The organism is Campylobacter showae, from assembly GCF_963515975.1.
Classification (GTDB): Bacteria; Campylobacterota; Campylobacteria; order Campylobacterales; family Campylobacteraceae; genus Campylobacter_A; species Campylobacter_A showae_F.
In genome coordinates this window covers 1-57,671 of record NZ_CAUPZM010000008.1, presented here as the reverse complement: position 1 = coordinate 57,671, position 57,671 = coordinate 1, and the positions used below count along the sequence as shown (strand labels likewise).

Genomic DNA, 57,671 nt, shown 5'->3' with positions numbered 1-57,671 from the left:
AAATTTTAACCCTGCAAGACGACCTCGCGATGGCTCTGCGCGCTCAGACTATCCGCATCCAGGCGCCGATACCAGGCAAAGACGTCGTAGGCATCGAGGTTCCGAACAAAAACATCGAGACTGTATATCTAAAAGAAATTTTAGATAGCGAAGTTTTTAAAAACTCGAGCAGTCCGCTAACTATCGCGCTAGGCAAGGATATCGTCGGAGCGCCCTTTGTCACCGATCTAAAAAAGCTGCCTCACCTGCTAATCGCGGGCACGACGGGATCTGGCAAGAGCGTAGGTATAAACGCGATGCTGCTAAGCTTGCTATATCGCAACAGCCCGCAGACGCTGCGCCTGATGATGATAGATCCAAAGATGCTGGAATTTAGCATCTATAACGACATCCCGCACCTGCTAACTCCGGTCATCACGCAGGCCAAGCAGGCCATAACTGCGCTATCAAACATGGTCTCAGAGATGGAGCGCCGCTATAAAATCATGAGCCACACGCGCACCAAAAATATCGAAAGCTACAACGAAAAGATGAAAGAGGAGGGCGGCGAGCAGTTCCCGTACATCGTCGTGATCATCGATGAGCTGGCCGATCTGATGATGACTAGCGGCAAGGACGTGGAGCTATACATCGGGCGTCTGGCGCAGATGGCCAGAGCCAGCGGCATACATCTCATCGTGGCCACGCAGCGCCCGAGTGTAGACGTCGTGACGGGGCTAATCAAGGCAAATTTGCCTAGCCGTATCAGCTACCGCGTCGGTCAACGCATCGATAGCAAGGTAATCCTAGATCAAATGGGCGCGGAGAGCCTGCTAGGACGCGGCGATATGCTATTTACTCCTCCGGGAAGCCCCGGCGTTATCAGGTTGCACGCGCCGTTTGCTAGCGAGAAAGAGATCGACACTATCGTAAATTTCCTAAAAGCGCAGCAAGAAGTGGTCTACGACGAGAGATTTCTAGCCGAGGAGGGCGCTAGCGGCGGTGGGGCTACAGGCTCCGGCGCCGTAGCGGGCGAGCTAGACGAGCTCTACGAAGAGGCCAAAGAGATCGTTCTAAGCGAGCAAAAAACCTCGATCAGCTACCTGCAACGCCGCCTAAAAATCGGCTATAACCGCGCTGCTACGATCATCGAGCAGATGGAGCAAATGGGCGTGCTAAGCCCGATGAACGCAAAAGGGCAGAGGGATATTTTGTAAATTTGGCTCAAATTTACGAGCTAATGCCGACTGTATCTAGCCGGACGGCAGGTTGCGTTTGAGTGCGGCGAGGTTGTTGTTTTTACACACTAAATTTACGCCTCTAAAGGAACTAAAATGCAAACGGACGCTTTTGGCTGGCTAAAATTTGAGCTCTGCGAATACCTAAGGCTCTATGATGCCGGGCTAAAAAAGCGGGCAAACGAGCATCTAAAGGGCGCCGTTGGTAAATTTAAAAGCGAATTTAGCGAGGCGCAGCGGGACTATGCGCTGGGTGAACTTTGCCGCGAAATTTTAGACGAAGACCAAAGCGAGCTTAAAAATCTAAAAAACCGCGGCAACGGCGAACTACCGTTTGAGCTCGGCGAACTAGTCGGCGAGTATCTAAAAAGGCGCTGTATCGCAGGCGAGATGCCGCATCTGCGCTGGGCGTATCAGATTTATATGCGCGGTTTGCATGAGCTTGGCAGGGACGAGCTTTTGCGCCGCGCATATCGCCACGAGCGCTACGACGCATGCACCGTAGAGCTGTACTTTTGCATGCTATTAGACGCGCTAGACTGGGGCGCGCACCACTTTCTGGAGGGCTGCTGGATAGAGCGCGCACGCTACGAGCGACTAACCAGCGAAGCCCGCGACGTAAGAGAAAAACACGAGATAAGCGCGTGGTTAAATTTAGAATTTGAATACTTAGTAAAGCTTTACGAGTGCTATTTTGAGTTTAAATCTCGCGACGGCGAGGTTGATTTTTATGCGCTGTGCAAAGAGGCGGGGCTAAATTTCGCGCCCGTAAAGTCTTTTTATTATGAGTAGCGAGGAGCGGCTAAATTAAACCATATGCAAATTTAAAACAAGAGACAAATTTACGGGCTCAAATTTTGGCGTTTAGCTAGTCGCAAACGATACGCCAAATTTTAAAATTTAAGTAAAATGCGATTCGCTTTAAATTTTGGCTCAAATTTACCCCGCGCCCCGCAAATTTAACAAAACGCTCAAATTTACTTCTACGCCGCGATATTTTGCAGATTTTCAAAGCTAAATACGTTTAGTTCGTTTTTGTATTCGTAGCTTAGAGTTAGCTTGTGGGCTTTGATTATATTTTCGACGATGTAGAGCCCCAGGCCAAAGCTCTTTTGCGCGCTTTCGCCCTTAGTAAAGGGCTCGACGTAGTGTCGCAGCTCCTTTGACAATCGTTCGCCTTCGTTGATAAATTTGATCGACTCGCGCGTGATAGTTATATTTACGTGCTTGTTGGGGGAGTATTTTAGAGCGTTATCAATCATGTTTTTGGCGGCGATAGCCAGCAGCTTAAAGTCGGCGTTTAGGCTCACGTCCTCTAGCTTATTGATCGTAACCTGTCCGGGATCTACCATCGCGATATCCAGAGCCTCGTCGATTACATCGTCGATACGGCAAATTTTAGTGTTATTTAGCGCGATGCTTGAGGTGACTTGCTCGACGGCGGCAAATTCGTTTATGAGATTTTCGAGTTTTATAAACACCGACACGAGTCGCTCTTGATTTTTGCTTTTTTCGATCATTTCGGCGGCTAGGCGGCCTTTGGTGATCGGAGTTTTTAGTTCGTGCATTATGTTTCTTAAAAACAGCTTGCGCGATGCGTTTAAATTTTTGATCTGACAAACCGCGTCGTAAAATGCTTCCGCAACCTCGGAAATCTCGTCGTTACCGCTGCTGACGTTTTGTACTTCATCGATCTCGCCCGCGGCAAATTTAGCTATCTGGCGCTTTAGTTTTCTTAGCGGTTTTAGTTTCCTGATAACAAAAACGTAAGCGGCAAGAAGTATGATCGCGACTAGCAAAAAGATGATCTTGATGATGTCGTAGCGGTACGGCTGGTAGTCGTTATCCTTTAAAAGCAGGACTTTATCGACGTGCTGGACTTTTAGATAGTGGTGATTTTGATAGATCATGATAGCGCTGGAGCCGATGTCTGCTGATATCTCCTCAAGCACGGTTGCGTTTGCTAGGATCTCCTCCTTTTGCCGCTCGTTCGTGATCTCAGGCATCTTAAAGTCGCCCGTTTGACGCTCGTACTCTTTTTCGTTTATGATACCGCTCATCAAAAATAGCTGATTTCTAGCGATTGTGGAGTACTTGGCGTTTAGCTCGCGAGCGTAGTTTTGCTTGTCGTAGTCCATCAGCCACAAAAATGCTAAAAATATGCTTGTTAGCGCCAAAGCAAAGATAAAAGTGATAGTGTAAAAAACCGATGAGCGTTTCATTTGCGGGCTTTAAAATTTACTGCATTAGCTTGTATCCGATGCCGCGGATAGCGTGGATGTATTTTGGCTCTTTTGGGTCGTCGCCTAGCTTGCCTCTGATGCGCCCGATGATGACGTCGATACTCTTGTTCGTCGAGTCCTCGCTGATGCTCGCGCAGTTGTAGATAAACTCCTCGCGAGTGATGGCGCCGCCTTCTTTTTGGAGCATGTATTTTAGGATGTCGTACTCCGCCGCGGTCAAATTTAACGGCTCGCCTTTTAGCGTGATGACGTGTTTAAAGTCGTCTACCGCGATATCTTTCTCGCGCGCAGGCTCCTTTGCGCCGCTTAAATTTGCGCCCGCTACCGCACTTTGGCGGCGCAGATGGCTTTTGATACGAGCTAGCAGCTCCTGCGGATCGTAAGGTTTTGGCAGGTAGTCGTCCGCGCCGTTATCTAGGGCATTTACTTTGTCCGTGATGTCGTGGCGCGCGCTTGAAATGATGATGGGCACGTCGTGGCGCTTGCGGATCTCTTTGCATACTTCTAGGCCGTCAAGTCCCGGCAGCGTTAGATCTAAGATCACGAGGTCGAATTTTTCTACGTTTAGCGTCGAAAGGCCGATATACGGTTCCTCCGCCGTCTTTACGTCCATATCGCTTTTTGCTAAAAACTCGGTCAAAATTTCAGCTAGCTCTAAATCGTCTTCTATCATCAGAATTTTTATCATTTTATGTCCTTTGGGGGATTATAGCGAGTTTTGACTAAATTTTTAATGGCGGCCGCGGCTCGTCTTTTTGCTACGCTACGCTTGCAACCTTCAGTCGAACGCTTTTTTAAGCTTGGTTAAATTTTGAAACTAGAAATTTAATCGGTTCAAATTTAAGATGAAATTTAGAAAATTTAATAAAGAAAAGGCGCAGTTTCCCGCGCCTTAAGGTAGAAATTATTTTATAACAAGACCTTGGAAAAGTCCGCCGCGATTGACCCAAACGAGCGTCTTTTTGCCTTTCGTGCTTGCTAGGGCTTTGTTAAAATCATCCATATTTTTGATATTTTCTTCGGCGATCTGGATGATGATATCGCCTTTTTCAAAGCCGATTTTTTCGGCATTTGAGCCGGCTTTTACGTCAGTTACCAGGATGCCGGTTGCGTCCGCAGGCAAGCGGTATTTGTACCTTGCGTTGTCGTCGATCGCCGTGACGCTAAGGCCCTCGATAGCCGTGCCGTTTTTTGCGGTAGGGGCGTTTGATTTTGCATTAGCGTTAGCTAGTTTTATCTTGGCGGTTTCGATTTTGCCGGAGCGTTCGTAGGTTAGCGTGATCTCTTTGTTTGGAGCTAGCGAGCCGATGAGATTTTTGAGGTCATTGGCGTTTTTGATCTCTTTGTCGTCGATTTTGATAACGAGGTCGCCTCGTTTTAACCCGGCTACATCGGCAGGGAGACCGCTTTCTACGCTGCTAATGAGCGCGCCTTCTTTGTTTTTATAGATCTCTTTTTGCTCTTCGTTGAGATTTGCTATCATCACGCCGATATATCCACGCTCGATCTTGCCGTCTTCGATGAGCTTTTTGGCGATATCTTTAGTCATGTTTGACGGGATGGCAAAGCCGATGCCGTTGTTTCCGCCGCTGCGGCTAAGTATGGCCGAGTTTATGCCGACTAGATAGCCGCGGCTATCGACTAGCGCACCGCCTGAGTTGCCGGGATTTATCGAGGCGTCGGTTTGGATGAAATTTTCATATTGATTTAGTCCGATATTGTCTTTATTTAGGCCTGAAACTATGCCCTGAGTGATACTGCCGCCGACGCCGAAAGGATTTCCGATGGCAAATACGATATCGCCTTCCATCAGTTTGGCCGAGTCGGCAAACGGTATGGCTTTTAGCTCTTTTGCGTCTATTTTTATGATGGCTAGGTCGGTTTTCGGGTCGGTGCCGATGATTTTGGCTTTATACTCTTTGTCGCTATCTAGCAGCGTGACGACGATCTCGTCGCTATCTTCTACGACGTGGTTGTTCGTCACGATGTAGCCGTCGCTAGAGATGACGACGCCGGAGCCTAGCGAGCTGCTTTTTTGTTTTTCTTGAGGGATGTTAAACTGAAATCCGAAAAAGTCCTTGAAAAACGGATCGCTAAACATATCGTTCATATCTGCTACGTTGCTGCTAACGGTTTTTGTAGTGGAGATATTTACGACCGATTTTTTAGCGTCGGCGATAGAGCTGTTGTATGACAGGACTACGTTTTTGTTAAATTCCGGATTTATTCTCGTAAAATCCTCTGCGGGTTCGTTAAAGTTTATGCTTGCGGCAAAGATCGCGCAAGAAGTAGCCAAAGATAATATCATTATCTTTTTCATTACTTTTCCTTTTGATAAAATTTTTTTCAAAGCGCGATTATATGGCGTTAAGCTCAACGTAAAGTTAATTATTATTTAAGTCGTTTAAAATCGTTTTTATTTACTATACTTGATTGACATAGGCTAAAGTTTTGTGCTATAATCGCTATAAAATTAATTGACTATAAGGACATAACATGAGCAATAGTCTTTACGAAACGTTAGGGGTGTCGGAAAAAGCCACCGGCGACGAGATCAAAAAGGCCTATCGCAGGCTGGCTCGCAAGTATCACCCCGATATTAACAAAGACCCGGGCGCGGAGGATAAATTTAAAGAGATAAACGCCGCGTATGAAATTTTAAGCGACGAAAAAAAACGCGCGCAGTACGACAGGCACGGCGACGCAATGTTCGGCGGACAAAATTTCCATGACTTTGCGAGCAGCTCGGGTATGGGAAATTTGGATGAAATTTTAAAAAATATCTTCGGTGGAGGCGGCTTTAGCGGATTTTCTAGTAGAAGCGGCTTTAGCGGTTTTAGGCAGACGGGCGGCTTTAGCGGCTTTGATGACGATGAGGATCTGGACTCGCGAGCGAAGGTAACTATCCCGTTTGACGTAGCGGTAAAGGGCGGCGAACACTCGATAAATTTTAACGGCGAAAACATCAAAATAAAAATCCCAAACGGAATCAACGACGGCGAAAAGCTACGCATAAAAGGCAAAGGTAGCGGCGGACGCGGAGATCTGATACTGACCGTAAATATCGCGCCTAGCGACGAATACGAAAGAGACGGCGACGATCTATATAAAGACGTGCTAATCCCGCTAAAAACGATGATGTTCGGTGGCAAGATAGACGTAAAAACGCCTAAAAAAGACGTCACGATAAAAATCGCCGAAAACTCAAAATCGGGGCAAAAAATCAGGCTCAAAGGATACGGCGTGCAAAATAGAAAAAGCGGAATATTCGGCGATCTGTACCTGCGAGCGCGCGTGTCTTTGCCGGACGTAAATGCCTTAGACGGCGAGCTAGCCGAACTCATGAAGCAAAAACTCCCGGAGGCATAAAATGAAACAATACGAAGAACCGGTATATCTAATCAGCGTCGTAGCTAAGGTGCTCTCCATACATCCGCAGACGCTGCGCCAATACGAGCGCGAAGGGCTATTAGAGCCATCAAGAACCGAGGGCAAGATGCGCCTTTACTCCGAAAAAGACATGGACCGTATCAAGATGATACTGCGTCTAACGCGCGATCTGGGTGTAAATTTAGCGGGCGTAGACATAATCTTGCAGCTAAAAGAGCAGATCGAGCAGTCTGAAGTCATGATAAGGCAGATGAAAGAGGAGCTGGCTAAAATGGAGCAGGGCGGCGTGCCGTCTAAAAAGGCTCTGGTAAAGCGCAAAAATAGCTTTGATCTCATCTTTTACGATGATAAAAGTTAAGCCTTTTTATCCGTTAAAAAGGTAAAATCTGGTAAAATTTATTTATAAAACGCGCCAAATTTGAGGCTTTAAGGGCGCTAAATTTAGCCTTAAATTTGCCCCGCTTTGAACTCAAATGAGGCACAATGTTAGAAACTTTTTTACTATTTTTTTCTATTCTACTTATCGCTTGTATCGTCTCTAGCAAGGTTTCTGATAGATTCGGTATTCCGTCATTAGTCGTATTTTTGGCCGTGGGCATGCTCGCGGGCTCAGACGGACTGCTAGGCATCGCCTTTGATAGCCAGCACATCGCTCATGATGTGGGCATAATCGCACTTATTTTTATCCTCTACACTGGCGGGCTTGATACGAATTTAAAGTCGATAAAGCCTATCATGATGAGTGGCATCATGCTCGCGACCGTTGGCGTCGTGCTGACGGCGGCTCTGGTCGCACTTTTGGTTAAATTTTTACTAGGGCTAACTTGGCTTGAAGCCTTGCTTTTTGGAGCGATCATCTCCTCGACCGACGCTGCGGCGGTGTTTGCGATCCTTGGAGCGAAGGAAATTTTGCTAAAAAATAACATCCGACCGCTTTTGGAGCTAGAGTCCGGATCAAACGATCCGATGGCGATTTTCCTCACTGTCACAATGATACAAATCATCGCCCTAAACACCGTCCCAGACGCCTCTGACATCACTGTCGCACTCATCAAGCAGTTTTTACTCGGCGGGCTGATGGGTTATGTGTTTGGCGTCGCGCTACCCGGGCTTTTTAACCGCCTCAGGCTTGAGTACTGGGGGCTATATCCTGTTTTTTCGATGGCTTGGGTATTGCTACTTTACGTGCTTGCTGGCAAGGTCGGTGGCAACGGCTTTTTGGCGGTTTATATCGCGGGCATGTTTATCAATAAAAAAGAGTTCGCTCACAAGAAAAATTTGATCGGTTTTCACGACGGTATCGCTTGGACGATGCAGATCGTGGTGTTTTTGACGCTGGGGCTTTTGGTAAATCCATCCGAGCTACCTGGTGTGGCGATCGCTGGCGTGGTGATCGCGTGCTGGATAATGTTTATCGCCCGTCCGGTGGGCGTTTTCGCGTCGTTACTTTTTTCGCGTTACAACGTGAAAGAAAAGATGTTTATCTCGTGGGTCGGGCTTCGCGGCGTCGTTCCTATTGTACTTGCGACCTATCCGTTCGGCGCAAATTTGCCAAACTCGGAGCTGATTTTTAACACGATATTTTTCGTCGTGTTCGTCTCGATCATCATCCAAGGCATGACGCTAGAAAAGGTCGCGCAAAAATGCGGCGTTAAAGAAGAAGCCGCGTCAAAAGAGGTCGAGATGTCGAATTTACCGATCTTTTACCACACTTTACGCCAGCACACCATACGCTTTGACTCCGAAGTCGTGGGCAAAAACCTAGCCGAGCTCGAGCTTCCTAGCGACTTTTTGGTGCTACTCATCAAGCGAAAGGGCGAATACATCAAACCTACCGGCTCATCGGTATTTGAGGATGGCGACTTGCTGCTCATTCAGTGCGAGGACGAAAACAAATACAACGAAACCTTAAAGACGTTTACGGCGTAAATTTGCCGCCGTTTGCGTAAAATTTAAAGAAAGGAAATAGAAATGAAATTTGAGGATTTGACCTTATCTACATTTTCAAGCGCATTTCGTAGAATAAGAAATAAAAGAGGACTTAATAAAAATAAAGAAAAAGGCGTTAAAAATGAAAAATAAAGTATTAATTATAGCTATGCTTTTAAGCGCGTTTAGTCTAAGCACTTTTGCTAAGGTTGATTGTGATGACCCAAAAAATAGACCTAGATTTATAGGGGGGGGGTTATGATAAGTGCTGGTAAAAAAGAGTGCGACGTCGCTCGCGGCTCGGCTGCACGCGCAAAAGAGGATTTAGAATTAACTATCGGACGTAACCCGGTAACGGGCAAAGTAACGTCAAAGGCGGAGCTAGCGGGCGGCGATAAGGCTACTAATAAGCTTGAGGCAGCGCAGCAGAATTTCGGTAAGGCTAAAACCGAGCTTGAGGAAGCAGAAAAGGTTTATACCGATGACGCCAGCGTTAAAAACTCTCGCCGTGTTGATAAAGCTCGTAAAGCCTTTAAGCAGGCGCAGCTTGACCTCGAGGCAGCGGAAGAGATAAAAGAAAAAGCCGATAAGAAAAAGGACAAGTAGCCTGCTCAAATTTGAGCTTGGACGAGCCAGGGATCAAGAGGGAAGCCCTCTTGATCAAATTTAACAATCTAGCGTCTAGCCTCCTAAGCGGCGAAGCCGCTTAGGGGTATATTTAAATCTAGCTTAAATTTAGCCGAATTTATCTTTACAAATTTGGCTTTATTTTACTCCAAAGCCTGCGCGAGATCGGCGATGAGGTCGTCCGCGTTTTCTAGGCCGACGCTTATTCTGATTAGTTCTTTTGTTATGCCCGCCTTCGTTAGCTCTTCGCTCGAGAGCTGCTGATGCGTAGTGGATGCTGGGTGCGTGATGAGCGACTTGGAGTCGCCGATATTTACGACGATTTTAAAGAGCTTTACCTTGCCCAGCATCTTTACGGCGCGTTCAAAGCTATCGGTTTCAAAGCACATTAGCCCGCTAGCCATGCCGTCTTTAAAGTATTTTTGCGCTTTTTTGTGCTCGGGATCGCTTTTTAGCGCAGGGTAGGTCACGCGTTTTACGTGTTTATGCGAGTTTAAAAACTCGGCTATCTTGCGCGCATTTTGCGAGTGTCTCTCGATACGAACGCTTAATGTCTCAAGCCCCTGGATGAGCTGCCAAGAGTTAAAAGGCGAGATCGTAGCGCCTATGTCGCGCACTAAAGCCACTCTCATGCGCAGCGTATAGATATCAAATTTATCCGCCATTTGCGCGTAAACTAGCCCGTGATAGCTCTCATCAGGCTCGTTAAAGTGCGCGTATCTGGCGTTGCCAACTAGCTTAGCGTTTAAATTTTTGCTAGCGACGACCGCGCCAGATAGGCTTAGCCCTTGGCCGCAGATATATTTGCTAGCGCTATGCACGACGACGTCTACGCCGTGAGTTAGCGGCTGGAAAATGATCGGCGTAGGCACGGTGTTATCGGCGATCGTTACGACGCCGTGCTTGTCTGCGATCTCGACGATTTTTTTAAAATTCGGGATTGCGATTTGCGGGTTTGATAGCGTCTCGAAAAATATCGCGCGAGTTTTGTCGTCTATCAAATTTTCAAGATCGTCCGCGCTGTCGCTGTCAAACACCCGCGCCTCGATGCCAAAACGCTTAAGCGTGTGCATAAAAAGGACCATCGTGCCGCCGTAAATTTTCTTTGCCACGACGATGTTGTCGCCGACTGCGGCTAAATTTGCGACCGAGTAGAAAATCGCCGCCTGACCGCTGGCCGTCACGATAGAGGCCGAGCCCTCCTCGAGCGCGGCTATACGGCTCTCTAGCACGTCCGTCGTCGGGTTGCCTAGCCTCGTGTAGATGTGGCCAGGGGCTTCTAGCTGAAATCTCGCCGCGGCCATCTCAGCGCTGCCGAAATCATAAGCCGTAGTCTGATAAATCGGTACCGCCATGGCGCCCGGGCCAGCCTTGGTGTCGTAGCCGTAGTGCGTGGCGATCGTCTCTTTTTGCATCTTTTCTCCTTGTAAAATTTGCGCGCATTATAACCGCTAAAAGTTTAAATTGGTATAATTGGGCTTTTGAAAGGAAAAAATGGCTGAACAAAACGACAAATTTAAGCGTGTAAAATACCTGCGCGGCCTGGAAAAATTCGCAAAAGCGGCGATTAGCGCGCTAAAAAGAGAGGATTTTAACGAGGACGAATTTCGCGCTAGGGTGGGCAAAAACGCCGAAATTTTACGCAAGATCGAGCCGGTTTTTTTAGATAACGCCTACTCGAAATCTCTTGAAAATTTCGTAAATTTAGTCGTAAAGGGCGGTGAGAGAGCCGAGCTAATAGCCTGCGCCAACGCGCTAGAAAAGCTAAAAAATCAAAAAACGTATAAAAAAGAAAAACATAGAAAAAAATATAAGGACGAAGAGTGAAATGCGTGATATTTGACATGGACGGCACGCTCATAGATAGCGCAAAAGCGATCTGCGAGACGGTAAACGAGGTGCGGCGGGAGCTGGGGCTTGAGGGCGATCTGGAGGCGGAGTTTATCGTGAAGGCCATAAACGAGCTGGGGCGAAATTTGGGGCTTGACTTTTACGGTATCGATAAGCCCGATATGAAGCTAAGGGATAACTTTGAAGCTAAATTTAAGAAAAACTACCGCGAATACGCCGCGGCATACGAGGGCGTCCGGGAGCTACTAGCCGGACTAAAAGAGGCCGGGCATTTCGTCGCTCTAGCTAGCAATGCGCCGCGATATACTTTGGATGAAATTTTACAAAGAAGCGGGATATTTAAATTTTTCGATCTCATCGTCGGAGCGGACGAAAACGTACCTCAAAAACCAGATCCGGCGATGTTAAATTTGATACTAAAATCAGGCGAATTCGATAAAGCGATATTTGTCGGAGATAGTAAAAAGGACGAGCTTGCCGCACGTAATGCGGATATAAAATATCTAAACGTTTGTTGGGGTTTTGGTAGCCAAAGTCCGAGCTGCGACAATGTCTTTACTGTGGCTGAAACAGCCCTATATATCGAGAAGTTATAAAAATTTAGCGTATTATAGTACGTATGATTTTAGGTAATATTTTACAAAAAATAATATGTATTTTAAGATTTGCGAAAGGTTTTAAAATTTATGGAATATGATATATTTTCTCAAAGTCCGAGAGAAAAATTCTTTGAAATTTTATTTAACGCGAACAAAAATTTAGTCGAAAACGAACTTGAAAAAACCTTTGAAAAATTTATCGCGATGAGCGAATTTTGCGAAAAAAACGGATTTGACGAAACGGCGCAAAATTCGTTTATTTCTAAAAATCAGACCCTTGTAAATGAGCGGCTAAACGACATTTATATCGGGCTTAGTGGGGATATTTTAAGTCAAAATGAGTAAAATAGCCGTTATATTTTCATTGTTTTTATCGCTGGTTTTTGGCGCGGTAAATTTCGAGGAAGAGCACCTTTTTGAGCTCAAAAAAGACGAGTGGGCGCGGGTTTTCGTAACCAAAAAGGGCACTGACGAGCGCGAGAGTTTTGATTTTCGTTGGACGCTTTTTGATAACACGAATATCATCGTGCATTCGCGCTACCGAAACTATCCTCGCCAGCTTGTCATGTCGCTAAGACGCGGCCTTGAGACCTATAAGCAGACTTTGATACCTGATCTCAAGTTTCCGCCTAGCGACCGCGTCGCGCTTTATCTCGTTTTTGAGAATTTTAAGCAAGGCGTCGCGAAATTTCGCGTGCTGATAAACGACGACGAACAGCGCGTAGACGTGGAGTTTTTGGACCCGCCAAGAAAGCAGAGCGGTGCTCAAAATAGCGCGCAAAACGCCAGATAAAAGCAAAATTTAAGTGAGCATAAATGGAAAAAATTGATCTGATAATGAAAAATTTTATCGCAGAGCTTGGCTATGAGCCTGCAAATGCGATGTTTGCTCGGATAAATTCGGGCAAAAAGCTGCGCTCTAAGCTGCTTTTAAAAATAGCGGGCGAAAGCGAGCAGAGTCTCAAAATTTGCGCGATTATCGAGCTTATTCACCTAGCTAGCTTACTTCACGACGACGTGATAGACGATGCCGACACTAGGCGCGGAAGCCCGAGTATAAATGCGAGCTTCGGCACCAAAAACGCCGTGATGCTAGGCGATATCCTCTACTCGAAGGGCTTTTACGAGCTGTCGAAATTCCCGCACGAGATCGCTGGCGAGATATCGGGCGCGGTTAGTAAGCTAAGCGTGGGCGAGATGATGGACGTGGATCTCTCGGCTAAATTTAACGAAGACAAATCCACGTACGAAACGATGATATACTACAAAACCGCCGTTTTGATCGAGGCCGCCGCCGCGGTTGGAGCGATGTTGGCTGGGCTTGAGCCGCGTAATTTTAAAATTTACGGTAAAAATTTAGGCCTAGCTTTTCAGATAATCGACGACATCCTAGACGTCACGCAAGACGCCGCGACGCTTGGAAAGCCGAATTTTAGCGACTTTAAAGAGGGTAAGACGACGCTACCTTACATTTATCTTTACGAAAGCTTAAACGAATCAGACAAAGAGAAGCTAAAAAGCTTGTTTAAAAAAGATCTTAGCGAGGCCGAGCGAGTCTGGGTGAGGGCGAAGATGAACGAAACGGACGCGATAAAAAAAAGCATAGAAGCGGCGAAAAATTTAGGCGAGCAGGCGATAAAATCGGTAGAAAAATTTAACGTAGACGGCCTAGAAAGTATCGTAAAATCAATGATAGATAGGGAATTTTAATGCATTACGCAAGCGTGAGCTTTACGCACAAAAATACCGATATCTCCGTGCGCGAAAAGCTCTCTTTTTCTAACATCGAGCGCAAAAATGAAATTTTACGCCTCATTAGCTCCAGCCAAAACATCAACGAGTGCATGGTACTAAGCACCTGCAACCGCGTCGAGATCATCGCTAGCGTAAAGACGGTCGAAGGCGCTAGCAAGCACATCATCGCCTGCATGTCGCTCATCTGCGGCATCCCTTTTGAGGAGCTGCAAAGCAGAGCCGACATCTACGAGGATAACGGCGCCGTACACCATCTCTTTGCCGTAGCTAGCTCGCTAGATAGTCTAGTCATCGGCGAAACGCAGATCGCGGGCCAGCTAAAAGAGGCGTATAAATTTGCCCGCGCTAACGGTAAATGCGGTGCAAAGCTAGGCAGGGCGATGGAGTTTGCCTTTAAGTGTGCGGCGGAGGTGCGAAACAAAACCGAAATCTCCAAAAATCCGATCTCAGTCTCAAGCGTCGCGGTGGCTAAAGCAAAGGAAATTTTCGGCACGTTAAACGGTATGGTCGCAGTGATAGTGGGCGCGGGCGAGATGGCGGAGCTAGCCGCAAAACACCTAATCGCAAGCGGCGCGCGAACGATAATCATCAGCCGAAACAAAGAGCGCGCTAAAAATTTGGCCCTGACGCTGGGGGATAATAACGAGTACGACTCGCTTTCAAACGTAGCGCAGTACATAAATAAATATCAAATAATATTTTCCGCGACCGCCGCACCGCATCCGGTTTTGATCGACGCAATGGTCGAGTCTAAGGAGTTTAAGCGTTACTTTTTTGATATAGCCGTACCGCGCGATATCGCGATCACGGAGAGCGAAAATATCAAAATTTACGCCGTGGACGACCTGCAAGAGATCGTAAATAAAAACCTCGCCCTACGCGAAGAGCAAGCGCAGATCGCATACGGCATCGTCGGGCGAAATACGGCGGCGTTTTTCCAAATGCTGCGCGAACTAGCCGTCACGCCGCTAATCAAAGGCATAAGAGAGCAGGCTAAAGAGTGCGCCCAAAGAGAACTTGTAAAAGCCCTAAAAAAGGGTTATCTAAAACATAGCGACAAAGAGGAGGCGTATCGCCTCATACATCAGGTTTTTAAGGCGTTTTTGCACGCACCGACGATAAATTTAAAAAACCTCGCCGGAGCTGCGGGAAGCGAAGCGCAGCTAAGAGCCGTCGGGGAGATCTTTAACGTCGCGGAGCAAACGCCGCAAGAAGAAAATAACGAATTTGAATGGGAGAACGAATGAAATTTAGCAAACTTTACGCGCCGACGGCAAAAGAAGCGCCAAAAGACGCGAGTCTGGCAAGTCATAAATTTTTGCTCCGAGCAGGCTATGCCGAGCAGGTAGGCAGCGGGCTTTACAACTTTTTGCCGCTTGGAAAACGAGTGCTTGAAAATATAAAAAATATCGTCAAAGAGGAGCTTGATGAGGCGGGCGCGCAGGAGATCTCGATGAGCTTCGTCACGTCTGCGGATCTTTGGCGCGAGAGCGGGCGCTTTGACGTCTACGGCAAGGAGCTTTTGCGCTTTAAGGACCGCAAAGAAAACGACTTCGTTTTAAGCCCGACAAACGAAGAGAGCGTGGTCGCGCTCGTGAGGGGTAAAGTAACGTCCTATAAGCAACTGCCGCTAAATTTATATCAGATAAATACCAAATTTAGAGATGAGGCAAGGCCGAGATTCGGGCTACTTAGAGGGCGCGAGTTTTTGATGAAGGACGGATATAGCTTCCATGCAAACGCCGAGGATCTGGACCGCGAATTTGACCTAATGGAAAAAACTTATAGCAAAATTTTTACTCGCCTCGGGTTAAATTTCCGTGCGGTTAGAGCCGATAGCGGCGCGATAGGCGGCAGCGGAAGTAAAGAGTTTATGGTGTTAGCTAATAGCGGCGAGGACGATATCATCGTCTGCGAAAACTGCGACTACGCCGCAAACATAGAGGCTGCAACCCGCGCAAAACGAACGACGCAGGCCGAAAGGCCCGAGGCCGATGCGGCTAAATTTTTAACGCCTAATGCCAAAACCATCAAAGACGTGGCGGAGTTTTTTAGAGTCGATGAGTTTTACTGCATAAAAGCGGTGATAAAAAAGGCGATTTTTATCGACGCCAAAGGCGAAAAGAGCGAGAAAATCGTAGTATTTTTCGTGCGCGGCGAGGACGAACTACAAGAGGTTAAAGCCCAAAACGCGTGCAGCGCGCTCGAGTTAGCGGACGCAACCGAAGCCGAGATCTCGGCGGCCGGGTTAGTCGGCGGATTTTGCGGGCCGGTCGGGCTAAAAGGCGTGGAGTTTTATATCGATAAAGAGCTTGAAGGCGAGTCGCAGATGATCTGCGGCGCAAACGATCGGGATTATCACTTCGTAGGCGTTAGCGTTAGCAGCTTTAACGCGGAGCGCTTCAAGGACCTAACCGCCGTAAAAGCGGGCGATAAATGCCCTTGCTGCGGCGGAAATTTAAGCGTTAGCAAAGGTATCGAGGTCGGACATATATTTAAGCTAGGCACCAAGTACTCGGAGCCGATGGGTGCTACGTTTTTGGACGAAAACGGCAAGGCAAAACCGTTCATCATGGGCTGCTACGGTATCGGCGTTAGCCGCCTAGTAGCCGTAGCTGTCGAGGCTAGCCACGACGAAAGAGGCATAATCTGGAACGAAACCCTAACTCCGTTTAAATTTGAAATCATCATCTCAAATTTAAAAGACGAAGAGGGCGTCAAATTTGCGCAGGGGCTTTACGAGGACTTACGCGAGGCGGGCTTTTCGGTGCTGCTTGACGATAGAAACGAGCGCTTTGGCGTTAAAATGAGCGAATTTGAGCTGATGGGATTTCCTCATGCCGTGATCGTGGGCAAAGGGCTGGCAGAGGGTGCGGTCGAGCTCGTTACGCGTGACGGACTAGCCAAAGAAACCGTCAAAGCGAGCGAAATTTTAGCGCGCCTAAAGAGCCTATGATAAAGCATTTTTTTACGCCCTACGTCGTTTTGGAGATCGTGGCGGCGTATTTTTTTATCCACGCGTACGGATTTTTAAACTTGGTCCTAGAGGTCATCGCATCGGCTATTTTGGGGCTATTTTTTATGTTTCGCGTCGGATTTTTTCAGCTCACGAGCAATATCGCTTTTTTTAAGCCCGCGGACGTCTTTAGTAGCGTAGGTATGGCGATCGGGGGCTTTTTTATGTTTATCCCGGGGCTTATCACCGACGTTTTGGGTGCGGCGATCGTAGCGGTCGCATTTTTTGCAAATTTAAAAAGCGGCGGCGAACGCAAGAGTGAGGGTGAATATTATTACGAAAAATTTGAAAGCGGACGCGACAAACCGCGCGATGACGGCGAGATCATCGACGTCGAGGTCGTAGAAGAAAAGAGGCAAATATGGAAAAACTAAAAATCGCAACGAGAAAAAGCGTGCTGGCTATGTGGCAAAGCGAGCATATCAGGGATAAAATTTTATCGCGCTACCCGAAGCTTGCGGTCGAGCTAACCGGCATGAAAACCAAAGGCGACGTGATACTTGACACGCCGCTAGCTAAGATCGGCGGCAAGGGACTTTTTACAAAGGAGCTAGAAGATAGCATGCTAAGCGGTGAAACGCACATCGCAGTACATAGTCTAAAAGACGTGCCCGTCGTGTTTCCGGAGGGGCTGGTGCTAGCCGCGATCTGCTCGCGCGAGGACGTGAGAGACGCGATGCTGAGCGAAAAATACGCTAAATTTGAGGATCTGCCCCGGGGCGCGCGCGTGGGTACTACGAGTCTGCGCCGCAAAATGCAGCTTTTAGCGATGCGTCCCGATCTTGAGATAATCTCGCTGCGAGGCAACGTCCAAACTCGCCTGCGTAAGCTAAAAGAGGGCGAATTTGACGCGATCATCCTAGCGATGGCGGGCGTAAACCGCTTAAATTTACGCTCCGAAGTCGCGCATATAGTGCCGTTTGAGCTAGATCAGATGATACCTGCGATGGGGCAGGGCGCGCTTGGTATCGAGGCTAGAGAGGACGCTGAAATTTTAAATTTGATAGAGTTTTTAAAAGACGAAAAAGCCGTCATAGAAACGACCGTGGAGCGCGATTTCGTCGCGATGCTAGAGGGCGGTTGCCAGGTGCCTATCGGCGTAAATGCGAATTTAAACGGCGATAAGATCGAGATACGCGCCGTCGTGGGACTGCCCGACGGTAGCGAGAGCATACGCGAAAGCATCGTCGCGCAAAAAAGCGAATGGAAAAGCGTGGGCGCCGAGCTTGGACGTATATTTATCGGCAAGGGCGCAAAAGAGCTGCTAAAGCGCGCCGAGGAGATGACATAGAAGCGTGTTTGAGCTAAATTTTAAAGCAAAAGCCGTAACCGCTACTAAAAATAGCAAAGACAACTACTATATGATCGGTCTTGCAGACGATAAATACGATTACAAAAACTACATAATCTTTCAAAGACCGATCAAACTCAAAAAAGATGACGATGAAAATGCCGATATAAACGGCCTATACGCGGAGTGTAACGGAGACGTTTGCTATAACGCTTGCAAATGCGTAACTATCGCTGATAAAACCATAGTTTTTGAAGTGAAGGATAGCGTCATCAGCGCCAATATAGAAGGCGTGCGGCTAAATGAACGCTTTATGAAATACTGCAAAGAGATATTTGGCGAGCTGCTAAAGCTTAACGTGCCGGAGTAGGTTTTAAATTTAATAAATTTGCCGCTATTTTCGGAGCTACGACACCGTCTGGCGCATTAACTTAGCAAAACAAAACTGCAATGAAACGCTTTAAAAAGGTATAAGTATCACAGTATGCACGAGTACGACTTTTGGCGGCGTTGCGGCGACTGGGCGAAAATTTAGCGCTTGCGTGATGAAATTTGTAGTGCTAAACGGCGAGACAGTATCGCAAACTACGCGGCAGCCGAGACGGCGATTGACGCTTTGTCGGTTATCGGCGCACGCGATAAATAACGACTCCCCGCTTTGCTTCGCCTTTTTCAGCTATTTTTGGCTAAAATCGCCCAAAAATCAAAAAGGCGACATATGGACTACATCAAGCTTCTAAAAGATAACGGCCTACTGCGCGTCATCGACGAGCTCGCGGATATCGACCTAGAAATCGCGCACGCAAGCTACATCGAGGTTAAGCGCGAAAACTCGCAGGCGCTGCTTTTTACAAATCCTATCTGCAAAAAAACCGGGCGCAAATTTGCTCCCGTGCTAGCCAATATCTACGGCTCAAAGCGCGCTTTAGAGCTTATTTTCGGACGAGAGCCTAATGAAATCGCGGGCGAGATCGAGCGACTTTTAAAACCAAAAAAGCCTAAAAGCTTTGGCGAAAAGCTAAATTTTGCCGCATATTTGTTTGAGATGAGAAAAATTTTTACCAAACGCCTAAAAACTCGCGGCGAGTGCCAAGAGATCGCGTATTTCGGCGATGCGGCGGATTTAAATTCGCTTCCCGCGCTAAAAACATGGCCGCTTGACGGCGGCGCCTTTATCACGATGGGGCAGGTCTATACGCAAAGCCTAGACGGCGAACTGCAAAACGTCGGCATGTACCGATTGCAAATTTATGGTAAAAATCGCCTCGGCATGCACTGGCAGATCCACAAAGACGGCGCGAATTTCTTTAACGAATACAAGCGCGCGGGCCGCAAGATGCCCGTATCCGTGGCTATAGGCGGAGACCCGCTTTATATCTGGTGCGGTCAGGCGCCGCTGCCAAAGGGCGTGTTTGAGCTGCTGCTTTACGGCTTCATCCGCAAAGAGCCGGCCAAACTCGTAAAGTCGCTAACGAATGAAATTTACGTCCCGCACGACGCGGACTACGTGATCGAGGGTTTCGTGGATACGGATAAATTTGAGCTTGAAGGGCCGTTTGGCGATCACACGGGCTTTTATACGCCGGTGGAGCCATTTCCCGTTATGGAGATTACGGCGATTACTAGCAAACGTGAGCCTGTATTTCACGCGACCGTAGTCGGCAAGCCGCCGCTTGAGGATAAGTATATGGGCTGGGCGACAGAGCGCATTTTCTTGCCGCTTTTGCGCACGACGGTGCCCGAGCTTCTAGACTACAACATGCCTGAAAACGGCGTCTTTCACAACCTGATCTTGGCTAAGATAAATGCCCTTTATCCGGCGCACGCCAAGCAGGCGATGCACGCGTTTTGGGGCGTGGGGCAGATGAGCTTCGTAAAGCACGCGGTTTTCGTCGGCGAGGATGCGCCTGATTTGAACGATTATGACGCGCTTACGGAGCATGTTTTAAACCGTTTTGGCAAAAATGCTCTGCTAATCAGCGAAGGCGTGTGCGATCAGCTCGATCATGCGAGCCCAAACTCGTGCTTCGGCGGTAAGCTAGGAATCGACGCTACGCAGGATTTTTCAGCACCCGCGCCCGTGCTTTTGAGCGACGCCGCGCTGCTGGCTAAATTTAAAGAAGTGGAGTCAAATTTAACGCAGCTCGTGCAGTTTAAAACAAATACCAAAACTCCGATTTGCGTCGTCAAATTTGACAAAAACCGCCTCGTAAAAGAGGTTTTTGATGAGCTTTTGAAATTTAAAGAGCACTTTAAACTGCTCGTTTTCGTCGGTCCCGAAAACCGTCTGGAAAATCCGTATATGCTGCTTTGGCGCGTGACGAACAACATCGACGCCTTGCGCGATATCTACGTGCGTGAGGGTGCGGTCTGTATCGACGCCACCGCAAAAGACGAGGCCGAGGGCTATACGCGCGGCTGGCCGCTGCAAACCGACTGCGACCGCGACGTCGTGGCAAATTTAATCAAGCGCGGCATAGTAAAAGACAAACCCGAGCTATTTAGTAAATTTGAGATTTTCGGATAAATTTTTAAACTCGGCAAATTTAAAAGCGGCTAAATTTGCCGAGCCTCTTAAATAAATTCGTTTTTCAAGCGCCTTTTTAGCCCGAATTTTATAAAATCGCAAAATGGATAAAGAACGCCTAATAATCGATAAATTTAGCAACTCCTTCATCGGCGACGACGGTGCTGTAGTGGCACATGAGCGCGGCCGATGGGTGTATAGCAAGGATCTTTTTTGCGAGGGGACGCACTTCCTGATAGGCTGGCTTAGTATGGAGGAGATCGCGCGCAAGGCAATGCTGGTAAATCTCTCCGACGCCGTCGCGATGAACGCCGAGCCTAAATTTGCGCTTTTAGGACTTGGGCTACCCAAAAATACGAGCGCGGCGCAGATCTCGGCGCTACGCAAAGGATTTGCCGAGGTTTGCGACGAGTACGGCGTGACTATCATCGGCGGCGACACGATCGGCAGCGATAAAATTTTGCTTAGCGTTACCGTTATCTCGCGGCTTTGCGGTAAGGCGGTTTTGCGAAGCGGAGCGAAAAAGGGCGATCTGGTTGCTTTTACGGGCGAGCTTGGAGGCAGTCTAAAAGGGCTTAGGACGCTTTTAAACGGCGGACGGGTCGCGTCAAATTCGCGCTTTAAAAGACCTGTTTTAAAAGATAAATTTTTCTACGCCGCAGCGGATAAGATAAACGCCGCCATGGACGTTTCAGACGGGCTTGGAGCCGATCTAGCCAAGCTTTGCGCGCAGAGTCGGTGCGGGGCGAAATTTAGCAAACGACTAAGCAAACGCGAGCTAAATAGCGGCGAGGAATACGAGATTTTATTTACTTTTAGTCCGAAAAACCGCGCCAAAATTTTAAGCATAGCACGCAAAACCCGCACGAAAATCACGATTTTTGCTAAAATCACGAAAGGAAAATTTAAAAGCAATGCAAGAAACCACCATTTTTAAGCCTCTCTACGCGCTCACTCACGCGCCCATTAACGCGTATTTTAGTAAAAATTCGGACGATTTTGTCGTGCGCGAGATTCCGCTTTACGCATTTAGCGGGCAGGGCGAGCACCTGATAATCGAAATTTGCAAAAAAGATATGACGACGCAGGAGGCCTTGCATGCGCTAAGCGAAATAAGCGGCGTAAAGATGCGGGATTTTGGCTACGCGGGGCTAAAAGACAAGCAGGGTATGACTACGCAGTTTATCTCGATGCCGCGTAAATTTGAGGCTATGCTAGCAAATTTTAGCCACGAAAAGATGAAAATTTTAAGCCTCGCCGCGCATGATAACAAGCTTCGCATCGGGCACCTAAAAGGCAACAGCTTTTTTATCCGCCTAAAAAAAGTGATACCAAGCGAAGCGGCAAAGCTGGAACAAGCCGTGCGAAACATTGACGAGGCGGGATATGCTAACTACTTTGGCTATCAGCGTTTCGGCAAATACGGCGACAACGCGCAAAGTGGACTGGAACTACTAAAATCAGGCACCGTAAACGGCAAAAAGAGCAAAAATCCAAAGCTAAACGACTTTTTGATATCGGCATATCAAAGCGATCTTTTTAACCGTTGGCTTAGCAAACGCGTGGAGATTTCAAGGTTCGCGCAGGATTTTAGCCTCGCTGAGCTAGCTCAAATTTACCCGTATCTGGGCGGCGAAAATTTGAAAAATTTAAAATCGCAAAAGAGATTTTTTAAGCTAATTGAGGGCGAAGTCTTGGGCCACTACCCGCACGGCAAGTGCTTTTTGTGCGAGGATTTGGACGCGGAGAGCGCGCGCTTTGACGTTAGAGATATCACTAGCTGCGGGCTAATCGCGGGCGCGAAGGCGTATGAGGCGCAGGGAGCGGCGAGAATGGTAGAGGATCAAATTTTCGCGCAGGTAAATGAATATAAAGCTAAAATGACGGGTTCTAGGCGTTTTGCATGGTGTTATTTGGAGGATGCGAGCTACAAATACAACGAGGAGAAAGCGCACTTTACGATAAATTTCACGCTACAAAAAGGAAGCTACGCGACGGTGGTGCTGGAGGAAATCTTGCATAAAAATATATTTGAGTAGGGCGGCGGCTCGTCTTGCGAGCGCTTTTAAATGCTTTTTGCTTCGTTGTACTCGCAACTGCAAGCAGAATGTAAATTTCGTCCTGCGACAAACTATATGTCTAATCTTGGGGTGAAATTTACTTCACTTCGCCTTGATTTTTTAGTTCGAATTTGAAGTCAAATTTCATAAATTTCGACTTTAAATTTTAGCAACTGCAAGCAGAGTCTTAAATTTGACTATATGAGCCGCTTGTCTTGTTTTTGTCAAATTTTAACTCTATCGCTGTTTTGGATAGATTACTTCATCTCTCTCGGCTATATTATTAAAGTTGCAAACTTACGGTTATTTTTATTAAATTTGATTGTTTTGAAATCAAAGTATCTAAAAGTAACATTAACTAAAAGAACTAAATATTATTCATTATCTTAATCTGCTTTTTACTCATTCCTAAGGTTCGCGACTGTATATTACCTATGTATTTACTTTATTTTTAAGGAGGCTTTATGCAAGAGGCAAACGACGGCAAAAAGCTAGCGATCGGCACCGTTGCCTTGATCCTAGCTATCGTCTTTTTCGGTGGTTTCTTAAAGGACGTCGCGGGCGGAATTTTTGATTTCGGTAAGTTAACCGGACAGTTTCCGGAGTGGTTTAAGACCGCAGGAGGCACTAGCGCAAAGGGCGGTTTTATATTTGCGCTCAGTTTGGTTCCGGCGATCATGCTAGCTCTTGGCTTTGTCGCGATATTTGAGAGATATTACGCGCTTTATGCGGCTTCACGCTGGCTAACTCCCGTGCTAAAGCCTCTCATCGGAATCCCAGGCTGCTGCTCGATCTCGCTCATAGCTAGTACGCAAAGCACAGACGCAGGCAGCTCTACGGCTAAATTTTTACGCCAAGACGGTAAGATCACGCACAAAGAGCTTTTGATATTTGCCGCGTTTCAGTTTAGTGCGGGCGCGATGATCACAAATTTTCTAGCGTCTTTTGCTCCGCTACTTTTGGTTGCGGACAAAAACGGAGCCCTAGCGCCTATATCTATCGCGGCTGGCTTGGGAATCATTTTGGTGTTTAAGGTATTTGGAGCAAATTTGATGAGACTTTACGTTAAAAAATTCGTAAAAGACGGGGAGACTGAAGTATGAGCGAGCAAGCTAATAATAAATTATTAACCGACGTTTTCGTAGAAGGAGCTAGAAAGGGCTGGGATATCGCCGTTCACAACACTATCCCAAACGTCCTTATGGCTTTTGTTATCATCCACATCCTAAAGGTCTCTGGCGCGCTTGACATCATAGGCAAGTATCTTGGATTTGTTATGCTACCTCTTGGGCTTCCTGGTGAGTCGATAGCGGTTATCATGGCGGCGTTTCTTAGCTGGGGCGGATCTGCGGGCGTACTAGTGGCGCTAGTTCAGGGCGGTACTCTAACGGCTCCAGATATCGCAGTACTGATCCCTGGTATGGCGCTAGTAGGCTCTACGGTGCAGTATATGGGACGCGTACTAGGCGTACTGGGAATTCCTGGCAAACACTACTTGGTGCTATTTGGCATATGTATCCTAAACGCCTATCTAGCAATGTTTGTGATGAGCATCATTGTATAAAGGATAGTCCATGAAACAAGAGGAGCTAAAACAATATCTAGCTGAGCTAAAGGAGCTAACCGATATCGAGAGTCCGACGTCTAGCGTGGATGGCGTAAACAGCGTCGCAAAGTGGTTTATGAATAAGGCAGAAACGCTCGGCCTAAAGCACGAAAAGGTCGTGCTTGGCACCGATAAGGTCGCTGACTGCCTGCTCATCTCAAACAACCCGAACGCGGCGAAATTTGACGTGCTTTTCGTTGCGCACATGGATACGGTTTTCCCCGTGGGTTCGGTGCAAAATACCCCGTTTACCCAGAGTGGGGGCAGGGTAAATGCGCTAGGCGTCATCGATGACAAGGGCGGCGCACTGCTGTCGCTCTACGTCATCAAGGAGCTTGATCTGAGTAAAGTCAACGTCGCTTTGTTTCTAAACTCGCACGAGGAGACGGGGTCAAATTTCGCCAAAGAAAAGATCCGCGAATACGCAAGAAAGTCTAAATTTTGCCTCGTGATGGAGCCTGCTCGCGAGGACGGCTCGATGGTGGCGACTAGAAAAGGCGTGATGACCTATGTGATAGATTTTCACGGCGTGGGCGCGCACGCGGGCAACCACCCCGAGTTGGGTCGTTCAGCGGTAGTCGAGGCGGCAAATTTCGTAGTCGAGCTATCAAAGCTGACTGATTTTGCGGCGGGACATACCTTTAACTCTATCATCACAAACGGCGGCACCGCGCACAACGTAGTGCCCGAATTTGCCAGCGTGACCTGCGAGATGAGGTATAAATTTGCCTCCTCGGTCGAGTTTTTTAACAAAAAGCTGGACGAGATACTAAGCAAAGGTATCGTAAACGGCGTAACGCATAAAAAGATACTAATCAACGAAGAAGCGCCGATGATAGACGAGCAAAATTTACCGAGGATCAAGGCGATCTTCGACGAGGTCGCCAAAGAAACTGGCGCTAAGGTGAGCTGGGTGGACGCCGGCGGTCTAAGCGACGGCAATATCACGGCCTCGGCGGGCTGCCCGACGATCGACGGACTGGGGCCTACGGGCGGAAATATGCACACTAAAAACGAATACATGGAAGTTGACTCCGTCGTACCGAAGTGCAATCTTGTACTAGACGTCATCAAAAAGCTTGTTTAAATTTAACGGCAAAAGGGTCAAATTTGGCTCTTTTGCCTTAAATTTTAAAATTTGAAAGCCTTGAAACTTTGTTTAAATTTTAGAGGCGATTTTTTTACGCAGACTTATCACATTATTGTCCAAATAAAATCAAATTATCAACTTTATTTAACGATACGAAGTAAATTGAGCGGCTTGGACTTTATTTTTTGCTCATTTTTTAGTAAAATGGGCGCTAAATTTAAAGGAGAAAATATGCCAAAAGACGCAAACGGAACCGAACTAAACGCGGGAGATAACGTAACTCTGATCAAAGATCTAAAAGTAAAAGGCGCGGGCGCTACGCTAAAGCGCGAAACCATGGTAAAAAACATCAAGCTCACGGACGACGACAAAGAAATCGAAGGCAAGATCGATAAAATGGGCGTTATAGTGCTAAAGACGGAGTTTTTAAAGAAGGCTTAATCTCGTCTATGAAAAACGCAAATTTGACGCGAGATCGTTAAATTTGCGTGCATTTTTAGCTACGACCTTGTCTTGCTAGTAGAATAGACAAAGCTTTTTTATCTTGTTTTTCAGAGAATAACAAGACTAAGTCGTAGCCAAAAAAATTGTGATTTTTGCCATTGGCAAATTATTCTTTAAGTGCTTTGCTTTATATGGTAGCTTTAGCTCGTTAGAACATCAGCTCAAACCCTGCATTGATAGATCCACCTCTGCTTTTGCCGACATGGCCTTTGCCTCCTAGGCTAAAGATAAGATTTTTGCTCTCATACTTATAGCCTGTTTCAAATATCCCAGTCGAGCCTTTTAAGCTAGGCTTAGGAGCGTCAAGCCCCATAGTAGATGCTTTAGCATCTCCTTTAAACTCATACTCGTATGCGCCGCCTACGTATAGATTGTGTTCATCTTTTAGATTTATAGTATCCCTTAGGCCTGCTCTTACTCTACTAGAAGTAATATTATCAAAACGATATCTCTCGCCTGAGCTTATAGTAGCATCGGCGCTGGCTGTATGGGCATATAGCCATTTAGCGTAGATATCTAGCTTATTGTTTTGGTTTAGATCAAAAATTTGACCTACTCCTATATGAGTAGCCATATAGGTTGAGCTGATGTCAAATTTCTCTTCATGCCCTAAGACCCCAGGAGCTACAGCATAGGTCCATTCATTGCTATTGTAGTCGCTACTTATCTTACCTGCGCGAAAGCTTGCATCTATATAGGTATCGCTGCTAAATACCTGCTTTAGCATCAAGCCTCCGCCTATATATTCGCTTATACCGTCTGCATGTAGACCGTTATCTAGGTAACTATCGTATTTTGATCTTCCATATTCTACGAATACTCCGCTTAGTATCTCTCCTGCGGAATTAGGAGTTAAGCTAGCAAGGCCTGCCGCAACGCCGTAGCCTTTGGAATTTACGTGCGAGCCCGTCTCATGTCTTAAAGAGTAAGCTTCGCTTATAGCAAAAGGAAATAGCTCTAAATGACCGTCAGGTATTAGCTTATCTAGGTAGTTAGTGATTAACTCGCTTCCGCTCTTTAAGCTAGCTAAGCTTGCGGCTCTGGTTTCTGCGAAGGATTTGGTATCCTCTTTTACCCTTCTTTTGCCGCTAAATCTAAGATCTAAAGCTCTTCCGTTTGCATCTACCATATTGTAGGTCTCATACTCTATGGTAGCTCCTTGCTGAACCCTGGTTTGTAGATGCGAAGGATCAGGAAGAAGTAATCGTCCGCTTCCTTGCTTATCGATTAGGTGGATAGTGCTGGTATCTCCTACATCTGTATTGCCGCTAATGTAAGCGGCGATCTTACCTCTCATATTGCTTAGATCGGTATTAGCCGTAGGATCTGTTATCGTAATCATAGAATCGCCGTCTTTAATGGTAGGAGGCATAAAGATATTGATATCGTCAAACCCTCCGATATTCTTAGCGGTTATAGAGTTAGGAGCTGCCGGATTGGTAGTATTTTTACCTACGTTTAGAGTGCTTCCCGCTCCGCCGGTGATATCTCCGATATTATTGCCGCCGGTTAAATTTACGGTAGAGTTGTTGCCGCCGTTGATATTTAAGCCGTTGAAATTTGTAGGACTGTTTGGATCTTCGTTAACTACGTTTATTACTGGATTCGGGATAGGATTATATCTATTGATCTCATCGTTTCCAAACTCGCCGCCGGTGATATTTCTAGACGTAAGCTTGCTTCCTTGAATCAAGATAGATTGATCATCACTACTCTTAATTAAGCCTTTTAGCATTATATCGTAGGTGGTAGAGCTTTTAAGCGTAAACTCCCTTGTTGTTTGCTTAGCCTTTTCGGTGAAGCCTGTAAAGGTATTGCCCGCATTGCGGATAAGGTGATACTCCTTACCCTCCTCGATATTTAAAGAGCCGTAGCTATCGTTACTCGGATCGTAGTCTATTCCGTTTAGTCGGAACTTAGCGTTATTGATATCGGTATTGCCGGTAGCGGTTAAATTTAAAGCTGCGGCATCTGCGCTACCGTTAGCGTTTGAAATTCCATCGAAGTTTAATACGTTTAGATTTGCTATATCGCCCGCGGTTTTTTGAGTAGAGGCGTTATATACGTTTAGGCTATTGTTGGTGCCGCTTGTATTAGATAGACCGTATATCGTTCCTCCTACGCTTCCGCTATGGAAATTTACGCTGTTACCGCTACCGTTAGCGGCATGCGCTGCATATACGTCGCCGGCTACTTGAGCGCCTTTTAAATTTACGGTATTGTTAGTCGCGCTACCTGTTTCTGATCTTCCGCCTATGATATCGCGACCCACGGTAGCACCTTGTTTGACTTCTACTTTGTTTTCTTCGACGTTTCCGCTAACGCTGCTTCCGCCGATAGCGTCATGTCCTACTTCACCGCCATCTAACAACACATAGCTTTTTGAAATTTTACCGCTTTTGGTAAGTCCGCCATAAGCACTGTCGCCTACCTTGCCGCCTGTCATTTTGACGTAGCTTCCGGTTATATCTCCATTAACGTTACGAAAGCCGTAGGCATTGCCCTTTATGTCGCCGCCGCTTATTTCGGCGTAATCATTCTCGCTCGTAGCGACGTGAGTAAGAGTTGGGTATGAGCCGGCATAACCGCCTTGTACATCGCCCATAACTGTTCCGCCGCTAATTTTAGAGTAATTATTTTTGGAGACGGCGGCCATGTATGAGCCCGTAGTAGATTCGACTTGTCCGTTTTGTAAAATTACGTAGTTTCCTATTGCTGTAGATTTGCCTCCGACACCGATATCTTTTTTTGTAGTGTTGGCGCCGGTTATATTTCTAAGTTTGGCACCGGCGTTATTTATGACGACATGGTTTTCCTCTAGGGTGCTTTCATGTTCTGGGGATACGGATACAGCGCCATCCATTTCTTGACCATCGTTTAAGACTACGGCGCCTGTGATATTAACGCTATTGCCTTTTGCTTCTCTCCCTCGGTTTATGGTAGCGCCTTCTATTCTGCCTCTATATATCGTAGCTGCGCCGGTGATATTTACGGTGTTGTTGTTTGCGGAAGCGCCATACCCGGCTCGACCTCCCGACACCATCGCTTCATCAAAGTAGGTTATACCCTCGTCATCTCCGATTATCTGGCTATCGCCTTCGATATTTACGGTGTTGCCGACAGCGTCTCCCGCATGCGCCGACTGTCCCGCCCAGGTGCCGTTTCCGCCTAGGACGGCTCGTTTAACGGTTGCATCTGTTATGCTTACGGTGTTGTCTGTAGCGCCTTTACCTTCGCCGCCTATTATAGTAGTAACGGTAGCGCCGTTTTGAACGACGATCTTGTTTCGGTTGGCAGAAGTCGTAGGCGTAACGGCAGGATCACCTACGCCGCCGCCGTATATAGTGTATGAAGACATATCTGTTCCGCTAGGATCACCGGTAATAGTTACTATATGATCGCTTGAGCCGCCAGATACTAGGCCCTCGTAACCGCCCGAGTAATAAGTGCCGCTTGAGTGATGCAAGCCGTTGCTGCCGCCGCCTGTTACTGTTGCCGTTGCGTTTTCGGCTAAAACTTGCGAAGGAATAAGTGCTAAACATGCCGCTAAACTTAAACTAGAAATAATTGGTATCTTAATATCTTTCATAATCCATAATCTTTTGTAAAAAATAAAAAACTATTCATTATACACTAAGAATATAAATTTACAAAAAAATTAGAAATTTTATGTATCACTAAAAGGTAACATATAGAAATTGATGTCAAGATTATTACTTGTTTTGCCGTTATTTAGCAAAGATTCAATTTGAAGCTTTAACGGATAAAAATATAGGGCTTTGTCCGCATTCCATTCCTTAAAATTATACCATTAATAGATCCGGCCGACGGATTGTGATTTTGTATCCATAGTTATAAATACTTCAACTCAATAGCGCGTGCTAAAAAGCTATCCTTAAACCCGAAAAAGCTATAATCGCGCCCAAGGTATGGCAAGTGATTGCTTTTGCGTAGGCAAAAGAGGAAAGTCCGAGCTGCAATAAGACGGAGTTCCATCTAACGGATGGCTGGGGCGACCCAAGGGACAGTGTAACAGAAAGCAGACTGCCGCTTCGGCGGTAAAGGTGAAACGGCGGGGTAAGAGCCCACCAGCGCGGCGTGCAAGCGCGGCGGCTATATAAACCCAACTCGCAGCAAGAAGGGATGGTTTTGAGTCTTATGTTAAACCCTTCGCTAGAGCCAAATTGTAAAATTTGGAGTAGATAAATAATCACTCACGACAGAACTCGGCTTATCGCCATGCCTTTTTTACTTCTTTTTCTACTTTCGGTTTTTTGATTTCGGCGACCAAGTGCGTAAAGCTTGCAAATAATTTAAAATCCGCCCGTAAATTTACGGCTTTGGCAGATATTTTCGCGAGATTTGGCGACGCGCGATAAATTAAACGGCGTAAATTTAGCTTCGGCTAGTTTTTAAATTTGCGCGTAAATTTTTATCGGCTCAAGGCATAAATTTAACAGACTAAAATTACGGAAAACGGCGCGGAGATTTTTGTATTTGACGCCGTAAAATTTGGCCAAGTTTCCAAAATCGAAACGCTTGGTAAATTTAAATTTTATCGGCGAGTTTTTTAAAACGCGAAGTGCCGCGCTAAATTTAACGCTCGATGTTTTGCATTTTGACGGTTTTTAGAATTTAGGATTTTTATCCGGGCCGCAAAAGCCGTACAGGCAAAAGGTAGAAATATAGGCGTTAGGCGAGAGTTTTGGGTAAACGTCAAATTTGCTCGGATCTAGCAGCATCAAAATTTGCAAGATTTATTTAAATTTGACCGCATTAAACGGCCGCGCATTTGCGGTTTTAAATATCCCAAATTTCTAAAATTTGCGGACACGTAGCGCTAACGGCTAGCTTAAATTTAGATTTTTGTTCGTCGTTTGGCTCGTTTATGGTTTCAAATTTTCCAAACATCTCGGCGATCTTAAGCCAGTCCGTCATATCCAGATCAAATTTAGCTAAATTTGACGCGCAAAGATATCCGGCGTCGTGATCATAAAAAGCGACCTTGCCGTCATCTAGACAAACAAGCCAAAGATCGCCTACGCCCGTATCTGCAAAGATATAAAACTCTCGCAGTATCTTACTCTCGCCTTCAAAGACGAATTTTGCTTCATCGTTAAATTCGGCCAGCTCGCGCTCCTTTAGCACTCGAAAGTCGCCCGCTATCTCCGCGCCGAATCTGCTTTTTAAAGCGTGCTTTACGTCGCTTTTCGTCATATTTTGCCTTTGCGGGATAAAATTTAGAGGAGAATTTGAGATAAAAGCGCCGTAAATGCGGTCAAATTTACTTACGACGCCATATATTTTTTTACGTTTTTTAGTTTTTCTAGCTCTTTACCGAGCTCGCTTTTGTTTTTTTGTATCAAATTTATCGCTGCGCCGAGGAGTTCCTGAGCTTGCAGGGCATCCTCTAGGCTATCAAATTTACTAGGCGTCTCGTCCGCTAGCGCCGCGATAGCCTCTGCGTCATCGTTAGCGACGGCGATTTTGAGCTCATCCAGCCACATCGGCTTGCCCCGCGTTTGTCGTCTCTTTCCACGCTTCAAGCAGCTGCTTGGTTACGCTCACGACCTCGTTTAGGCTCTGCTCGTCGTTGTTTATATTTGCCATCGACAGTAGCTGGATCTGCCTCGTATAAAGGCCGCTTAGATAGTGCGCGACGTTGCCTTGGTTGTAGTCTAGCGAGTTTAAAAGCTCGATAAAGATAGCGTTCGTGCGGTTTATGAAATATACTTTTTTCTCCACGTCGTTATCTTGCATCGCTTTTCTAGCTCTAAAAATAAATCTTAAAACGCCCTCGTAAAGCATCTCGATGAGCTTAGTAGGCGACTCGATGCCGCCTACCGCGTTTTGCGAATACGCCGCGTGTGCAGTATTGTATTGCATAAATTTACCTTTTATTTCTTATTATATTCGGCTTCGATCATCGATTTTAGCGACGAAAATTCGTTGTTTAGCTTGCTGATGATCTTGTCGTACGCCAAAAATCGCTCTTCCATCGTGGCGTATTTTGCATCCAGCGACTTTTGCGTTTTTTCTTTTTCAGAGTCTAGCGACTTTTTCTCGTCTACTAGGCTTTGGGCATACTTGGTTAAAGAGCCGTTTTTTGAGTTGATTAGCCCGTCTACCGCCTTTTTGGTTGATGAAAATATCCCGTTTACCGTCGTGTTTTTTGGCGTTACGGTTGATTCGCTAAAGCCAACTGCATTTAGCGCCGCGGTAGAGCCTTTTATATCTATGGCGGTGCCGTTTGTCGTTTTTAGCATGATGCCGTCTTCGTTTGCGGTTAGCGTCGCTTGTACGCCCGATATCCCGGCGTCGTTTATAGCTTTTAGCAGCGCCAGCGCGTTTTCTTTTGCTGAATTTGACGCGGGCGTAGCGGCTAAATTTATCTTTTTGCCGTTTATCACGAGATCGTCGCCGCCGATAGTAAGCGCTCCGCTATCTACCGGTTTTGAGCTAAGGACTTGAGCCGTGCCGTATGTAGTGCCGCCGGCAAATATCTTTTGGACGCTTTGCAAATCCTCATCTAGTTTTTTGCCGAGTTTTGAGCTATCTAGCTCTAGCAAACCTTCTTTGTTTAGGCTTAGACCGTAGTCGGCTAAATTTGCCGTCTTGGTCACGTTATCTTTCGTGTAGGTCTGATTGCCGAATAAAATTTTATTTAGCGTCGATTTTATGGTATTTATCTCGCTCACGCCTTGAAAAGTGCCTGATTTTTTCGTATCCGAATCATAATCGGTAGCGACTTTTAGGTTGTTTACGAGATTGTTATACGCCGTTACCATGCTTTGCATGCTCTCTTTTATCGCGCTCGTGTCCTCTTTGACGCTAAAAGTCGTTTTGCCCGTATCTTTTAGCTTTATCGTCATTCCTAAATTTAGATCTTTTACCTGGTTGCCGCTTCGCTTTATCGTGATACCGTTGTAGACAAACTCAGCGTCTTGCGCGGTCGAGATTTTATTATTTGCGATATTTGCGCTATCCCAGCCGAGTTTACCCAAAACGTCGTCCGCGCCGCTTAGGGCGTTGCCGTCGTCATCGACGTTTGTTAGCTCGACTTTGTTTTCCGCGCCCGTTTCTTTTGATTGCAATATAAGCTGATACGGGTCTTCTCCGCCGACCTTCATCGCTTTTGCCGAAACGGCGCCGTTTGTGACCTCGTTGATCTTATCGGCTAGCTCTTCTAGCGTGGTTGAGCTTTTGACCTCGATCTTATAGGTTTGCCCTCCGACTTTTACGCCAAAGGTTCCGTTTTTGCCGATAAACGAGCTTGAGGTGGCAAATTTGGTGCTTTGATAAACGTCTTTTTTAGCTAGTTGTTTAACGTCTATCTCGATATCTTGTATCGCGACGCCCGAGCTTACGCTTATATCTGCGCTTTTGCCGTCCGAGCTAGTCGTTCTTTTTTGATACGAGCTATCGTCTGCTAGAGTTGAAACCGAGGAGCGAAAAGTGCCTATCAGCGTTTTTAGAGCCGTTAGGTCCTTTTGCTTTGTCGCATTTGCCGTGATTTTAGTACTTACGGGTTTTATTTGAGCCGATTCATCGGCGGCTTTTAGCTTGTCTATAACCTCTTGCGTCAAAACCTGGCTACCAAAGCCAAGCGAAGAAACTTTACCTAGCGCCATTTTTAGCTCTCCTTGTCAAATAAAACTCCGACTGCCTCTCTAAAATATTCGCTTAGTTTCATGGCTTGTTCGGTCGGAATTTTGCGGATTACGTCACCGGTTTTCATCTCCATTACGTTTACGTACATGGCCTCTATCTTGTCGTTGTAGCCAAAGCGTATACTAGTGCCCAGATCTTCCATTTGTTTATTTAGTTTTTCGGTGGCTTCTTTTACTTTTTCGTTTAGCGTTTCGTTATTTTGCTCGGTTAAATTTTGGGTTGCGTCTTGTTGGATCTGCGTCCTTTCGACCTCTCTAGTTTGTGTAGAGCTTTGTGCGTGCGAGCTTGTAGCTACGTTTGCCATCGGTTGGCTCGCTACTTTGAAAATTTCCATATTTTCTCCTTTGAATATTTGCTAGCTTCTATATCGTCAAATTTGCAAATTCTTTTAGCCCCGTTTGGGAAATTTTTTGCTTAATTTAAATTTTCGCATAAATTTGTTAAAATCCAGCCTAAATCAAGGCGAGAAAAAGGAGAGCTTGTGAAAATTTCGTTTGAATGCGACTGTATTTTGCTCGAGGAGTCGCTAAGGCTATTTTTGAGGGATTTTATCTCGCCTAGAAAAGATTGCGATTTTATCGTGGCAGACAAAAAGATAGAGGCTAAAAAGCCAGTTTTCGTGATCGCCGAGCGCTCGCCTCATCTAAAAATCCCTTTTAGCAAAGAAGCCCTTATCTCCGCGCTTGAGGAGTTTTATTCGGCGATCCAGTTTTCAGAGCCCATCACGCCTTCTCGCACGACCTCGCCAGCATTTGTTATAAAAGAAGAAGCCGCTCCGCAAAACGGTTCAAATTTGGAGATTGAGGTTTCAAATTTGATAGATAAATTTAAAGAAGAGCTACTTGCGATTTTAAGGAAAGCTCGTTGAAAAATCTCTACGCGACTATCTCAAGCGGCAAATTTAAAGGTAAAAAGCTGCTTTTGCCCTCGCTTCAAACCACAAGAAGCACGAAAAGTATAGTAAAGGGCTCGTTTTTCGACTCGTTTCGCTACGAGCTAGCGGGCAAGATTTTTATCGAAGCTTTCGGCGGTAGCGCGCTGATGGCTGCAGAAGCGCTAAGTAACGGCGCGGTAAAGGCCTACGCGGTAGAAATCGATAAAAACGCCTACAAAATCGCGCTACAAAACGCTAAACTTATCGGCGACGAGCTAGAAATCATAAACGGCGATACTTTTGATACTACTCCCGCCATCGTCACTAGGCAAAATTTGCCCGTCATCTTGTATCTTGATCCGCCTTTTGATATCAGGGACGGTTTTGCTGACGTTTATGAAAAGTGCGTAAATTTGGCGAGAAATTTACCAAAAGATAAAATTTATCTGATCGCTTTTGAGCATGCCGGCCATCTAAATTTACCCGAAAACATCGGCGCATTTACGCTTTTAAAATCTAAAAAATTCGGAAGTACTTCGCTTAGCTACTATACTTAAAATTCTTGCGTCAAATTTGGAATACTAATTGCTTTTTCGTCCTTGAAAATACAAAATTTAAGGACGAAAATGAAACTAGCGGCATGCTTGCTAACTCTTGCCATATCGGCTTTTGCGGCGCAGATAAAGGACATCGCAAACGTCGTTGGCGTGAGGGAAAATCAGCTGATCGGATACGGTCTGGTCGTCGGTCTAAACGGCTCTGGCGACGGCAGTAGTTCGGAGTTTACGATCCAGTCTCTTTCAAATATGCTTCAAAGCGTAAACGTAAAAATCAAGCCCGACGATATCAAATCTAAAAACACCGCCGCGGTAATGGTTATCGCAAAGCTGCCGCCGTTTGCTAGACAGGGCGATAAGCTCGATGTCGTGATATCATCTATCGGCGACGCAAAGAGCCTTCAGGGCGGAACGCTTTTGATGACTCCGCTTAAGGGCGTGGACGGCGACATTTACGCTCTAGCGCAAGGCTCGCTAACCATAGGCGGCAAGACGGCATCTCGCGGCGGAGGAAGTAAAGGTGGCAATCACGTAACAGCAGGCACGATCCCAAGCGGAGCTATCGTGGAGCGCGAAATAGCGTACGATATCTATAATCAAGAAGCGATATTTTTAAGCCTTAAAGAGTCAAATTTCGACACAGCTTCAAATATCCAAAGAGCCGTAAATTTAAACGTAGGCGTCGATAGCGCGGTAGCCGTCGACTCGCGAACGATCAGAATTGCTAAGCCAAACGGCGCAAATATGGTTGATTTTGTAGCTAGGGTGTTAAATTTGGACGTGGATTATAAAGCACTAGATAAGATCGTAATCGACGAGCGCACCGGCACGATAGTAAGCGGTATAAATATCACCGTTGATCCCGTCGTCATCACCCACGGCGACATCACGATAAAGATAGAACCAGACTCATACGACGAAGCAGTGGCGGAGCAACGAACTATCGACTTGCAAGACGGCGCAGCGGTAGATCCCGTAGCTAACATGCTAAAAATCAGCGGCGAAAAAACCACGGTAGCTAGCGTCGCAAGGGCGCTAAGCAAGATGGGTGCGACGCCTAGCGACATCATAGCGATAATGGAAAATTTAAAGCGCGTCGGCGCTATACACGTAGACTTAGAGATAATATAATGCTAAACGTAGATACTTCGGCAGCTTTAAGCTCGTATAATAAATTTGCCACGAGCTCTATCGAAAATAGGCGTGCAGATAAGCCTCAGAGCGAGCAAGATGCGCTTTTAAAAGAGCAAACCGACGCTTTTGAGGCTTTTTTGGTTAAAAGCGTGCTAGATATCGCGCTAAAGGACGAAAACCCGTTATTCGGCAAGGATGCCGGAGACGAGATCTATCACTCGATGTATAACGATACGATGAGTAAGGCTCTGAGCGGAAATTTAGGCTTTAGCGAACTTTTATTCAATTATTTGAAAGAAAGGGCTTAAGAAATTTCAAAATTTGCCGATTTAGTTTCTAACAAATCTAAAAAGGCTTGAAAATGATAGGAACTTTAGGAGCTAAACTGGGCATGAGCCCTCAGCAAATCACTCGCTCAAACGACGTAAAAAAGAGCGAAAACATGGAAAAAACACAAGGCAAAGAAGAAAGCAAGGTTGCAAAGATAGCCGAGCAGATCGCAAACGGAACATATAAACTAGATATGTCCAAGACTGCAAAAGCCGTTGCAGATACGCTTTTATAAGATTTTTTGTCCTTGCGTAAAAAGAAAGGACAAAAATGCTTAAAAGATATTTGGATGAGGCGATGGGTGTGCTAGACGAGCTCATCGCTCAAACTGCGGAAGATATAAAAAAAATAAAACTAGCCGACCATAGCAAGGTCGATGATAGCGTTAGACGCAAAAACGAGCTGGTTAAAAAATTCGAATCCGTAAAATCGCTGCTAGATAAAGAGCTTTTAAGAGTCTCAAAGGAAAACGGCGGGGCAAATTTAAGCTCTATCCTTGACGATGAGGTAAAGTCATCTCTCGCGCTTATGCGCTCAAAGCTTGAAGAGCTCTATTCAAAAAATAAAGAATACGCAAAATACGTCGTCGGAGTGAAAGAATTTTTTGATAGCTTGCTAAAAAATATGTTTAAAGGCGAGCAAGACGGCGGCTACGACAAAAACGGTCTAAGACCGGAGAGTTTATTTAAAACGAGGGTTTAAAAAATGGCTAATATATTTTCGTCTTTGCACATCGGCGTGAGCGGCCTAGATGCCGCGCAAACGCAGATCACTACGACCGGACACAACATCACAAACGCCGACAGTGAGCACTATACTAGACAGCGCGTCGTGCAGTCTGCTAGAGAGCCTTTTCACGATATCCCTGGCGATATCGGCAGAGGTACGCAGGTCGATACGGTCGTGCGCGTGCATGACGAATTTACATTCGCTAGGCTTCGCACTTCAAATATAAATTTAGAATCGACCGAATACAAAAAGAAAATTTTGGAGGAGATTTCGCAGCGCTTTCCAGATCTGCAAAGCGTCGGCATAGGTAGAGATCTGCAAAATTATTTCAACGCATGGAACAACCTCGCCTCAAACCCGACCGAGGGCTCGCAAAAGATAAATTTGCTAAATAACGCTAGCACGCTCTCGACCAGTATCAACAAAGCTAGCGACATGCTAACTAAGATACAAAAAGACGTAGACTCGCAGATAGAAGTTACCGTAAATGAAATAAATAAATATGCCAAGCAAATCGCGCAGATAAACAAAGAGATCGTGCGCGTCGAGTCCGTGGGTAACACTAGAGCAAATGATCTGCGCGACAAACGCGATCAGCTCGAGCTTGCTATGTCAAAGCTTGCGGGCATAAGCGTGTTTAAGGGCGAACTGCAAGGCACTAACGTCGATCCTACAGTAACCGACATAGGCACTAAGCATCAGATAAATATCTCGGGGTTTAATATCGTAGACGGCGTGACCTATCACCCGCTAAAGATAGATAAAATGAACGGCAAGAGCGAATTTAAGGGCGTTTATTTTGAAAGAGAGGACGGCAAAAAGGTCGATCTAAACGGACGTATCCAGGGCGGTAAACTGGGCTCGGCATTGGATCTGCGCGGACGCAGGATGGATGATAGCGGAGAGTTTCAGGACGGAACGATACAAAAATACATCGACAACTTAAATACCTTCGCCAAGGGTATCATAAACGAGACGAACAATATCTACGCAAGATCGGCCGTAGAAAACGCCGTAACCGACGAGATAAAAGACCTAAGCGACTCTAGAACGCTCATGAATTTTAATAACGACATCAAGCACGGTAGCTTTGACGTCGTGGTTTATAACAACCAAGGCCAAGAGGTCGCTCGCAAAACGATAAACATAAACGCCTCGACTTCGATAAACGACAATACTCGCGGCAACTCTATCGTGCGTGACTTTAACTCCGATACCGATGATAACGGCGATAACAACTCGCTAAACGACGTGGACGATTATTTCCAAGCAAGCTATCAGTACGACGCGACGACGGGCAGGGGAACGTTTGGCGTCATACCGAAAAGAAACGCCGGCGAATACAGCGTCGCTTTCATCGATAAAGGCACGAATTTCCCAGGCATCATCGGGCTAAATAGAGTATTTGAGGGCGACAAAGCTAAAAACATGAGTGTAAAAAGCGAGCTGATGGAAAATCCGCACAAGCTAAAAGCCTACTCAAATCCGACTCCGGGCAACAACGAAGTCGCAAACGATATGGTGCAGCTGCAATACAATAAAATCGTGTTTTACTCCAACAAGCATGCGGATAAACAGGAGAGCATCGAGGGCTACTACCGCTACATCACGTCCGATCTAGCTAGCGAGACGCAGGCAAATAACGACCTAAACGACGCAAATACCGCCATCCATAAGGTTGCGATGTCCGAGCATCAGTCCGTTAGCGGCGTGAATTTAAACGAGGAGCTAACAAATCTCATACGATTTCAAAGCAGCTACGGCGCGGCGGCTAAAATCATCACGACCGTAGAAAAGATGCTCGATACCTTGCTGACGCTAAAACAGTAAATTTAAATTTCTTTTAGCCTTTTTGGTTTAAAATCTCGGCCAAAAAGGCTAAAAATGGACTTAAAAACCCTCCTGGATCAAAACGTAATCTCTAAAAATACCCATGCGGACTTGTTTGCCGCCGCCGATCCGCTACAAGTCGCTAGCAAATTTAAAACGCCCGAGATCTCGCTCATCTGCGCGCTTTTTGCTTACGGCAACGCAAAACTAATCGTAAATTTTCTAAATTCGCTCGACTTTTCGCTGCTAGATAAAAGCGAGGAGGAGATCATTTCAAATTTGACGCGGCACAAATACCGCTTTCAAAGTTGCGAGGACGTACGGCAGATTTTTATCACCGTTTCGCGCCTAAAACAGCAGGGCGATATCGAAAGCGCTGTGAGATCAGGCTTTGAGAAAAGCAGCTCGATGATAGACGGTATAAACGAACTCATCAAATTTATCTACTCGCTAAACCCTTACCGCTCGGACGGGTATGAGTTTTTCTTCGGCAAGCCGTACGAAAAAGCTCCGCAAAGCCCGTATAAACGCTACAATATGTTCCTGCGCTGGATGGTGCGAGATAGCGACATCGACCTTGGACTCTTTAAAAGCCTGCCAAAAAGCAAGCTCCTCATGCCCCTTGACGTGCATACGCACCGAGTTTCTTTAAATTTGGGCTTAATCTCTCGCAAAAGCTATGATTTTAGGGCCGTGCGCGAACTAACGGACAAGCTTTGCAAATTTGACCCCGCCGATCCGATCAAGTACGACTTCGCGCTCTACCGCATCGGTCAAAGCGGCGAACTAGCGCAAATTTTAAGCGAGATAAAGTAAATTTGACGGGCTTTCTCTCGCAAAACGGAGACAAATTTAAGCCCTCGCGGCGCATTAAATTTAAGAAAATTTAAAGCTTAAATTAATCAAATTTAGGCTATAGTTACCTTGCAATTACATTTTAAGGAGAAAAAATGAAAAAAATCGTTTTAGCTAGCGCGGCTCTAGGCTGCCTACTCGCTACTAGCGCTCTTGCGCACGAGGAAAAAGCCTTTGATCCAAAGGCAGGTAAGCACCTAGTCGTCACTATGGAGCAATTAAGCGAAAAGGGCAACACGGTCGTTGGCGAGGTGGTAGCGGTCGAGACTAACTACGGCGTGGCGCTATTCCCGAATCTTAAAGGCCTTGAGGGCGGCGCGCACGGATTTCACGTGCATCAAAACGCTGACTGCGGCGCAAATGAAAAAGGTCTAGGCATGAAAGCGGGCGGCCACTGGGATCCAAGCGACACCAAAAAACACTCGTTTGCATGGGACGACAACGGCCACAAGGGCGATTTGCCTGCGCTTTTCGTCGATGCCGAGGGTAACGCGGTTTATCCGGTGCTAGCTCCGAAAATCAAGAGCTTAGATGAGCTAAAAGGCCACTCGCTAATGATCCACGTCGGCGGCGATAATCACAGCGACCATCCAAAGCCTCTTGGCGGCGGCGGCGCTAGAATGGTTTGCGGCGTTATAAAATAATCCCGCATTCGCCGATTTGCCGCGCTTGGCGGTCGGCGAACTTCTTTTTCTTACTCGGTCAAATTTAACGCGGCTTTAAATTTGGAGTCTCGTATATTTTAAAACCCGCATCTCAAAAAAGCAAAATCTCAATCAATTTTCTAAAATATCCAAATTTTATCCGCGCGGTTTTGCAAACTAAATTTTAAAAACTATATCAAATTTGCCGCCGTTAAACAGAACTCAAATTTGCAAAATTTGTCTAAAACTTCATAAAATCTCCGAGCGCGCCCGCAAAATTTACAAAATGCGCCACAACCTAAACCGCTAAATTTAACCCGGCTCGGCAAAATTTACTCGCCGATTTATTAAATTTTAACCGCAGTAAAACAAAAAGCTGAATTTTATAAATTTTTTAAATTTTTCATAGTATGATTTTGCTTTTTAAAGGGGCGAAAATGGACTTCGATTTCGGCGTTACGGCGTATTTGATATTTTTCGCGGCGGCCTTTGCGGCGGGTTTTGTAGATGCGATCGCGGGCGGCGGCGGGCTGATCGCGCTGCCGACGATCATGGCGATGGGCGTGCCGCCTCACGTGGCGCTAGCTACGAACAAGCTTCAAGGTACTTTCGGTAGCTTCACCGCGGCGCTAAATTTCGCCCGAAAAGGGATGATAAATTTTCGCGAAGTGTTTATCGGCATCGTCTTTACCTTTATCGGCGCGTGCGTAGGCACGGTGCTTATACTGTTTTTGAGCGCCGAGTTTTTGCGCGTTATTATCCCGTTTTGCTTGATAGCGATTTTCATCTATACGCTTTTGATGCCAAAGGTCGGCGACGAGGATAGAGCCGCTCGCATGAACGCGCGAGCCTTTTACGTGATATTCGGGCTTATTTTGGGCTTTTACGACGGATTTTTCGGGCCGGGGGCTGGCAGTTTTTGGACGTTTGCGATGGTTGCGCTCATCGGGCTAAATATGAAAAAAGCCGTCGCACATACGAAAATCCTAAATTTTACCAGCAATATCGTCTCTCTTGCCGTTTTTATCGCGGGCGGACAGATACTTTGGGCGGTTGGGCTTTTGATGGGCGCGGGACAGGTTTTGGGCGCGTATTTCGGTTCAAATATGGTCATGAAAAAGGATGTTAAATTTGTTAGAGTCGTGTTTTTAGCCGTCGTGGGCGCGACGATATTAAAGCTCGTTTACGATAGATTTTTCGCGTGAGCGGGAGTTTTAAAAAACGGCGACGAAATTTGAGCCAAATTTTACAAAAAAGCTAAAATTCGGGCGAAATTTGAGATAAGCTTAAAAAACTTTTAACGTTTATTTGGATAAAATTGCCGTTAAATTTCATAAATCTAAGGTTAATCCATGCAAGAAAATTTGTTTTTGTTTACAGGTTGGATCGCTTCTTTGTTTACCGACAACGAGCACGTTATCCACGCGGTAAATTACGCGGGACATCTCGTTTTGGTCGCGATTATCGTGCTTATCGTGGCAAAATTTGCAACTAAAAATTTGCAACTCGTGCCTCGCGGAACGCAAAATATCCTCGAAGCGTATCTAGAGGGCGTCGTGTCAATGGGTAAGGACGTGCTAGGCAGCGAAGCGCTATCTAGAAAGTATCTGCCACTAGTCGCCACTATCGGTTTGATCGTATTCGTAGGTAACATAATAGGCATAATACCTGGATTTGAAGCTCCGACTTCGAGCTTAAATTTGACCCTTACTTTAGCGCTCGTAGTTTTCGTGTTTTATCACTACGAAGGCATCAGAGTAAACGGCGTAGTTAAGTATTTTGCTCACTTCATGGGACCAAACAAATGGCTAGCTCCGATAATGTTTATCGTTGAGATCGTTTCGCATTTATCTCGCGTCGTATCGCTTTCTTTCCGACTTTTCGGTAACATTAAGGGCGATGACTTGTTCCTTTTGGTCGTGCTTGCTCTTGCGTCTTACGCTGCACTTCCGGCGTTTGTTTTGCTTACGTTTATGGCGTGCTTGCAAACATTTATCTTTATGATTCTTACTTACGTGTATCTTGCCGGCGCGATCTTGATCAGTCACGACGAGCACTAAAATTTAAATTTACGCGTCCGCCAGCCAAAATACGCTAAAAATCGGCGGGCGCAACCCCTTCTTTTTATCTAACTTAAATAAAAATCCTGCTAAAATAACCCCTAAATTTTAAATAAAAGGCAAATTATGTTTGAAGTCGTTATCGGGCTTGAGGTTCACACTCAGCTTAATACAAAAACTAAAATTTTCTGCTCTTGCTCTACGAGCTTCGGCGATGAGGCAAATACGCACGTTTGTCCGACTTGCCTGGCGTTACCCGGAGCTTTGCCGGTGCTAAACAAAGAAGCCGTGAGAAAGGCGATAAGCTTCGGCGCGGCGGTAAATGCGACTATAAATAAGCGCTCGGTTTTTAACCGTAAAAACTACTTTTATCCCGACCTTCCAAAAGCTTATCAAATTTCGCAGTTTGAGATACCGATAGTAGAAAAAGGCGAGCTTTTTATCGACGTAAACGGCGAGAAAAAGCGTATCGGCATCACTCGCGCGCACCTTGAAGAGGACGCGGGTAAAAACATCCACGAGAGCGGACAGAGCCTAGTCGATCTAAACCGCGCGGGCACGCCGCTACTTGAGATCGTGAGCGAGCCTGATCTGCGCAGCTCCGACGAGGCGGTCGCGTATCTAAAAAAACTGCACTCGATTTTGCGATTTTTAAACATCAGCGACGCTAATATGCAAGAAGGAAGCTTTCGCTGCGACGCTAACGTCAGTATCCGCCCAAAAGGTGACAGCAAACTTTATACGCGCGTCGAGATTAAAAATTTAAACTCGTTTAGATTTATCCAAAAAGCGATCGACTACGAGGTCGAGCGTCAAAGTGCGGCGTGGGAAGACGGCAAATACGATGAGGAAGTTTATCAAGAAACGCGCCTTTTTGATACCGTAAATTTGGTCACGCGCTCGATGCGAGGCAAGGAAGACAGCGCCGAGTATAGATATTTCCCCGATCCCGACCTGCTACCAGTCGAGATCCCCGAGGAGATGTATAACGAAGCAATCAAGATCCCCGAGCTTGCCGAGCAAAAGGTCGCTAGATACGAGCGCGAGCTGGGCGTCAAAGAGGATGACGCGCTGATTTTAACGAGCAGCGTGGAGACGGCGAAGTATTTCGAGGAGCTCGTAGAGGCTAAAATATCGCCGAAACTTGCTGTAACATGGCTCATCGTCGAGCTTTTGGGTCGCCTAAAAAACGGCGCTACGATCGAGACGTCACCCGTAAATTCGGCTAAGATGATAGAGCTCTTACGCCGCATCGAAGACGGCACGATAAGCGCGAAAGCAGCAAAAGATGTACTTGACTATCTTATTGAAAACGACGAGAGCGTAGACGCCGTCATCGAAAAATTGGGATTAAAGCAGGTCAGCGACGACTCGGCCATCATAGCGATAATAGATCAAATTTTAAGCGCGAACGCCGACAAGGTCGCCGAGTATAAAAGCGGCAAGGACAAGCTTTTCGGATTTTTCGTCGGACAAACGATGAAAGAGGGCAAAGGCGCGTTTAACCCTGCAAAAGTAAATGAGCTTTTAAAAGAAAAACTAGGATAAATTTGACTTGCGCCGTCTTTTTAAGCGCTATTTGGCGACGCGGGTTTTTGGGTCAAATTTGGCTCAAAAAGTAAAATTATAGCTCTAATTTTTTGTTTTTAGAGAGACGGGTGGCGCGGTCAAATTTAAGCTGTTTAATTTTCGAAAAAGTAAGGTTTAAGCTTGCAGACGGGCCAGTCAAATTTAGCTAAAAAAACGTAAATCACAAAAAGAGTAAAAATGAAAATAGCCATCATCGGAGCGGGGAAGTGGGGTAGCGCGCTTTTTCATGCGCTTTCGCAAAAAAACGACTGCGTTATCAGCTCGCGCAGACAGCTTGAAGGCGCGCATTTTGTCGGCCTAGAGGAGGCGCTAAAGCGCGATCTGCTCGTCGTTGCCATACCTTCTCAGTCTGTTAGTGGCTGGCTAAAAGAGCATTTTAAAAACTTCGGACAGAAAATTTTAGTCGCCTCAAAGGGCATCGAAACCTCGAGCCTTCGTTTTTTAGACGAGATTTACGAACAGCACGTAGATGCTGCAAATTTGGCCTTTTTATCGGGTCCGAGCTTTGCCAAAGAGATACAAAACGACCTTCCGTGCGCGCTCGTGATAAATTCCAAAAACGAAGCCTTGGCGCGTGAGATTTCGGAGCTTTTCCCGCAAAATATCAAAGCCTACGCTAGCAGCGACGTTATCGGGGCGGAGATCGCGGGCGCCTATAAAAACGTCATCGCTATCGCGGGCGGTATCTGCGACGGACTCGGGCTTGGCAACAGCGCTCGTGCCAGCCTCATCTCGCGCGGGCTTGTCGAGATGGCGAGATTTGGCGAGTATTTTGGCGCACAGCATCAGACGTTTTTGGGGCTTAGCGGAGCGGGCGATCTCTTTCTCACGGCTTCTTCTGTACTATCGCGCAACTACCGCGTTGGCTTGGGACTTGCCAAAAACGAGAGCCTTAACAAAATCCTAAACGATCTAGGCGAGGTCGCAGAGGGCGTGGACACCTCCTACGCGATAGAAAAGATTGCCGCCGGCAAGGGCATCTATACGCCGATAGTAAACGAGGTCGCGGCGATGTTACGCGGTAAAGACGTGCAAGAAAGCCTGAGAGATCTACTAAGTAAAAAATAAAATTTGGCTAAAACGCAGCACTTTATGGCGGAGGTAAATTTGGTTTGTAGGACCGCTATTTGCCTGTTTTGGGCTTAAATTTAAATTTTAAAAACTCCAATCCTGAACGAATTTTATTCGCAAATTTTAAAAAAGTTAAATTTGATGCGACTGTTTGCATGCTTTATTTATGTTGTTTTTAGCTAGTAAAGCAAAAATCAAAACAACAAATCCATACCGCCCAAACATAAGTATCAATCGAGTAATAACATCGCCAAAGCCTCCAAGATCAAATTTGCGTTATTTTTTATTGGTGTTTGCTTGTCTTTAAATTTTATCCCGCTTGCAACCTTGCAACAAATTTATAGATTTCAAATTTTGTCGCTTTGCCGCACCTGCCTGTCCAAACAGCGCCAAGAGTCCTTAAATTTATCCAAAATAGTGTAAAATCCGCAAAAACAAAAAAGGAAAAATATGAAAAAATTTATCGCCGCGCTTTTTTCGGCGCTATTTTTAGCGGGTTTGCCGACTGCGCTAAACGCTGCCGATACACAAGCGCAAGAAAAACCGACGCTTCGCAAAATGATAGCTCAAATGATAATGGTTAGCTTCAACGGCTCTGATCCAAAAACCGCCAAAGAAGCCGTCTCGGAGGCCAAATATCAGCGTTTTGGCGGCGTGATGCTGCTCGGTAAAAATATCTCGGACAAAAAGAACCTCAAGGCGCTAACAAGCGCGTTTAAAGAGGCGCAAAAAGGCATTTTTATCGCTATCGATGAGGAGGGCGGGCAGATCACGAGATTTAAGGATAAGAGCGGATTTGAAACCTTTATCTCGGCGCAAAAAGTGGCAAAAACGCTCGATTTAGCCGCTGCGGGCGAGCTTTACACTAAGATGGCGCAGCAGCTAAAAGACGTCGGCGTAAACGTAAATTTCGCTCCCGTGGCCGACGTGCTAAATCCAAAATCCACCATCATCGGCTCGCGCGGCAGAGCGTTCAGCGCCGATATAGACGAGGTTTCGCTGTATGCGAGCGAGTTTATGAAGGCCTCGCAAGCTCGCGGCGTGATAGCGGCGATGAAGCACTTCCCGGGACACGGTAACGTCGAGGCTGACAGCCACACCGCCAAGGTCGTGATCGAAAAATTCGACTACACCGAGCTTAAGCCGTATTTTGACGCGGTTCGCAAAAACGAAGCCAAGATGATAATGGTCGGCCACATCTACCTCATGCAGCGCGACTCCGAGCTGCCGGCCTCGCTTTCGCCGGCGATCATCGATGGCTTGCTGCGCGGCGAGCTCAAATTTGACGGCGTAGTCATCAGCGACGACATGCTTATGGGCGGACTAAAGGACTTTACGTTGCAAGAAAAGGTGATAAACTTTATCAACGCAGGCGGCGACGTGATGCTCTTTAGCGACTACAAGATAGACGGGCGCAGGACCGCGGAGCTCGTCACGCAGCTAGTCGTGGACGCGGTGGGCGCCAAGCAGATACCAAAAGAGCGTATCGAGGAATCCTACGAGCGGATAATGAAGCTAAAGAGTAGCATAAAATAGGCTAACCGTAGGGCAAATTTGGGCTTTTGCGCGGAGTTTGTTTAGTGGCTAGTCGGTGTGCGCGGCGGCTGAAGTCAAATTTGCCTCTTTTTTCTTGTTTTGTAAATTTGGGTTCAAATTTGACGACATTTTAAATTTGAACTCAAATTTATCGCCCAAATTTTACTGGCTAGCTCGCCAAACCCGCACCGCTTTGATGCAAATCGCCGCTTAAAAACCGACTGAAATACCCCCGCGGACAAAAATCAAATTTACGCCAAACAAGTCGGCTTGCAAAAATCAGCATTAAATTTATCATTATTCGGCTCAAATTTAAGCTTTTAAAACTAATCTTGATGTATAATATATATTTAAGGAAGATAATAAAAATTCTAAATTTAAGGAGCGAAAAATGGACGAGGTAGCAGCAAAAGTCGAAGCACTAAAAGACGAAATGGTGAAAAATAGGCGGTTTTTTCACTCGCATCCCGAGACCGGTTTTTTCACGTTTTTTACGACGGCAAAGATCGCTAGTGAGCTAAAAAAGCTCGGCTACAGCCTAAAAATGGGACGCGAGATAATGAAACCCGAAGCTAGAGCAGGTCTTGGTAGCGAGAAAGACAAAGAAAAATATCTAGAACGCGCAAAAAGCCTGCTAAGCGCCGACGAGCGCGAGTTTTTGCCCGTGATGGAGGATGGGCTAACGGGCGTGGTGGCCGAGCTTGATACGGGTAGGCCCGGCAAGACGCTTGCGTTTAGATTCGACATTGACGGCGTGGACGTGACCGAGAGCAAGGATGAGGCGCACAGACCGTTTAAAGAGGGGTTTAGAGCCGATATAGACGGCATCACGCACGCCTGCGGGCACGACGGGCACATCACGATCGGCCTAGCGATGGCTAAACTCATCGCGCAAAATTTGGACGACTTTAAAGGCAAATTTAGATTTATATTTCAAACCGCCGAGGAGGGCACGAGGGGCGCCGTGCCGATGGAGCAAGCAGGCGTGCTAGATGGCGTGGACTACCTGCTGGGCGGTCATATCGGCTTTCAGGCAAAGACTAGCGGCGGCATCATCTGCGGTACGAACAAGCTTCTTGCGACGTCGAAATTCGACGTAAATTTCACGGGTAGATCGGCTCACGCGGCGGGTGCTCCGCAAGAAGGCGCAAACGCTCTGTTAGCCGCAGCCCAGGCGGCTCTAGCCATGCACGGTATCACGCGACATTCCGACGGCGTCACGCGCATAAACGTGGGCGTTTTGCGAGCAGGCGAGGGGCGAAACGTCATCGCGCCAAACGGCTACATCGCCTGCGAAACGCGCGGCGAAACGACCGAGCTAAACGATTTTATGTTTCAAAAATGCATGGACATCGTCGCAGGCGTCGCGCAGATGTACGGCGTGCAGTACGACGTGAAGCTAACCGGCGGCACGAGCGGGGGCGATAGCAGCGAGGAGATCACCGATATCTACGAGCGCGCCGCGCGCCAGTCGCCTTTTATCAAGGACGAGCTCATCGTGCGTGATCTAAATTTCGGCGCTTGCGAGGACTTCGCGCATTTTATGCACGCCGTGCAAAAAGCAGGCGGCAAGAGCGGCTATCTGATGATCGGCACCAAGCTCGCCGCAGGGCATCACAACGGCGCGTTTGACTTTGACGAGAGCGCGCTGCTATCGGGTACGGACGTGTTTTTACGCTCGGCGTGCGCGATAAACGGCAAGGACGCGTGAGGCTAAATTTGAACCGAATTTGACGAATTTGCGTCGCTTGCGCTCGGCTTGGTTGAGGGTCTTTTTGAGCCTATGCGGTTTGTTTGGACAAGACGGCGCAAATTTGCTTATTTAGATTTTTGTGCCGTCGGTCGGTAAAATTTGCGCCGTTTGCGCGCTTGTAAGCGTTTGTTTGGTTATGCCAACTTGGAGAGGTATGGGTTGATAAAATTGTGCTCGCTTGGGTGGCGGATTTGGGACTAAAATTCGATATAAATTCAGCTTAGGTTTGATTTTGAGGCTGAATTAGATCGCCCGAGAGATAAGATTTAGCCGATTTTGAAATTTAATTAAAGCCATGTGGCTATCAGGTTTGGTGATTTACGAGATGCTGCGATTCGTATTTTGTCACAAATTTCAATTCTTTTAATTTTTCTAAATTTAATAGTTTTACATAAATCGGCTTTTTGATAAAGTTTTTGAAGTCTATTTGTATATATTTGTCAAAAACAACAATATCTTGGTGTAAAAATTTGTATAATACTTTTTTGGTAAATTAAAATATTAATGTAAAGGTATAAAAAGTATAAAATAACAATTGCTGATTTTTTATTTAATATTCCTCTGTACAGCAAAATAAAGATATGTGATTTTTTCTTAGATGATAGCTCTAAATACTTATTGTATAAAGATGCGGAGTCAAAAAATAATTCATATAACAACATAAGTCTGTTTGAAAATTTTATGATTGAATATTTTAATACAGAAGAAACTTTCGATGGATATAATCCGTATATCAAGCAAGATACTACATATGAAATTTTAGGATTATCTCACTTTGATAGTAAAGGAAGCTACTATAGTGGGATACGGTATCCATTCAACACAATAATGATTCGGGTGAAATGCAAAAGAACTAGCCGAATTTTTTATTTTACTATTTGTGCTGATTTGGAAAATAATTCAATAGTAAAAACAGGTCAGTATCCATCAATAGCGGATTTTCATATATCAAAAATAAAACAATATAATAGTATATTGCAAAAAAACCAGCAAAAAGAATTTACAAAAGCTATAGGTCTTGCAGCTAATGGTGTCGGCGTTGGCTCTTTTGTTTACCTAAGAAGAGTATTTGAATGTCTTATTTTTGATTGTTTTAATAAAAATAAAACGAATTTGGAAATAACCGAGGAAGAGTTTAAAAAACTAAGAATGAATGAAAAAATAGAAAAATTATCAAGATATCTCCCTGATTTTTTAGTAGCAAATAAAAATATATATTCTATATTAAGTAAAGGAATTCACGAATTAGACGAAGAAGAATGTTTGAAATATTTTGATATATTAAAGGGTAGCATAGAAATAATTCTTGATGCCATACTAGAAGAGCATAATAAAGCACAAAAAGAAAAAAATATAAAAGAAAAGCTAGCATTAATACAAGGTGTAGTTAAGAAATAAAAAGAGTTAATTCGACGTATGCATGAGAGACTTTGCGGCAGCCTTAACCGCCGCAAAGTCAAATTTCAAATTTACGCTAAATTTGATCGGATCACGCCACGACGTTTGGAAACTCAAACACCGTTTTTCCGCTTTTTATCGTGATTACCACCGCGCCTTTTAGCATCTTGCCTAGCAGCGGGGAGTTTTGGGATTTTGATTTATTTAGGTTTTTGTCGTAGAGATACTCAAAACCCGGATCTATTATCGCGATGTCGGCGAGGTAGCCCTCCGCGATCACGCCTTTGTCTTTTAGTTTTAAAATTTTAGCCGCGTTATAAGACGTCAGAGCCACCATCTGCTCGATACTTATCACGCCGTCGTTTACCAAATCTAGCGTCATAGGCACGAGGGTTTGCAGGCCGAGTATTCCAAACGGCGCCTTGTCGAATTCTAAAAATTTCTCGTCGTTATGGTGCGGGGCGTGGTCGGTGACGATGACGTCGATTAGGCCGCTTTTTAGCCCCTCTCTGATCGCGTCCACGTCTGATCTGGTGCGAAGCGGCGGCGACATTTTAAAGTTCGTATCATATCCTAGCAACTCGTCCTCGGTGTAGGTAAAATGGTGCGGAGTCGCCTCGCAGGTCACGTTTATGCCGGCCGCGCGAGCCTGCGCGATGAGCTTTAGCGACCACTCGGAGCTAACGTGCGCGATGTGGATGTGACCGCCCGTGAGCTTGGCTAGCAGTAGATCGCGCGAGACCATGATTTCTTCTTGCTCGCGCGGCATGCCTTTGATGCCTAGTATTGCCGAGACGCGGCCCTCGTTCATGTGACCGCCGCGACATAGTGAGCAGTCCTGGGAGTGGTTGATGACGAAGCTACCGAAGTGCTTTGAGTATTCAAGTGCATATCTCATCACGTCACTGCTAGCTACGGGCAGACCGTCGTCGCTAAACGCCACTGCGCCGGCCTGCGTCATATCGCCCATCTCCACGCACTTTTTGCCGTCCATCTTGCTAGTTATCGCGCCGATAGGCAGTAGGTCGATGAGGCCGCGAGCTTTTGCCTTAGCTACCATATCGCGCGTGACGACGGCGTTGTCGTTTACGGGATTTGTATTTGCCATCGGGCAGCAGGTTGTTACGCCGCCCGCGACAGCAGTCTCGGAGCCTGTGTTTATATCGTCTTTATACTCAAGGCCGGGATCCCTAAAATGCACGTGCATGTCGATTAGGCCAGGCATTACTAGCTTGCCGCTAGCGTCTATTACTTTATCAGCCGCAGGTTCGTCAGCCGTGATGAGAGCGATCTTGTCGCCGTCTATCAGGATGTTTGCTTTTTGCGAGCTGTTATGATTTACGATCGTGCCGTTTTTTATGAGAGTTTTCATTTTGCGCCTTTGTTTTTGATGAGAGTATCTAGGATCGCCATCCTGACGGCGACGCCGTTTTCGACCTGATTTAGCACATGCGAGTAGCGTGGATCGTCGGCCACGTCGGAGTTTATCTCGACGCCGCGGTTTATCGGACCCGGGTGTAGGATCATGACGCCATCTTTGGCGTACTGCATTTTGCTAGCGGTTAGGCCGAAAAATTTGGAGTATTCGCGCACGGACGGAAATACGATCTCGTCATCCTGGCGCTCGAGCTGGATACGCAGCATGATGATGACGTCAGAGTCCTCGACGGCCTCGCGCATATCGGAGCAAATTTGACAGCCAAAAGCCTCCATGCCCGTTAAAAACATCGGCGGACCAAAGAGCTTGACCTTGGCTCCGAGCGTTTTTAGGACGTAGATATTTGAGCGCGCTACACGGCTGTGGAAGATATCGCCGATGATGGCGACCGTGAGATTTTCTAGGCTGCCGCGATTTTCTAGTATGGTGAAAAGATCAAGCAGTGCTTGGCTAGGGTGTTCGTTTAGGCCGTCGCCCGCGTTTACGACGTGAGCGCCCGTATTCTCGGCGATAAATTTAGCCGCACCAGAGCTGTAGTGGCGCACGACTACGACGTCCGTTTTCATCGCGACGATGTTGTGGACGGTATCGATGAGCGTTTCGCCCTTTTTGGTGCTGGAGTTTGAGGCGGTGAAATTTATCGCGTCGGCTCCGAGGCGCTTAGCCGCGATCTCAAAGCTCGTCCGCGTCCTAGTCGAGTTTTCGAAAAAGGCGTTTACGGTCGTTTTGCCGTAGAGCGACTTGGCTTTTTTGGTCTCGGAGTTGTTTAGCGCCTTAAACTCCTTGGCTAAATTTAGGAAATGGTAAATTTCGTCTTTGGTTAAATTTGCAGCGGTTACGAGGTCTTTTTTGGTATAGCTCATCCGTTTTTTTCCTTAGAAAGATAGAGTTAAATCAAAAAAGCGATATTACCCAGTTTTTACTTAAGGTTTAATTTTGCAGCTTGCTAAACTCCGCGCCCAGACGCTGTCTGATCTCGTCGCCCGCGCGCTCGCCGTCTTTGAAATTTTCCGTGACGAGATCGTCTAGGCGGCTAAGCACCTCAAAGAGCTCGCTCTCCCATTTGTCGGGGTTTCTAGCGGTGTTCATCGTCTCGATAAATGTTAGCTTCTTGCTCATCTCGCTTAGGCTTTCTAAAAATTTTTCTTTTAGATCCTCGTTTTTTAGGGCGTCGTCGTAGAGCGCTTTCATCTTTAGCTCTCTTAGCTCGCCGTTAATAATCTCGCAAAAATCCTTGTACTTTTGCACCGAAATTTGACGCACGGCCTCAGGGGAGTTGTTTGCTAAAGTACCGTTCTCGTCGATCTTTCTCGTTATTTTTTGTATCTGCGTATAGAGCACGAGCGCAGCTATGACGCAGATGACGGCGTAAAATGCGATAGATGACATTGTTTTTTCCTTTTTTGATTTAAATTTGCGGTTATACTGAAATTTTGCTTTTTTTACTATAAAACCATAGTATTTAAATGCATTATCATGTTTTAAAATAAAATACAAATATTTTATTCGTATTTAAGTTATCTATTATTAAAATACGACCTTGATTTAATAATTATTTTCATAATTAGCTAATTTTGATAATTTTTTGAGAGGAAAATGAAAGATGCATAAAGCCAGTATCGTTCCTGCGTTGGTTTGCGCCTTGTCTATAGGAGGCATGTGTGAACTAGGAGCCGCAGAAACCAAAGACTCGGAAGTAAATTTAAATGCCGTTGAGGTTACGGCTAGTCCCGAGGATGATCCGACTACTAAAAAAGTTGGCGAAACAAAAAAGAGCGCACAAACTCTAAGTAAACAGCAAGTTTCTGATAGTAGAGATTTGGTTAAATACGAAACGGGCGTAAGCGTTGTGGAAGCCGGCAGAATGGGTGCCAGCGGATACTCGATCCGCGGAGTGGACGAAAACCGCGTTGCTATTACGGTAGATGGACTACATCAGGCCGAAACGCTAAGCTCGCAAGGTTTTAAAGAGATATTCGAAGGTTATGGAAATTTTAACAATACTCGTAATGGCGTCGAAATAGAAAACATGAAAGAAGCGACGATTACCAAGGGTGCAGATTCAATTAAGACTGGTTCGGGCGCACTCGGCGGCTCGGTTATGTTTGAGACTAAAGACGCTAGAGATTATTTAACAAAGAAGGATTGGTTTTACGGCTTTAAAGTAGAGCACTCTAGCAGAAACGACGAAAGACTGCACGCCCACACTCTAGCGGCTCGAGCAAAGTGGTTTGATTTTTTAGTGATCAAGACTGATAGAAACGGTCATGAGACTAAAAACTATGGGTATTCGACATATGACGATAGCGTAAGGGGCAGGGAAAGAGAGAGGACTGATCCGTATAACATAAAAAAGGAAGGAACTCTAGTAAAAATAGGCTTTCAGCCACATGAAGAGCATAGATTTACCTTTATGAACGACGATTATGAAAATAGATCGCAAGGGCATGATTACTCATACACGCTTTATCCGCGATCGATTACAAATCCGGGTTTTTTTGAAACCAAGCTTGGAGAGAGATATACGGACGATCTAAGCAAGAGAACAAATAGGGGAATAGCGTATGAAAATTTTACCGAAACGCCGTTTTGGGATAGCGTTAAAATTTCATACTCAAATCAAAAAATAAAACAAAGAGCTAGGACGGAAGAGTATTGTAGAGGTGATAACTGCGCGGAAACAAGCAACTCAATCGGGCTACAACCCAAGGGCTCAAAAATAGTCGATAAGAACGGAAAGGATTTTAATACTGGTAGAGAACTGCTGCCCGGAGACGGCACTTCTTTCCCCACGCTTACCGATTCGGACGGCAAGAAGCATAGAGATTTTTCTTATAAAAATATCAACGAATACGGCTTTGACTGCTCGATTTTCGACTGCTCCGGCAAGACGAAACTTTATAAACCGAAACCTTGGGGGACCGGCCCCGATGAAACTATCGATCTTGACCTGTCCAAAAAACAATATACCACTCCCAACGGCAGGCATAGGTTTGATATTACAGAAGAAACTCATAACGGAAAAACATATAAAAGGGTAACGCAAAAAACTTATAATACTTGGACACAAAAATGGGAAAAATCTATCCAAAACGACCAATATAAAACTGTTCTGCCTAATTCAAAAGGCTATAAGGAGAGAGACTGGAAAGAGAGGGATTTAGACACCAATACAAAACAGTTTGATTTAGATTTTAGTAAAGATTTTGAATTTTTAAGTTTGGAAAATAGCCTTACATACGGGTTAAAATATATAAAAACCGATAAATCTATGGTAAATAGAGCCGGCTATGATGCGGCAGACCCGAAGTGGTGGGCAAATACATCTCCGGGTGCAGATTGCCAGGATGCTGATAAGTGGGATGCGTTAAGATGTCCTAGAACCGATCCGGAAACATCGTTTCTAATACCTGTTGAAAGCAAAAGCGGAGTCTTTCATATAGCGGACGATGTCATAGTAAATGACTTTTTTGATTTTAATCTAGCATATAGGTATGATAAAATAAAATACGAACCAGAGTATATCCCGGGCAAAACTCCTAAAATCCCTGACGACATGGTTAAGGGATTATTTATACCGTTAGCGGTAAATCCTCTTAGGGAGCCAAGCTGGCGCGATTATGCCAACTGGTCGGATTACTTAGAGGCAAGAAGGAGATATGATGCCAAGCAAGCCGAGGTGGATGCTCTAAATGCAACGAATGCCGAGCGAAATATCGCCTATCTGGCACAACCGAAAGAGTATAAAAATAACTCCTATGCCGTGGGCTTAAATTTTAATCCATTTGAGTTTATGAGAATTCAAACGAAATATTCAAAAGCTTTTAGAGCGCCGACTACAGATGAGCTATATCTTGCGTTTAAGCATCCGGATTTTACGATAAAACCAAATGTGGACTTAAAGCCTGAAATAGCCAAAACCAAAGAGGTGGCCGTTACTTTTCATAGCGAAAGCCAAAGTTTTATTACTATTAGTAAATTTAAGACGGATTACCAAGACTTCTTGGATTTGGAATACCAAGGCACCAAAAGGGTAAATACGAACGCAAATAGCGCACTTGACTTTGATATGTATCAAAACGTAAACAGACAAAGAGCCAAGGTACATGGCATAGAGATAAACTCCAAATTTAATCTCAGCGATATCGCGGATAGTCTAGGTGGATTTTATATAGGATATAAATTTACGAAACAAAAAGGTAAAATTTTAACCGATGCCGACGGGTTAGTGCCTATGAATGCGATACAACCTAAAACCTCAGTTTACAACATAGGCTATGCAAGCAAAAATGATAAATTTGGAGCCGATTTGTACTTAACGAGTGCCTCGGCCAAAAAACCAGAGGAAACATACAATATGTTTTGGAAAAACGAAAGACAAAGCGGAGATCCTATAAACGGACGCCAGGTGACCGATTATAGGGCGCATTGGTTAAGCTCGAATTATAAAGTGATAGATCTGATAGCGTATGCTAAACCCGTTAAGAATCTAACCTTTAGACTAGGTTTATACAATATAACCGATGAAAAATACATCACGTGGGAGTCTGCTCGCTCTGTAAGGTCATTTGGTACCACAAATATGGTTCGCAAATCAGACAGCTTAGGCATTAACCGCTTTTATGCTCCCGGAAGAAATTTCAAGCTAACGTTTGAAATGACTTTCTAGTCAATAACGGGTCGATATAAAACTATCGACCCATATCTCCTTCAACTTCTTTTTGCAACAAGTAGACATCTAAAATTTGGTTCATTATTTAGAACTGCGCGTATATTTTTGATTTAAATTTGCGGTTATGAAATTTTGCTTTTTTTACTATAAATCGCGCTAAAGCTAACCACCGCAAGCGCGCTCCAGATAAGCAAAAACGATAGAGCCTTGAGAGCGCTAATTTGCTCGCCGTAGTAAAAAACGGCAAGCAAAAGCTGCATCGAAGGCGAGATATACTGCAAATAGCCGATCGTGCTCAAATTTAGCCTAGTAGCCGCCGAGTTAAAAAGCAAAAGCGGCACTACGGTCGCAGGCCCGCAAAGAGCTATCAAAAGCCCAAACCACGAAAAGCTAAAGTGATTTTGCCCGCTAGCCGCGACGAAAAATAGCGCGACGAGCGCGATAGGAGCTATGAGCGCGGTCTCGACGAAAAGCCCCTCTAAAGAGGGCACGCTAAGGCGCTTTCTGATAAGCGAATAAAATCCAAACGTGATAGGCAAAATAATAGAGATGATAGGTAGGCCGCCCGCGTCGTAAATTTGCACTCCGATAGCGACAAAGACGATGCCGACGGCAAATTTGCCCGCGCGCGATAGCTTTTCTTTTAAAATCAGCACGCCAAGGAGCATGTTTACGAGCGGATTTATGAAGTATCCAAGGCTAGTTTCCACGATCTTGCCGATATTTACGGCATAGACGTAGATCCACCAGTTGGCAGCGATTAGAAGTCCAGTGACAAATAGCCAAAACGTAGTTTTTTTGTTGCTTAAAATTTTCTCCGCAGCGCCTAGTTTGCGGCCAAATTTGAGTAGTAAAAACAAAAGCAGCACTGACCAAAGGATGCGGTGAGCGACGATCTCGGTAGCCGAAAGCGCGCTGAGTTGTTTAAAATAAATAGGAAAAACGCCCCAGATCATAAAGACCGACAGGCCGTAGATGAAGCCGATTTTGGTTTGATTTTTGTCTTGCATTTTTCCGCTTTTTTTGGCGAAATTATATTTATTTGTCGTTAATCAAAGCTTATGTGGCTCAAAAAGGCGCAGCGAGGGCAAATTTGGGGCTAAAATTTGAAATTTTATCTGTAATAAAAGTTCTTTTAGCTAAAATCGGGGTTATTTTTAAAAAAGGTTTAAAGATGTGGAGTAGAGATTCGTGGAGAAAATTTAATATCTTGCAGCAGCCAAGCTATCCCGACGAGGTCTTGCTAAAAAAGGCCGAGGATAAGCTAAAGACGATGCCGCCGCTAGTTTTTGCCGGCGAGGCTAGAAATCTAAAGCAAGACCTTGCAAAAGTTTGTAGCGGCGAGGCCTTTTTGCTACAAGGGGGCGACTGCGCGGAGAGTTTTTCAAATTTTAATGCCGTAAATATCCGCGATATGTTTAAGGTAATGCTACAAATGGCGATCGTTTTAACGTTTGCCGGACGCTGCCCCGTCGTAAAAGTAGGGCGCGTGGCGGGTCAGTTTGCCAAGCCTAGAAGCTCGGACTACGAGGAGCAAGGCGGCGTAAAGCTACCCAGCTACCGCGGCGACATCATAAACGGCTTTGAATTTAACCCAGATGCTCGCGTACCCGATCCAAACCGTATGATCGAGGCGTATTATCAAAGCGCATCCACGATGAACCTTCTTCGCGCCTTTTCTCGCGGCGGTCTAGCCGATCTGCACGAGGTAAATCGCTGGAACCTAGGCTTTATCAAAAAGCCCGAGCTTGACGCTAAATACGGCGAGCTAGCCAGGCAGCTGAGCCAAACTCTAGCGTTTATGGGGGCTTGCGGTATAAACGC

The 57,671-nt window shown here is 45.9% G+C and carries 54 protein-coding genes, 1 other RNA gene and 1 pseudogene (1 of these 56 running past the window's edge); 42 read left to right on the top strand and 14 right to left on the bottom strand.

The window, feature by feature from the left end; translation table 11 throughout:
• Together RWM02_RS04330 and RWM02_RS04325 are read left to right on the top strand one after the other, a co-directional pair.
• Window positions 1-1,196 (top strand): annotated as a pseudogene (locus tag RWM02_RS04330) (DNA translocase FtsK) (its annotated part extends 268 nt beyond the left edge of the window); the annotation flags it as partial.
• A gap of 117 nt (window positions 1,197-1,313) precedes the next feature.
• Window positions 1,314-2,009, top strand: a complete 696-nt coding sequence (locus RWM02_RS04325) for a hypothetical protein (protein ID WP_314069417.1) — start codon at window positions 1,314-1,316, stop codon at window positions 2,007-2,009.
• A gap of 191 nt (window positions 2,010-2,200) precedes the next feature.
• On the opposite strand, the gene RWM02_RS04320 is transcribed toward RWM02_RS04325, so the two are convergent.
• The 3 genes from RWM02_RS04320 to RWM02_RS04310 form a co-directional block, all read right to left on the bottom strand.
• Entirely contained in the window at window positions 2,201-3,439 is a 1,239-nt protein-coding gene (locus RWM02_RS04320) for an ArsS family sensor histidine kinase (RefSeq protein ID WP_314069415.1), read from the bottom strand.
• A gap of 16 nt (window positions 3,440-3,455) precedes the next feature.
• Window positions 3,456-4,148, bottom strand: coding sequence for a response regulator transcription factor (locus RWM02_RS04315; protein ID WP_185898704.1), 693 nt, complete (start codon window positions 4,146-4,148; stop codon window positions 3,456-3,458).
• Between the two features lie 216 nt (window positions 4,149-4,364).
• Complete coding sequence (locus RWM02_RS04310; RefSeq protein ID WP_314069412.1) at window positions 4,365-5,780, bottom strand: Do family serine endopeptidase; 1,416 nt, start codon at window positions 5,778-5,780, stop codon at window positions 4,365-4,367.
• Window positions 5,781-5,956: 176 nt separating this feature from the next.
• Between RWM02_RS04310 and RWM02_RS04305 the strand changes: the two genes are divergently transcribed.
• The 4 genes from RWM02_RS04305 (at window position 5,957) to RWM02_RS04290 (ending at window position 9,385) form a co-directional block, all read left to right on the top strand.
• Window positions 5,957-6,829, top strand: a complete 873-nt coding sequence (locus RWM02_RS04305) for a DnaJ C-terminal domain-containing protein (RefSeq protein ID WP_314069411.1) — start codon at window positions 5,957-5,959, stop codon at window positions 6,827-6,829.
• Window position 6,830: 1 nt separating this feature from the next.
• On the top strand, window positions 6,831-7,208 hold the full coding sequence (locus tag RWM02_RS04300; protein ID WP_314069409.1) for a heat shock protein transcriptional repressor HspR: 378 nt from the start codon (window positions 6,831-6,833) through the stop codon (window positions 7,206-7,208).
• Between the two features lie 125 nt (window positions 7,209-7,333).
• Complete coding sequence (locus tag RWM02_RS04295; protein ID WP_314069407.1) at window positions 7,334-8,779, top strand: potassium/proton antiporter; 1,446 nt, start codon at window positions 7,334-7,336, stop codon at window positions 8,777-8,779.
• A 258-nt stretch (window positions 8,780-9,037) separates the two neighbouring features.
• The gene (locus RWM02_RS04290; protein ID WP_314069404.1) at window positions 9,038-9,385 is read left to right on the top strand and encodes a hypothetical protein; all 348 of its coding nucleotides are present in this window, start codon (window positions 9,038-9,040) and stop codon (window positions 9,383-9,385) included.
• Between the two features lie 164 nt (window positions 9,386-9,549).
• Here RWM02_RS04290 and RWM02_RS04285 read toward each other — a convergent pair whose 3' ends face one another.
• Complete coding sequence (locus tag RWM02_RS04285; protein WP_314069402.1) at window positions 9,550-10,821, bottom strand: O-acetylhomoserine aminocarboxypropyltransferase/cysteine synthase family protein; 1,272 nt, start codon at window positions 10,819-10,821, stop codon at window positions 9,550-9,552.
• A 79-nt stretch (window positions 10,822-10,900) separates the two neighbouring features.
• On the opposite strand from RWM02_RS04285, the gene RWM02_RS04280 reads away from it, so the two are divergent.
• From RWM02_RS04280 to RWM02_RS04200, 17 genes are all read left to right on the top strand, one after another.
• Window positions 10,901-11,233, top strand: coding sequence for a hypothetical protein (locus RWM02_RS04280; RefSeq protein ID WP_314069400.1), 333 nt, complete (start codon window positions 10,901-10,903; stop codon window positions 11,231-11,233).
• The gene (locus RWM02_RS04275; protein ID WP_314069398.1) at window positions 11,230-11,853 is read left to right on the top strand and encodes an HAD family hydrolase; all 624 of its coding nucleotides are present in this window, start codon (window positions 11,230-11,232) and stop codon (window positions 11,851-11,853) included. The genes RWM02_RS04280 and RWM02_RS04275 overlap by 4 nt, the downstream gene beginning before the upstream one ends.
• Before the next feature lie 90 nt (window positions 11,854-11,943).
• Window positions 11,944-12,201 carry a DUF2018 family protein gene (locus tag RWM02_RS04270; protein ID WP_314069396.1) on the top strand — a complete coding sequence of 86 codons (258 nt, stop codon included), beginning with the start codon at window positions 11,944-11,946 and terminating at the stop codon, window positions 12,199-12,201.
• Window positions 12,194-12,649: a hypothetical protein gene (locus RWM02_RS04265; RefSeq protein WP_314069395.1), complete on the top strand. Its 456-nt coding sequence runs from the start codon at window positions 12,194-12,196 to the stop codon at window positions 12,647-12,649. Before RWM02_RS04270 ends, RWM02_RS04265 begins: the two co-directional genes overlap by 8 nt.
• Window positions 12,650-12,672: 23 nt before the next feature.
• Window positions 12,673-13,566 carry a polyprenyl synthetase family protein gene (locus RWM02_RS04260; protein WP_314069393.1) on the top strand — a complete coding sequence of 298 codons (894 nt, stop codon included), beginning with the start codon at window positions 12,673-12,675 and terminating at the stop codon, window positions 13,564-13,566.
• Window positions 13,566-14,858, top strand: coding sequence for a glutamyl-tRNA reductase (hemA, locus tag RWM02_RS04255; protein WP_314069391.1), 1,293 nt, complete (start codon window positions 13,566-13,568; stop codon window positions 14,856-14,858). Before RWM02_RS04260 ends, hemA begins: the two co-directional genes overlap by 1 nt.
• Entirely contained in the window at window positions 14,855-16,567 is a 1,713-nt protein-coding gene (locus RWM02_RS04250; protein WP_314069460.1) for a proline--tRNA ligase, read from the top strand. The genes hemA and RWM02_RS04250 overlap by 4 nt, the downstream gene beginning before the upstream one ends.
• Window positions 16,564-17,001 carry an FxsA family protein gene (locus RWM02_RS04245; RefSeq protein WP_314069389.1) on the top strand — a complete coding sequence of 146 codons (438 nt, stop codon included), beginning with the start codon at window positions 16,564-16,566 and terminating at the stop codon, window positions 16,999-17,001. The genes RWM02_RS04250 and RWM02_RS04245 overlap by 4 nt, the downstream gene beginning before the upstream one ends.
• The gene (gene hemC, locus RWM02_RS04240) at window positions 16,989-17,918 is read left to right on the top strand and encodes a hydroxymethylbilane synthase (protein ID WP_314069387.1); all 930 of its coding nucleotides are present in this window, start codon (window positions 16,989-16,991) and stop codon (window positions 17,916-17,918) included. The genes RWM02_RS04245 and hemC overlap by 13 nt, the downstream gene beginning before the upstream one ends.
• Before the next feature lie 4 nt (window positions 17,919-17,922).
• Window positions 17,923-18,288: an Imm10 family immunity protein gene (locus RWM02_RS04235; RefSeq protein ID WP_122862815.1), complete on the top strand. Its 366-nt coding sequence runs from the start codon at window positions 17,923-17,925 to the stop codon at window positions 18,286-18,288.
• A gap of 348 nt (window positions 18,289-18,636) precedes the next feature.
• Entirely contained in the window at window positions 18,637-20,445 is a 1,809-nt protein-coding gene (locus RWM02_RS04230; protein ID WP_314069386.1) for a menaquinone biosynthesis decarboxylase, read from the top strand.
• Window positions 20,446-20,548: 103 nt separating this feature from the next.
• Entirely contained in the window at window positions 20,549-21,382 is an 834-nt protein-coding gene (locus tag RWM02_RS04225) for a thiamine-phosphate kinase (RefSeq protein ID WP_314069384.1), read from the top strand.
• Entirely contained in the window at window positions 21,360-22,484 is a 1,125-nt protein-coding gene (gene truD, locus RWM02_RS04220) for a tRNA pseudouridine(13) synthase TruD (protein WP_314069383.1), read from the top strand. Before RWM02_RS04225 ends, truD begins: the two co-directional genes overlap by 23 nt.
• Before the next feature lie 485 nt (window positions 22,485-22,969).
• A complete protein-coding gene (locus RWM02_RS04215) occupies window positions 22,970-23,608 on the top strand; it encodes a nucleoside recognition domain-containing protein (protein ID WP_002950689.1) in 639 nt (212 codons plus the stop codon).
• Window positions 23,605-24,069, top strand: a complete 465-nt coding sequence (locus tag RWM02_RS04210) for a YjiG family protein (RefSeq protein WP_298085443.1) — start codon at window positions 23,605-23,607, stop codon at window positions 24,067-24,069. The genes RWM02_RS04215 and RWM02_RS04210 overlap by 4 nt, the downstream gene beginning before the upstream one ends.
• Window positions 24,070-24,079: 10 nt before the next feature.
• On the top strand, window positions 24,080-25,198 hold the full coding sequence (locus RWM02_RS04205; RefSeq protein WP_314069381.1) for a M20/M25/M40 family metallo-hydrolase: 1,119 nt from the start codon (window positions 24,080-24,082) through the stop codon (window positions 25,196-25,198).
• A gap of 234 nt (window positions 25,199-25,432) precedes the next feature.
• A complete protein-coding gene (locus RWM02_RS04200) occupies window positions 25,433-25,642 on the top strand; it encodes an alkylphosphonate utilization protein (RefSeq protein ID WP_314069379.1) in 210 nt (69 codons plus the stop codon).
• Between the two features lie 211 nt (window positions 25,643-25,853).
• Here RWM02_RS04200 and RWM02_RS04195 read toward each other — a convergent pair whose 3' ends face one another.
• Entirely contained in the window at window positions 25,854-29,294 is a 3,441-nt protein-coding gene (locus RWM02_RS04195) for an autotransporter outer membrane beta-barrel domain-containing protein (protein ID WP_314069377.1), read from the bottom strand.
• 335 nt (window positions 29,295-29,629) lie between these two features.
• On the opposite strand from RWM02_RS04195, the gene rnpB reads away from it, so the two are divergent.
• Window positions 29,630-29,955, top strand: an RNA gene (rnpB, locus tag RWM02_RS04190) — RNase P RNA component class A.
• A 550-nt stretch (window positions 29,956-30,505) separates the two neighbouring features.
• Here the strand turns inward: rnpB and RWM02_RS04185 are convergent.
• From RWM02_RS04185 to RWM02_RS04165, 5 genes are all read right to left on the bottom strand, one after another.
• On the bottom strand, window positions 30,506-30,922 hold the full coding sequence (locus RWM02_RS04185; RefSeq protein ID WP_314069375.1) for a hypothetical protein: 417 nt from the start codon (window positions 30,920-30,922) through the stop codon (window positions 30,506-30,508).
• A gap of 71 nt (window positions 30,923-30,993) precedes the next feature.
• Window positions 30,994-31,212 carry a hypothetical protein gene (locus RWM02_RS04180; RefSeq protein WP_314069374.1) on the bottom strand — a complete coding sequence of 73 codons (219 nt, stop codon included), beginning with the start codon at window positions 31,210-31,212 and terminating at the stop codon, window positions 30,994-30,996.
• Window positions 31,199-31,591, bottom strand: coding sequence for a flagellar export chaperone FliS (gene fliS / locus RWM02_RS04175; protein ID WP_314069372.1), 393 nt, complete (start codon window positions 31,589-31,591; stop codon window positions 31,199-31,201). Before fliS ends, RWM02_RS04180 begins: the two co-directional genes overlap by 14 nt.
• Window positions 31,592-31,602: 11 nt before the next feature.
• Complete coding sequence (gene fliD, locus RWM02_RS04170; protein WP_314069371.1) at window positions 31,603-33,336, bottom strand: flagellar filament capping protein FliD; 1,734 nt, start codon at window positions 33,334-33,336, stop codon at window positions 31,603-31,605.
• Window positions 33,337-33,338: 2 nt separating this feature from the next.
• On the bottom strand, window positions 33,339-33,710 hold the full coding sequence (locus RWM02_RS04165) for a FlaG family protein (protein ID WP_122862829.1): 372 nt from the start codon (window positions 33,708-33,710) through the stop codon (window positions 33,339-33,341).
• A gap of 147 nt (window positions 33,711-33,857) precedes the next feature.
• Here RWM02_RS04165 and RWM02_RS04160 point away from each other — a divergent pair, with 147 nt between their 5' ends.
• The 16 genes from RWM02_RS04160 to RWM02_RS04085 all read left to right on the top strand — a co-directional run bounded on the left by RWM02_RS04160 (window position 33,858) and on the right by RWM02_RS04085 (window position 49,737).
• Window positions 33,858-34,244: a hypothetical protein gene (locus RWM02_RS04160; RefSeq protein WP_314069368.1), complete on the top strand. Its 387-nt coding sequence runs from the start codon at window positions 33,858-33,860 to the stop codon at window positions 34,242-34,244.
• Window positions 34,241-34,807, top strand: a complete 567-nt coding sequence (locus RWM02_RS04155) for an RsmD family RNA methyltransferase (RefSeq protein ID WP_314069366.1) — start codon at window positions 34,241-34,243, stop codon at window positions 34,805-34,807. The genes RWM02_RS04160 and RWM02_RS04155 overlap by 4 nt, the downstream gene beginning before the upstream one ends.
• A gap of 69 nt (window positions 34,808-34,876) precedes the next feature.
• Entirely contained in the window at window positions 34,877-35,938 is a 1,062-nt protein-coding gene (locus tag RWM02_RS04150; protein ID WP_314069364.1) for a flagellar basal body P-ring protein FlgI, read from the top strand.
• Window positions 35,938-36,249 carry a rod-binding protein gene (locus RWM02_RS04145; RefSeq protein ID WP_009495995.1) on the top strand — a complete coding sequence of 104 codons (312 nt, stop codon included), beginning with the start codon at window positions 35,938-35,940 and terminating at the stop codon, window positions 36,247-36,249. The genes RWM02_RS04150 and RWM02_RS04145 overlap by 1 nt, the downstream gene beginning before the upstream one ends.
• Before the next feature lie 53 nt (window positions 36,250-36,302).
• Entirely contained in the window at window positions 36,303-36,506 is a 204-nt protein-coding gene (locus RWM02_RS04140) for a flagellar biosynthesis anti-sigma factor FlgM (RefSeq protein WP_122873807.1), read from the top strand.
• Window positions 36,507-36,541: 35 nt separating this feature from the next.
• Complete coding sequence (gene flgN / locus RWM02_RS04135) at window positions 36,542-36,973, top strand: flagellar export chaperone FlgN (RefSeq protein ID WP_314069362.1); 432 nt, start codon at window positions 36,542-36,544, stop codon at window positions 36,971-36,973.
• A 3-nt stretch (window positions 36,974-36,976) separates the two neighbouring features.
• Complete coding sequence (gene flgK / locus RWM02_RS04130) at window positions 36,977-38,830, top strand: flagellar hook-associated protein FlgK (protein ID WP_314069360.1); 1,854 nt, start codon at window positions 36,977-36,979, stop codon at window positions 38,828-38,830.
• A gap of 54 nt (window positions 38,831-38,884) precedes the next feature.
• The gene (locus tag RWM02_RS04125) at window positions 38,885-39,646 is read left to right on the top strand and encodes a TIGR02757 family protein (RefSeq protein ID WP_314069358.1); all 762 of its coding nucleotides are present in this window, start codon (window positions 38,885-38,887) and stop codon (window positions 39,644-39,646) included.
• Window positions 39,647-39,780: 134 nt separating this feature from the next.
• Window positions 39,781-40,329, top strand: a complete 549-nt coding sequence (locus tag RWM02_RS04120; RefSeq protein ID WP_314069356.1) for a superoxide dismutase family protein — start codon at window positions 39,781-39,783, stop codon at window positions 40,327-40,329.
• A 437-nt stretch (window positions 40,330-40,766) separates the two neighbouring features.
• Window positions 40,767-41,534 carry a TSUP family transporter gene (locus RWM02_RS04115; RefSeq protein WP_314069354.1) on the top strand — a complete coding sequence of 256 codons (768 nt, stop codon included), beginning with the start codon at window positions 40,767-40,769 and terminating at the stop codon, window positions 41,532-41,534.
• Between the two features lie 147 nt (window positions 41,535-41,681).
• A complete protein-coding gene (locus RWM02_RS04110) occupies window positions 41,682-42,389 on the top strand; it encodes a F0F1 ATP synthase subunit A (protein ID WP_314069352.1) in 708 nt (235 codons plus the stop codon).
• Between the two features lie 126 nt (window positions 42,390-42,515).
• Entirely contained in the window at window positions 42,516-43,937 is a 1,422-nt protein-coding gene (gene gatB / locus RWM02_RS04105) for an Asp-tRNA(Asn)/Glu-tRNA(Gln) amidotransferase subunit GatB (RefSeq protein WP_314069350.1), read from the top strand.
• Window positions 43,938-44,156: 219 nt separating this feature from the next.
• Complete coding sequence (locus tag RWM02_RS04100) at window positions 44,157-45,047, top strand: NAD(P)H-dependent glycerol-3-phosphate dehydrogenase (RefSeq protein ID WP_314069348.1); 891 nt, start codon at window positions 44,157-44,159, stop codon at window positions 45,045-45,047.
• Between the two features lie 453 nt (window positions 45,048-45,500).
• Window positions 45,501-46,586 (top strand): glycoside hydrolase family 3 N-terminal domain-containing protein, encoded by a 1,086-nt coding sequence (locus RWM02_RS04095; protein ID WP_314069346.1) that lies wholly within the window; start codon window positions 45,501-45,503, stop codon window positions 46,584-46,586.
• A gap of 391 nt (window positions 46,587-46,977) precedes the next feature.
• A complete protein-coding gene (locus RWM02_RS04090) occupies window positions 46,978-48,297 on the top strand; it encodes an amidohydrolase (RefSeq protein ID WP_314069344.1) in 1,320 nt (439 codons plus the stop codon).
• A gap of 723 nt (window positions 48,298-49,020) precedes the next feature.
• Window positions 49,021-49,737: a hypothetical protein gene (locus RWM02_RS04085; protein WP_314069341.1), complete on the top strand. Its 717-nt coding sequence runs from the start codon at window positions 49,021-49,023 to the stop codon at window positions 49,735-49,737.
• Window positions 49,738-49,828: 91 nt separating this feature from the next.
• Here RWM02_RS04085 and RWM02_RS04080 read toward each other — a convergent pair whose 3' ends face one another.
• The 3 genes from RWM02_RS04080 to RWM02_RS04070 all read right to left on the bottom strand — a co-directional run bounded on the left by RWM02_RS04080 (window position 49,829) and on the right by RWM02_RS04070 (window position 52,564).
• Window positions 49,829-51,109 (bottom strand): dihydroorotase, encoded by a 1,281-nt coding sequence (locus tag RWM02_RS04080; protein WP_314069339.1) that lies wholly within the window; start codon window positions 51,107-51,109, stop codon window positions 49,829-49,831.
• Window positions 51,106-52,038: an aspartate carbamoyltransferase catalytic subunit gene (locus RWM02_RS04075; protein ID WP_314069336.1), complete on the bottom strand. Its 933-nt coding sequence runs from the start codon at window positions 52,036-52,038 to the stop codon at window positions 51,106-51,108. The genes RWM02_RS04080 and RWM02_RS04075 overlap by 4 nt, the downstream gene beginning before the upstream one ends.
• A gap of 67 nt (window positions 52,039-52,105) precedes the next feature.
• The gene (locus RWM02_RS04070) at window positions 52,106-52,564 is read right to left on the bottom strand and encodes a hypothetical protein (protein ID WP_314069334.1); all 459 of its coding nucleotides are present in this window, start codon (window positions 52,562-52,564) and stop codon (window positions 52,106-52,108) included.
• 268 nt (window positions 52,565-52,832) lie between these two features.
• On the opposite strand from RWM02_RS04070, the gene RWM02_RS04065 reads away from it, so the two are divergent.
• The gene (locus RWM02_RS04065; protein WP_122862849.1) at window positions 52,833-55,844 is read left to right on the top strand and encodes a TonB-dependent hemoglobin/transferrin/lactoferrin family receptor; all 3,012 of its coding nucleotides are present in this window, start codon (window positions 52,833-52,835) and stop codon (window positions 55,842-55,844) included.
• A 125-nt stretch (window positions 55,845-55,969) separates the two neighbouring features.
• Here RWM02_RS04065 and rarD read toward each other — a convergent pair whose 3' ends face one another.
• Window positions 55,970-56,857, bottom strand: a complete 888-nt coding sequence (gene rarD / locus RWM02_RS04060) for an EamA family transporter RarD (RefSeq protein ID WP_314069331.1) — start codon at window positions 56,855-56,857, stop codon at window positions 55,970-55,972.
• 164 nt (window positions 56,858-57,021) lie between these two features.
• Between rarD and RWM02_RS04055 the strand changes: the two genes are divergently transcribed.
• Window positions 57,022-57,671: 3-deoxy-7-phosphoheptulonate synthase (locus tag RWM02_RS04055; protein WP_314069329.1), on the top strand; the 650-nt coding region annotated here is incomplete at its 3' end.

Coding starts and splice junctions, on each gene's coding strand:
- RWM02_RS04325 (WP_314069417.1), top strand. CDS start 1,314: ATGCAAACGGACGCTTTTGGCTGGCTAAAATTTGAGCTCTGCGAATAC.
- RWM02_RS04320 (WP_314069415.1), bottom strand. CDS start 3,439: ATGAAACGCTCATCGGTTTTTTACACTATCACTTTTATCTTTGCTTTG.
- RWM02_RS04315 (WP_185898704.1), bottom strand. CDS start 4,148: ATGATAAAAATTCTGATGATAGAAGACGATTTAGAGCTAGCTGAAATT.
- RWM02_RS04310 (WP_314069412.1), bottom strand. CDS start 5,780: ATGAAAAAGATAATGATATTATCTTTGGCTACTTCTTGCGCGATCTTT.
- RWM02_RS04305 (WP_314069411.1), top strand. CDS start 5,957: ATGAGCAATAGTCTTTACGAAACGTTAGGGGTGTCGGAAAAAGCCACC.
- RWM02_RS04300 (WP_314069409.1), top strand. CDS start 6,831: ATGAAACAATACGAAGAACCGGTATATCTAATCAGCGTCGTAGCTAAG.
- RWM02_RS04295 (WP_314069407.1), top strand. CDS start 7,334: ATGTTAGAAACTTTTTTACTATTTTTTTCTATTCTACTTATCGCTTGT.
- RWM02_RS04290 (WP_314069404.1), top strand. CDS start 9,038: ATGATAAGTGCTGGTAAAAAAGAGTGCGACGTCGCTCGCGGCTCGGCT.
- RWM02_RS04285 (WP_314069402.1), bottom strand. CDS start 10,821: ATGCAAAAAGAGACGATCGCCACGCACTACGGCTACGACACCAAGGCT.
- RWM02_RS04280 (WP_314069400.1), top strand. CDS start 10,901: ATGGCTGAACAAAACGACAAATTTAAGCGTGTAAAATACCTGCGCGGC.
- RWM02_RS04270 (WP_314069396.1), top strand. CDS start 11,944: ATGGAATATGATATATTTTCTCAAAGTCCGAGAGAAAAATTCTTTGAA.
- RWM02_RS04265 (WP_314069395.1), top strand. CDS start 12,194: ATGAGTAAAATAGCCGTTATATTTTCATTGTTTTTATCGCTGGTTTTT.
- RWM02_RS04260 (WP_314069393.1), top strand. CDS start 12,673: ATGGAAAAAATTGATCTGATAATGAAAAATTTTATCGCAGAGCTTGGC.
- hemA (WP_314069391.1), top strand. CDS start 13,566: ATGCATTACGCAAGCGTGAGCTTTACGCACAAAAATACCGATATCTCC.
- RWM02_RS04250 (WP_314069460.1), top strand. CDS start 14,855: ATGAAATTTAGCAAACTTTACGCGCCGACGGCAAAAGAAGCGCCAAAA.
- RWM02_RS04245 (WP_314069389.1), top strand. CDS start 16,564: ATGATAAAGCATTTTTTTACGCCCTACGTCGTTTTGGAGATCGTGGCG.
- hemC (WP_314069387.1), top strand. CDS start 16,989: ATGGAAAAACTAAAAATCGCAACGAGAAAAAGCGTGCTGGCTATGTGG.
- RWM02_RS04230 (WP_314069386.1), top strand. CDS start 18,637: ATGGACTACATCAAGCTTCTAAAAGATAACGGCCTACTGCGCGTCATC.
- RWM02_RS04225 (WP_314069384.1), top strand. CDS start 20,549: ATGGATAAAGAACGCCTAATAATCGATAAATTTAGCAACTCCTTCATC.
- truD (WP_314069383.1), top strand. CDS start 21,360: ATGCAAGAAACCACCATTTTTAAGCCTCTCTACGCGCTCACTCACGCG.
- RWM02_RS04215 (WP_002950689.1), top strand. CDS start 22,970: ATGCAAGAGGCAAACGACGGCAAAAAGCTAGCGATCGGCACCGTTGCC.
- RWM02_RS04210 (WP_298085443.1), top strand. CDS start 23,605: ATGAGCGAGCAAGCTAATAATAAATTATTAACCGACGTTTTCGTAGAA.
- RWM02_RS04205 (WP_314069381.1), top strand. CDS start 24,080: ATGAAACAAGAGGAGCTAAAACAATATCTAGCTGAGCTAAAGGAGCTA.
- RWM02_RS04200 (WP_314069379.1), top strand. CDS start 25,433: ATGCCAAAAGACGCAAACGGAACCGAACTAAACGCGGGAGATAACGTA.
- RWM02_RS04195 (WP_314069377.1), bottom strand. CDS start 29,294: ATGAAAGATATTAAGATACCAATTATTTCTAGTTTAAGTTTAGCGGCA.
- RWM02_RS04185 (WP_314069375.1), bottom strand. CDS start 30,922: ATGACGAAAAGCGACGTAAAGCACGCTTTAAAAAGCAGATTCGGCGCG.
- RWM02_RS04180 (WP_314069374.1), bottom strand. CDS start 31,212: ATGTGGCTGGATGAGCTCAAAATCGCCGTCGCTAACGATGACGCAGAG.
- fliS (WP_314069372.1), bottom strand. CDS start 31,591: ATGCAATACAATACTGCACACGCGGCGTATTCGCAAAACGCGGTAGGC.
- fliD (WP_314069371.1), bottom strand. CDS start 33,336: ATGGCGCTAGGTAAAGTTTCTTCGCTTGGCTTTGGTAGCCAGGTTTTG.
- RWM02_RS04165 (WP_122862829.1), bottom strand. CDS start 33,710: ATGGAAATTTTCAAAGTAGCGAGCCAACCGATGGCAAACGTAGCTACA.
- RWM02_RS04150 (WP_314069364.1), top strand. CDS start 34,877: ATGAAACTAGCGGCATGCTTGCTAACTCTTGCCATATCGGCTTTTGCG.
- RWM02_RS04145 (WP_009495995.1), top strand. CDS start 35,938: ATGCTAAACGTAGATACTTCGGCAGCTTTAAGCTCGTATAATAAATTT.
- RWM02_RS04140 (WP_122873807.1), top strand. CDS start 36,303: ATGATAGGAACTTTAGGAGCTAAACTGGGCATGAGCCCTCAGCAAATC.
- flgN (WP_314069362.1), top strand. CDS start 36,542: ATGCTTAAAAGATATTTGGATGAGGCGATGGGTGTGCTAGACGAGCTC.
- flgK (WP_314069360.1), top strand. CDS start 36,977: ATGGCTAATATATTTTCGTCTTTGCACATCGGCGTGAGCGGCCTAGAT.
- RWM02_RS04125 (WP_314069358.1), top strand. CDS start 38,885: ATGGACTTAAAAACCCTCCTGGATCAAAACGTAATCTCTAAAAATACC.
- RWM02_RS04120 (WP_314069356.1), top strand. CDS start 39,781: ATGAAAAAAATCGTTTTAGCTAGCGCGGCTCTAGGCTGCCTACTCGCT.
- RWM02_RS04115 (WP_314069354.1), top strand. CDS start 40,767: ATGGACTTCGATTTCGGCGTTACGGCGTATTTGATATTTTTCGCGGCG.
- RWM02_RS04110 (WP_314069352.1), top strand. CDS start 41,682: ATGCAAGAAAATTTGTTTTTGTTTACAGGTTGGATCGCTTCTTTGTTT.
- gatB (WP_314069350.1), top strand. CDS start 42,516: ATGTTTGAAGTCGTTATCGGGCTTGAGGTTCACACTCAGCTTAATACA.
- RWM02_RS04100 (WP_314069348.1), top strand. CDS start 44,157: ATGAAAATAGCCATCATCGGAGCGGGGAAGTGGGGTAGCGCGCTTTTT.
- RWM02_RS04095 (WP_314069346.1), top strand. CDS start 45,501: ATGAAAAAATTTATCGCCGCGCTTTTTTCGGCGCTATTTTTAGCGGGT.
- RWM02_RS04090 (WP_314069344.1), top strand. CDS start 46,978: ATGGACGAGGTAGCAGCAAAAGTCGAAGCACTAAAAGACGAAATGGTG.
- RWM02_RS04085 (WP_314069341.1), top strand. CDS start 49,021: ATGATTGAATATTTTAATACAGAAGAAACTTTCGATGGATATAATCCG.
- RWM02_RS04080 (WP_314069339.1), bottom strand. CDS start 51,109: ATGAAAACTCTCATAAAAAACGGCACGATCGTAAATCATAACAGCTCG.
- RWM02_RS04075 (WP_314069336.1), bottom strand. CDS start 52,038: ATGAGCTATACCAAAAAAGACCTCGTAACCGCTGCAAATTTAACCAAA.
- RWM02_RS04070 (WP_314069334.1), bottom strand. CDS start 52,564: ATGTCATCTATCGCATTTTACGCCGTCATCTGCGTCATAGCTGCGCTC.
- RWM02_RS04065 (WP_122862849.1), top strand. CDS start 52,833: ATGTGTGAACTAGGAGCCGCAGAAACCAAAGACTCGGAAGTAAATTTA.
- rarD (WP_314069331.1), bottom strand. CDS start 56,857: ATGCAAGACAAAAATCAAACCAAAATCGGCTTCATCTACGGCCTGTCG.